Origin of the sequence: Acrocarpospora macrocephala (assembly GCF_009687865.1) — a bacterium.
GTDB lineage: Bacteria > Actinomycetota > Actinomycetes > Streptosporangiales > Streptosporangiaceae > Acrocarpospora > Acrocarpospora macrocephala.
The window spans coordinates 1-57671 of record NZ_BLAE01000053.1 but is presented as its reverse complement, the minus strand read 5'-3'; the positions used below and the strand labels follow the sequence as shown (position 1 = coordinate 57671).

At 68.4% G+C, this 57671-nt stretch carries 52 protein-coding genes (1 of these 52 running past the window's edge); 20 read left to right on the top strand and 32 right to left on the bottom strand.

Translation table 11 applies throughout. The features are described 5' to 3' along the window. The 3 genes from Amac_RS37885 to Amac_RS37875 form a co-directional block, all read left to right on the top strand. Positions 1–137: the final stretch of a TetR/AcrR family transcriptional regulator gene (locus Amac_RS37885; protein ID WP_155359234.1), read on the top strand. Its footprint begins 529 nt before the window's first position; the window shows 137 of its 666 coding nt (coding positions 530–666); its start codon lies beyond the left edge, outside the window; its stop codon occupies positions 135–137. Positions 138–295: 158 nt separating this feature from the next. After that, complete coding sequence (locus Amac_RS37880; protein ID WP_155359233.1) at positions 296–3007, top strand: bifunctional glycosyltransferase/CDP-glycerol:glycerophosphate glycerophosphotransferase; 2712 nt, start codon at positions 296–298, stop codon at positions 3005–3007. After that, positions 3004–4062, top strand: coding sequence for a glycosyltransferase (locus Amac_RS37875; RefSeq protein ID WP_155359232.1), 1059 nt, complete (start codon positions 3004–3006; stop codon positions 4060–4062). Before Amac_RS37880 ends, Amac_RS37875 begins: the two co-directional genes overlap by 4 nt. Here the strand turns inward: Amac_RS37875 and Amac_RS37870 are convergent. From Amac_RS37870 to Amac_RS37860, 3 genes are read right to left on the bottom strand one after another with little or no spacing between them, the layout of a single operon-like run. Continuing rightward, the gene (locus tag Amac_RS37870) at positions 4043–5113 is read right to left on the bottom strand and encodes a sulfotransferase family protein (RefSeq protein WP_246268977.1); all 1071 of its coding nucleotides are present in this window, start codon (positions 5111–5113) and stop codon (positions 4043–4045) included. The two genes, Amac_RS37875 and Amac_RS37870, sit on opposite strands and share 20 nt — an antisense overlap. After that, positions 5110–6111, bottom strand: coding sequence for a sulfotransferase family protein (locus Amac_RS37865; protein WP_155359231.1), 1002 nt, complete (start codon positions 6109–6111; stop codon positions 5110–5112). Before Amac_RS37865 ends, Amac_RS37870 begins: the two co-directional genes overlap by 4 nt. Next, positions 6104–6961 carry a CDP-alcohol phosphatidyltransferase family protein gene (locus Amac_RS37860; protein WP_155359230.1) on the bottom strand — a complete coding sequence of 286 codons (858 nt, stop codon included), beginning with the start codon at positions 6959–6961 and terminating at the stop codon, positions 6104–6106. Before Amac_RS37860 ends, Amac_RS37865 begins: the two co-directional genes overlap by 8 nt. Positions 6962–7164: 203 nt before the next feature. Between Amac_RS37860 and Amac_RS37855 the strand changes: the two genes are divergently transcribed. Next, complete coding sequence (locus Amac_RS37855; protein WP_155359229.1) at positions 7165–8658, top strand: stealth family protein; 1494 nt, start codon at positions 7165–7167, stop codon at positions 8656–8658. On the opposite strand, the gene Amac_RS37850 is transcribed toward Amac_RS37855, so the two are convergent. Together Amac_RS37850 and Amac_RS37845 are read right to left on the bottom strand one after the other, a co-directional pair. Beyond that, positions 8645–9316, bottom strand: coding sequence for a hypothetical protein (locus Amac_RS37850; RefSeq protein ID WP_155359228.1), 672 nt, complete (start codon positions 9314–9316; stop codon positions 8645–8647). The genes Amac_RS37855 and Amac_RS37850 overlap by 14 nt on opposite strands. Continuing rightward, positions 9313–12174, bottom strand: a complete 2862-nt coding sequence (locus Amac_RS37845) for a glycosyltransferase family 2 protein (protein WP_170322857.1) — start codon at positions 12172–12174, stop codon at positions 9313–9315. Before Amac_RS37845 ends, Amac_RS37850 begins: the two co-directional genes overlap by 4 nt. 170 nt (positions 12175–12344) lie before the next feature. Here Amac_RS37845 and Amac_RS37840 point away from each other — a divergent pair, with 170 nt between their 5' ends. Further along, a complete protein-coding gene (locus Amac_RS37840) occupies positions 12345–13148 on the top strand; it encodes a polysaccharide deacetylase family protein (protein ID WP_155359226.1) in 804 nt (267 codons plus the stop codon). On the opposite strand, the gene Amac_RS37835 is transcribed toward Amac_RS37840, so the two are convergent. Both Amac_RS37835 and guaA read right to left on the bottom strand, forming a co-directional pair. Continuing rightward, positions 13145–14215 carry an acyltransferase family protein gene (locus Amac_RS37835; protein WP_246268981.1) on the bottom strand — a complete coding sequence of 357 codons (1071 nt, stop codon included), beginning with the start codon at positions 14213–14215 and terminating at the stop codon, positions 13145–13147. The genes Amac_RS37840 and Amac_RS37835 overlap by 4 nt on opposite strands. A gap of 339 nt (positions 14216–14554) precedes the next feature. Further along, complete coding sequence (gene guaA / locus Amac_RS37830; RefSeq protein ID WP_174900275.1) at positions 14555–16120, bottom strand: glutamine-hydrolyzing GMP synthase; 1566 nt, start codon at positions 16118–16120, stop codon at positions 14555–14557. A gap of 288 nt (positions 16121–16408) precedes the next feature. Between guaA and Amac_RS37825 the strand changes: the two genes are divergently transcribed. Continuing rightward, positions 16409–18625 carry a serine/threonine-protein kinase gene (locus Amac_RS37825; RefSeq protein ID WP_155359224.1) on the top strand — a complete coding sequence of 739 codons (2217 nt, stop codon included), beginning with the start codon at positions 16409–16411 and terminating at the stop codon, positions 18623–18625. A 42-nt stretch (positions 18626–18667) separates the two neighbouring features. After that, complete coding sequence (locus Amac_RS37820; RefSeq protein WP_155359223.1) at positions 18668–20836, top strand: beta-propeller domain-containing protein; 2169 nt, start codon at positions 18668–18670, stop codon at positions 20834–20836. 389 nt (positions 20837–21225) lie between these two features. Here Amac_RS37820 and Amac_RS37815 read toward each other — a convergent pair whose 3' ends face one another. Next, positions 21226–22968: a glycerol-3-phosphate dehydrogenase/oxidase gene (locus tag Amac_RS37815; protein ID WP_155359222.1), complete on the bottom strand. Its 1743-nt coding sequence runs from the start codon at positions 22966–22968 to the stop codon at positions 21226–21228. Positions 22969–23304: 336 nt separating this feature from the next. Here Amac_RS37815 and nagA point away from each other — a divergent pair, with 336 nt between their 5' ends. Beyond that, the gene (nagA, locus tag Amac_RS37810; protein WP_155359221.1) at positions 23305–24438 is read left to right on the top strand and encodes an N-acetylglucosamine-6-phosphate deacetylase; all 1134 of its coding nucleotides are present in this window, start codon (positions 23305–23307) and stop codon (positions 24436–24438) included. Between the two features lie 306 nt (positions 24439–24744). Here nagA and Amac_RS37805 read toward each other — a convergent pair whose 3' ends face one another. Then, positions 24745–25863, bottom strand: coding sequence for a GuaB3 family IMP dehydrogenase-related protein (locus tag Amac_RS37805; RefSeq protein ID WP_174900274.1), 1119 nt, complete (start codon positions 25861–25863; stop codon positions 24745–24747). A gap of 48 nt (positions 25864–25911) precedes the next feature. Further along, positions 25912–27393, bottom strand: a complete 1482-nt coding sequence (guaB, locus tag Amac_RS37800) for an IMP dehydrogenase (RefSeq protein WP_155359259.1) — start codon at positions 27391–27393, stop codon at positions 25912–25914. Positions 27394–27930: 537 nt separating this feature from the next. Between guaB and Amac_RS37795 the strand changes: the two genes are divergently transcribed. After that, positions 27931–28941 (top strand): helix-turn-helix transcriptional regulator, encoded by a 1011-nt coding sequence (locus Amac_RS37795; protein ID WP_155359220.1) that lies wholly within the window; start codon positions 27931–27933, stop codon positions 28939–28941. 49 nt (positions 28942–28990) lie between these two features. After that, complete coding sequence (locus Amac_RS37790; RefSeq protein WP_155336792.1) at positions 28991–29368, top strand: DUF5319 domain-containing protein; 378 nt, start codon at positions 28991–28993, stop codon at positions 29366–29368. Here Amac_RS37790 and Amac_RS37785 read toward each other — a convergent pair. From Amac_RS37785 to groES, 4 genes are all read right to left on the bottom strand, one after another. Further along, positions 29329–29490, bottom strand: a complete 162-nt coding sequence (locus tag Amac_RS37785) for a hypothetical protein (RefSeq protein ID WP_155336793.1) — start codon at positions 29488–29490, stop codon at positions 29329–29331. The genes Amac_RS37790 and Amac_RS37785 overlap by 40 nt on opposite strands. Beyond that, positions 29487–30113, bottom strand: a complete 627-nt coding sequence (locus Amac_RS37780; RefSeq protein WP_155351735.1) for a sigma-70 family RNA polymerase sigma factor — start codon at positions 30111–30113, stop codon at positions 29487–29489. The genes Amac_RS37785 and Amac_RS37780 overlap by 4 nt, the downstream gene beginning before the upstream one ends. Positions 30114–30381: 268 nt before the next feature. Next, entirely contained in the window at positions 30382–32004 is a 1623-nt protein-coding gene (gene groL, locus Amac_RS37775; RefSeq protein WP_155359219.1) for a chaperonin GroEL, read from the bottom strand. A gap of 103 nt (positions 32005–32107) precedes the next feature. Further along, the gene (gene groES / locus Amac_RS37770; RefSeq protein WP_155351715.1) at positions 32108–32419 is read right to left on the bottom strand and encodes a co-chaperone GroES; all 312 of its coding nucleotides are present in this window, start codon (positions 32417–32419) and stop codon (positions 32108–32110) included. 197 nt (positions 32420–32616) lie between these two features. On the opposite strand from groES, the gene Amac_RS37765 reads away from it, so the two are divergent. The 7 genes from Amac_RS37765 (at position 32617) to Amac_RS37735 (ending at position 38807) form a co-directional block, all read left to right on the top strand. Further along, the gene (locus Amac_RS37765; RefSeq protein ID WP_155359218.1) at positions 32617–33240 is read left to right on the top strand and encodes a Uma2 family endonuclease; all 624 of its coding nucleotides are present in this window, start codon (positions 32617–32619) and stop codon (positions 33238–33240) included. 9 nt (positions 33241–33249) lie between these two features. After that, positions 33250–34416 carry a class I SAM-dependent methyltransferase gene (locus Amac_RS37760; RefSeq protein ID WP_155359217.1) on the top strand — a complete coding sequence of 389 codons (1167 nt, stop codon included), beginning with the start codon at positions 33250–33252 and terminating at the stop codon, positions 34414–34416. Positions 34417–34601: 185 nt separating this feature from the next. Beyond that, entirely contained in the window at positions 34602–35984 is a 1383-nt protein-coding gene (locus Amac_RS37755) for a coiled-coil domain-containing protein (RefSeq protein WP_155359216.1), read from the top strand. A gap of 75 nt (positions 35985–36059) precedes the next feature. Further along, positions 36060–36944, top strand: a complete 885-nt coding sequence (locus tag Amac_RS37750) for an ABC transporter ATP-binding protein (protein WP_155359215.1) — start codon at positions 36060–36062, stop codon at positions 36942–36944. Next, positions 36944–37525, top strand: a complete 582-nt coding sequence (locus Amac_RS55525; protein ID WP_155359214.1) for an ABC transporter permease — start codon at positions 36944–36946, stop codon at positions 37523–37525. Before Amac_RS37750 ends, Amac_RS55525 begins: the two co-directional genes overlap by 1 nt. Then, positions 37438–38205, top strand: a complete 768-nt coding sequence (locus Amac_RS37740; protein WP_218041533.1) for a sensor histidine kinase — start codon at positions 37438–37440, stop codon at positions 38203–38205. Before Amac_RS55525 ends, Amac_RS37740 begins: the two co-directional genes overlap by 88 nt. Then, positions 38202–38807 carry a response regulator transcription factor gene (locus Amac_RS37735; protein ID WP_155359212.1) on the top strand — a complete coding sequence of 202 codons (606 nt, stop codon included), beginning with the start codon at positions 38202–38204 and terminating at the stop codon, positions 38805–38807. Before Amac_RS37740 ends, Amac_RS37735 begins: the two co-directional genes overlap by 4 nt. A 33-nt stretch (positions 38808–38840) precedes the next feature. Here the strand turns inward: Amac_RS37735 and Amac_RS37730 are convergent, their stop codons facing one another. From Amac_RS37730 to Amac_RS37710, 5 genes are read right to left on the bottom strand one after another with little or no spacing between them, the layout of a single operon-like run. Further along, the gene (locus Amac_RS37730; RefSeq protein ID WP_155359211.1) at positions 38841–39314 is read right to left on the bottom strand and encodes a RidA family protein; all 474 of its coding nucleotides are present in this window, start codon (positions 39312–39314) and stop codon (positions 38841–38843) included. A gap of 5 nt (positions 39315–39319) precedes the next feature. Further along, positions 39320–40972 (bottom strand): hypothetical protein, encoded by a 1653-nt coding sequence (locus Amac_RS55520; RefSeq protein WP_218041532.1) that lies wholly within the window; start codon positions 40970–40972, stop codon positions 39320–39322. 36 nt (positions 40973–41008) lie between these two features. Then, the gene (locus Amac_RS37720) at positions 41009–41785 is read right to left on the bottom strand and encodes an ABC transporter ATP-binding protein (protein ID WP_155359210.1); all 777 of its coding nucleotides are present in this window, start codon (positions 41783–41785) and stop codon (positions 41009–41011) included. 31 nt (positions 41786–41816) lie between these two features. After that, positions 41817–42845 carry an ABC transporter substrate-binding protein gene (locus Amac_RS37715; RefSeq protein ID WP_155359209.1) on the bottom strand — a complete coding sequence of 343 codons (1029 nt, stop codon included), beginning with the start codon at positions 42843–42845 and terminating at the stop codon, positions 41817–41819. A gap of 22 nt (positions 42846–42867) precedes the next feature. After that, positions 42868–43710, bottom strand: coding sequence for an ABC transporter permease (locus Amac_RS37710; protein WP_155359208.1), 843 nt, complete (start codon positions 43708–43710; stop codon positions 42868–42870). A 234-nt stretch (positions 43711–43944) separates the two neighbouring features. Between Amac_RS37710 and Amac_RS37705 the strand changes: the two genes are divergently transcribed. Then, positions 43945–44607: a TetR/AcrR family transcriptional regulator gene (locus Amac_RS37705; RefSeq protein ID WP_155359207.1), complete on the top strand. Its 663-nt coding sequence runs from the start codon at positions 43945–43947 to the stop codon at positions 44605–44607. Between the two features lie 144 nt (positions 44608–44751). On the opposite strand, the gene tsaD is transcribed toward Amac_RS37705, so the two are convergent. From tsaD to Amac_RS37645, 12 genes are all read right to left on the bottom strand, one after another. Further along, positions 44752–45774, bottom strand: a complete 1023-nt coding sequence (tsaD, locus tag Amac_RS37700) for a tRNA (adenosine(37)-N6)-threonylcarbamoyltransferase complex transferase subunit TsaD (protein WP_155359206.1) — start codon at positions 45772–45774, stop codon at positions 44752–44754. Continuing rightward, on the bottom strand, positions 45767–46198 hold the full coding sequence (gene rimI, locus Amac_RS37695; protein WP_155359256.1) for a ribosomal protein S18-alanine N-acetyltransferase: 432 nt from the start codon (positions 46196–46198) through the stop codon (positions 45767–45769). The genes tsaD and rimI overlap by 8 nt, the downstream gene beginning before the upstream one ends. Positions 46199–46230: 32 nt before the next feature. Beyond that, positions 46231–46941, bottom strand: a complete 711-nt coding sequence (tsaB, locus tag Amac_RS37690; RefSeq protein WP_155359257.1) for a tRNA (adenosine(37)-N6)-threonylcarbamoyltransferase complex dimerization subunit type 1 TsaB — start codon at positions 46939–46941, stop codon at positions 46231–46233. 86 nt (positions 46942–47027) lie between these two features. Next, positions 47028–47546, bottom strand: a complete 519-nt coding sequence (locus tag Amac_RS37685; RefSeq protein ID WP_246268976.1) for a class F sortase — start codon at positions 47544–47546, stop codon at positions 47028–47030. 39 nt (positions 47547–47585) lie between these two features. Beyond that, positions 47586–48224: a hypothetical protein gene (locus Amac_RS37680; protein WP_155359204.1), complete on the bottom strand. Its 639-nt coding sequence runs from the start codon at positions 48222–48224 to the stop codon at positions 47586–47588. Between the two features lie 113 nt (positions 48225–48337). Beyond that, positions 48338–48796, bottom strand: coding sequence for a tRNA (adenosine(37)-N6)-threonylcarbamoyltransferase complex ATPase subunit type 1 TsaE (gene tsaE, locus Amac_RS37675; RefSeq protein ID WP_218041531.1), 459 nt, complete (start codon positions 48794–48796; stop codon positions 48338–48340). A gap of 121 nt (positions 48797–48917) precedes the next feature. Further along, positions 48918–49460 carry a hypothetical protein gene (locus Amac_RS37670; RefSeq protein ID WP_155359202.1) on the bottom strand — a complete coding sequence of 181 codons (543 nt, stop codon included), beginning with the start codon at positions 49458–49460 and terminating at the stop codon, positions 48918–48920. Between the two features lie 234 nt (positions 49461–49694). Further along, on the bottom strand, positions 49695–50744 hold the full coding sequence (locus Amac_RS37665) for an alpha/beta fold hydrolase (RefSeq protein WP_246268975.1): 1050 nt from the start codon (positions 50742–50744) through the stop codon (positions 49695–49697). Beyond that, entirely contained in the window at positions 50741–51892 is a 1152-nt protein-coding gene (gene alr / locus Amac_RS37660) for an alanine racemase (protein WP_155359255.1), read from the bottom strand. Before alr ends, Amac_RS37665 begins: the two co-directional genes overlap by 4 nt. A 46-nt stretch (positions 51893–51938) precedes the next feature. Then, the gene (locus Amac_RS37655; protein ID WP_155359200.1) at positions 51939–53390 is read right to left on the bottom strand and encodes an NAD(P)H-hydrate dehydratase; all 1452 of its coding nucleotides are present in this window, start codon (positions 53388–53390) and stop codon (positions 51939–51941) included. 44 nt (positions 53391–53434) lie between these two features. Beyond that, positions 53435–53785: a holo-ACP synthase gene (locus tag Amac_RS37650; protein ID WP_155359199.1), complete on the bottom strand. Its 351-nt coding sequence runs from the start codon at positions 53783–53785 to the stop codon at positions 53435–53437. 98 nt (positions 53786–53883) lie between these two features. Continuing rightward, positions 53884–55308, bottom strand: coding sequence for a PhoX family protein (locus tag Amac_RS37645; RefSeq protein ID WP_155359198.1), 1425 nt, complete (start codon positions 55306–55308; stop codon positions 53884–53886). A 111-nt stretch (positions 55309–55419) separates the two neighbouring features. Here Amac_RS37645 and coaA point away from each other — a divergent pair, with 111 nt between their 5' ends. Then, entirely contained in the window at positions 55420–56355 is a 936-nt protein-coding gene (gene coaA, locus Amac_RS37640; RefSeq protein ID WP_155359197.1) for a type I pantothenate kinase, read from the top strand. A gap of 136 nt (positions 56356–56491) precedes the next feature. On the opposite strand, the gene Amac_RS37635 is transcribed toward coaA, so the two are convergent. Then, a complete protein-coding gene (locus tag Amac_RS37635; protein WP_155359196.1) occupies positions 56492–56716 on the bottom strand; it encodes a hypothetical protein in 225 nt (74 codons plus the stop codon). Positions 56717–56955: 239 nt separating this feature from the next. Here Amac_RS37635 and Amac_RS37630 point away from each other — a divergent pair. Next, a partial coding sequence (locus Amac_RS37630) for an AfsR/SARP family transcriptional regulator (protein ID WP_170322855.1) occupies positions 56956–57671 on the top strand: 716 nt, incomplete at its 3' end.

Sequence of the window (57671 nt, the reverse complement as noted above, 5' to 3'; positions counted from 1 at the left end):
CGTACAGCACACCCCCACCCAGCCTGCAGGCGGCCTACCAGGCCGAGCCCGACCTGGCCCGCTTCCACTTGGAGCTGAAGGACTCCTTGAAGCTGGCCCTGACCGCAACCCTCCTGGGCGTGCTACCCCGCCGCTGACCTGCGTTGCACTGGACAGGCCAAACCTCTGCGACGGACGACGGTGGTCCACCAATGACGTGGCAAAGAATGCGTTCAGGGTTGGGCGAAAGGGACAGAGTGCGGCTTAGTTAAGGGAACACACCACTCAGGATCTTTGGGTTGAGTGGGGGATTTCCATGTTGGGGCGGCCGGAGGTCAGTGTTGTTGTGATTTCGTACAACGATGCTGGGCGGGTGGGGAGGGCCGTGCGGTCGCTTTATGGGCAGTCGTTGCGGAATCTTGAGATTATTGTGGTGGATGATGCGAGTACGGATGAGACGGAGCGGGTTGTCCGGCGGTTGCCGGGGGTGCGGTATGTGCGGCGGGAGCGGAGCAGTGGCGGGTGTGGGGCGCCGCGGAATGATGGGATAGACGCGGCGCGGGCGCCGTTCATCATGTTTCTGGACAGCGATGATGAGCTGCCGAGGCATGCGTGTAAGAGCTTGCTGACGGAGATCGAGCGCACGGGGTCGGACTTCGTGGCGGGGCAGATCTCGCGGCTGTACGAGTCGAGCGGGAAGACGAAGCCGTATTATCCGGAGTTGTTCTCGCCGCGCCGCGTGGTGGACGGCATTCGGGCCGAGCCGAAGCTTTTCCTGGACGGGTTCTCGACGAACAAGTTGTATCGGGTGGATTTCCTGCGGCGGCATCAGCTGCGGTTCCGGGAGGATCTGCATTACGAGGATCACGTTTTCACGTCCGACCTTTACGCGGCGGCCGAGCGGTTCGCGATCGTGCCGTGGGTGGTTTATCACTGGCACCGGGTGCCGGGGCGCGGGGTGTCGATCTCGCTGAATCTGCGCGAGGTGAACAATGCCCGCCAGCGGGTGGCCGCCGCCGAGGCCGCGGACGAGATCCTGCGCCGGAACGGCCTGGCGGATCTGGTGCCCGACCGGCAGGTCCGGTTCGTCAAGCAGGATCTGCGGGTGTATCTGAACGCGTTGCCGTACCACGACGCGAGCTGGGCTCAGGAGCTGGCGGCGGTGGCCGGGCCGTATCTGGAGCGGTTGGCGCCGGGGGTGCTGGCCAAGGCCGACCCGATGGTACGGGTCTGCTGCACGCTGATCCAGCAGGGCCGGATCGACGAGCTGGCGGTGGCGGCGCGGAGCCTGACCGGTCCGAAGGCGCCACCTCGGGAGATTCTGGTCGAGGGCGGGCGCACGTACTGGGGCAACCGGAAGGACCCCGCCCTGGACATCACCACCCTGGGCCTGGCCGGCCTGCCGTTCACCGCGACCCGGATCCGGCACGAAGTGACCGACATTTCCATAAACGCGGCAACGCTCGCGATGGAGATCACGACATACGACCCGTTCCAGATCATCAAGCCCGACTACCACGCCTCGATGAAGATCGACCACCACGAGGTACGGCTGACGCCAAAACCCCAACCCAACGCCACCTACCTGACCACTTTGACCCTCGATCTAGCGAAATTTCAGGACCTGGGTGGGTTCCATGAACCGAGGATCGCCTTCACCCGGCAGGACGGCAAAACGACCAGCGACCGCGTGCTGATCTCCCCCACCACACCCCCGATCCCCGTAAACCTCCGCGGACGCCGCATAACGATCGGACCGCACAGCGCCGCCGGAGTGCTCCGGCTGACCTGGCTCCGCACCGACATGGTCCACACGATCGCCCGCACCCCCTGGCTAAAACCCCACGCCCGCAAACTCCGCGCCCTCCCGACAAAAGCCCGCCACCACCTCGGCTCAAGAAAGATCAAACTCAGCGTCTACAAACAGCTGATCAAGTTCGTCCCCCAACGCAAGGACCTCGTCCTCTTCGAAGCCGACGCCGGAAAGGGCTACACCGGCCATCCCCGATACATCCACGAAGAACTCCTCAAAAGAGGCCTGGGCCTGACCGCCGTCTGGTCCCGCGCGAAGGGCAAGTTCCCCACCGACGTCGCCACGGTCCGCCGCATGAGCTGGCGCCACGTGTGGACGATGGCGCGGGCGGGGTGGTGGGTGGACAGCCACGGCATGCCACTCGGCTTCCCGAAGCCCACGGGCACCAGATACCTGCAAACCTGGCACGGCCAGGGCATCAAAACGGTCGGCCTCAACGCCCCCGACCTGCGCGGCGACTTCCCCGGCCCGCGCGAGGAATGGCGAGCCAACGTCGCCCGCTGGGACGCCCTGGTCTCCCCGAGCGCCGAATTCGAGCGCACCTTCGTCCCCTCCAACGAGTACGCCGGCCTGGTGCTCCGCTTCGGCTCCCCCCGCTGCGACGTGCTCGTCAAGGGCGACCCGGCCGCCCGCACCCGCGTCAGGGACCACCTGGAGATCCCCCCGGACAAGAAGATCCTCCTGTACGCCCCCACCTACCGCGACCAAAACAAGATGTCCGGCAAATCCGTACGAATCAACTTGTCCGAACTAGCCACCCACCTGTCGCACGAGTGGGTCCTGATCCTGCGCACCCACCCCGTCGACACCTACCAGGTCCCCGAACGCCTGCGCGGCTTCGTCCGCCCCGCGGGCGCCTACCCCGAGATCAACGACCTCCTCCTGGCCGCCGACGTCCTGGTCACCGACTACTCCTCCCTGATGTGCGACTTCGCGCTGACCGGCAAGCCGATGGTGTTCTACATCGACGACTGGGAGGAGTACCGCCGCGCCGAACGCGGCGTCAACTACGACTTTCCCGCCATCGCCCCCGGCCCCTGCGTGACCACGACCGCGGACCTGCTGACCGCGCTGCGCGAGCCGTACCACCTGGAGCGCTACGCCGCCTTCCTGACCACGTGGTGCGCCGACGAGCGGGGCGACGCCGCCGCCAGGATCGTGTCGGCGTTCTTCGAAGGCCGGCCGCTGACCGTGCGGGAGAAAGCCCGCGGATGAGCACGGTCGTCTTCGCCAGCATGGACGCCGACACGCTCGGCGGCATCCAGCGGGTGGTGCACACGGTGGCCCAGGGCCTGGCCGAACGCGGCCACGAGGTGCACGTGGTGGGCCTGCACCGCGCCGGCGACCCGATCACCTACGTGACCTCGCCTCACTACAGCCGCCACGTGATCAGCCCGGGCCCGAAACGCGGCCCGTGGGCCCGCCGCCGCACCGCCGCGCTCCTCAACTCCCTCGAACCCGGATATGTCGTGATGACATCCCCCGGCGTCGTCACCCGGATGAAGGATCTCCTGCGCCTGCACCAGGGCATCGGCCAGTACCACGGCTCGTTCGCGCACGCCCGCGACTGCTGGCACTACGCCGCGGTCAAGGCCCACTACGGCACGCTCGACCAGGCCGTCTTCCTCAGCCCCGACGACGCCTGGCAGTTCTCCGAGCACGCGCTGCTGCCCAACACCTGGGACATCCCCAACCCGCTGCCCGACTGGCCGCCGGAGACCTCCCCGCTCAACCGGCGCAGGGTGCTGGCCGTCGGACGGCTGGCGGGGGTCAAGCGGTTCGACCGGCTGATCTCGGCCTTCGGCCGTACCGGACGTTCGGACTGGGAGCTGCATCTGGTCGGCGACGGGCCGGACGCGGGGCGGCTGATGGTGCACGCGGTCACCGAGGGGGTGGCGGACCGGGTGCGCTTCCGCGGCCGGATCCCGGCCGGCGAGATGGCCGCGGAATACCGGGCGGCCTCGCTGGCGGCGCTCTCCAGCGACCATGAGGGGTTGCCGCTGGTGCTGGCCGAGGCCGCGTCCCACGGCCTGCCCGCGGTGGCCTTCGACGTCTCCGGCGGCGTACGCCACCTGGTCAGGGACGGCGAGACCGGCCTGCTCGCCCCGCCGGGGGACGTGGCCGCGCTCGCCGCCGCGCTGAGCACACTGATGGCGGACACCCGCAAGCGGCGGCGCCTCGGCGCGGCCGCCCGGGGGCACGCCCGCCAGTTCAAGCTGCCGAACGTGGTGGACCGCTGGGAGGAGCTTTTCACGCACCTCCGGCGCTGAGCGCCAGCTCGCGCGGGGGCAGCCCGGCCAGCTTCCGCTGCCCCTCGGTGAGCAGCGCGGCGACCGGCCCCGGCTCGCGCAGCCGGTTGATCCGGTCCCGGTTGGTCTTCCGCCACCGCGCCGACCGGCGCTTGGCCGCCGCCGTCTTGTACGCGCTGACATGCTCCTTCGCCGCCTTCGGCGCCCCACTCAAGGCGTACCCGTAGGAGGTCAGCCGCTCCCCCAGCACGTCCTCGCAGAGCGCGATCTCCCACGGTTCCAGCCGTTGCGACCAGCTGCCCGAGCGGGCGGTGGTCACCGCGCCGTGCGTGTTGCTGTGCCACACCTTGTGCGCCGGAACCGCCACCTGGGCGACGTGCTGGGGCTCGCACATGGCCGGGTGGTACTCCTCGCCGATGAACCCGCAGAGCTTCTTCAGCTCCAGCTCCGGATCGGCGGTCAGGTCCTCGTAGCGCAGCTCGTAGTAGCTGCCCTCGGGCAGCCGCTGCGCGTTCCTGCGGCCGAAGTCGATGGCCTCGGCCCAGTTGGAGATCGCGTGGAAGCTGCTCAGGTGATACCAGGGCATCTCCTTCAGCGACGCCACGCAGTCCCGGCCGTCCCTGATCAGGTGGATGAACTGGGCGTCGGGGAACATGCGCAGCAGGATGTCCACGTGCTTGAAGTAGCTGGGCCGCTTGTCGCCCCAGCGCGGCTTGCCGAACCGGGCGGCGTAGCTGCGGAACACCGTGCCGATCACCGAGCCCAGGCTGCCGGGGCCCGCGGTGGCCTGGTCGATGAACGCGGCCCGGTCGAGGCCGAGCTCGCGGAACTTGGTGTCCCTGCCGGTGGCGATCCACTCGGCCAGCACCCGGCGGTTGACCTGCTCGCGCTGGTCGCCGTACTTGCGGCGGCCGAAGTAGGCCGGGACCAGGAACCGGGTCTCCGGCGGGACCGCGACCCGCGGGTGCGAGTGCAACATCAGCTGCAGCATGGTGGTGCCCGAGCGCGGGCAGCCGATGACGAAGATCGGCCTGTCCTGCATGTACGTCTCCCCCGTGACAAGTCGATTCATTTAGGGACACCCGCGAGCTCGCGCTGGGTGTTGGTGAGCAACGCGGCGACCGGGCCCGGCTCGCGGAACCGGTTGATCCGCTCGACCAGCGCCGTCCGCCGCAACTCGCGCCGCCACGAGCTGGCCGTCTTCTCATAGGCGGTGAGGTCCCGGCGCGGGGCCCGCGGCGCGCCGGTCAGCTCGTAGCCGTAGGCGGTGAGCCGGCTGCCCAGCACGGTCTCGCAGAGCGACACCTCTGCCGGCTCCAACCGGCTCGCCCAGCTCCCGGCCCGGGTGGTCGTCACCGCCTGCCGCGTGTTGACATGCCACTCCTTGTGCGCGGGCACCACATCCGCCACCCGGTACGGCTCCCGCATCGCCGGGTCGTACTCCTCGCCGATGAACGTGCACAGACCGGTCAGCGTGCCCGTCGGATCGGCGCACAGATCCTCGTAGCGCAGCTCGTAGTAGCTGTCCGGCGGCAGCTTGTGCCCCCGCCCGATGTCGATCGCCTCGGCCCACCGGTAGACGGCCTCGGAGATGTCCCCCTTGAACCACGGCATCTCCTTCAGCGACGCCACGCAGTCCCGGCCGTCCCTGATCAGGTGCACGATCTGGGCGTCCGGGAACATGGCCAGCACCGCGTCCAGATGCCGGATGTAGGGCGGGCGCTTGTCGCCCCAGCGGATCTTGCCGTGCCGCTCGGCGAACATCGCGTACACCAGGCCGACGACGGAGCCGAGGCTGCCGGGCCCGGCGACCGCCCGCCGGATGAACTCGTCCCGGTCGACGCCGAGATCCTCGAACTGGGTGCGTGGCCCCTTCGCGATCCACCTGGCCAGGGCGCGCCGGTTCTTCGGCCGGCGCAGGTCGCCCCACTGGCGCCGGTCCCGGTAGGCCTGCACCAGGATCCGGGTCTCCGGGGGCACCGCCACCCGCGGGTGCGCGTGCAGCATGAGCTGCAGCATCGTGGTGCCGGACCGCGGACACCCGACAACGAAGATCGGCCGCTCAGACAAGAACCTTCTCCCTTTTCGGTACGGTGCGCCCGGCCTCCCGGGCGGCGAGCCAGATCCGGTAGACCAGCGCGGCCTCGAACAGGAGCACCAGCGCCCCCGCGACGCCCGCGGCCCACACCATCGCCCACGGCCCGAACGGCGGCGCGATCACGAAGACGGCGGCATGGAACTCGATGCCGCCCACCACATGGGTGCGCACCCGATGCCGGACCAGGAAGATCCGGAACCGGTCGAACCAGGGGAACGTCCGGCGCCAGCCGCGATGCAGGTCCACCAGCGGCTGGTCGTGGGTGGCGACCAGGTGCCCCACCCGGGACTGCGGGGTGAGCCGCAGCACGTCCTCCACGAAGACGACCTCGCCGCCCGCCCGGGCGGCGGCCAGCGTCCTGGTGGCTTCCCTGACCCGGTTGACCTGCGGCGCGTTGATATACCGGAACAGGTCGAGCAGGACCACGACGGTGGCGGTGATCCAGAAGACCGACGCGCCCTGGCCGTAGGCGAAACCGAACGCGCAGCACAGGATCCGGACGCGGTCGCCCACGTAGTCCAGCCAGAGCCCGAACGGCGTGCCGGTGCCCTTCAGCCGCGCGATCTTCCCGTCCATGCAGTCGACCGTGAAGCTCAGGTAGAACAGGATCGCCCCGGCGGCCAGGCGGCCGGTGGCGAACAACCCCGCGGCGCCGAACCCGAGCAGGATGGACAGCCGGGTCAGCCCGTTGGGCGTGATCGAAGTGTGGTTGGCGACGAGCAGCGCGAGACGGCAGGCCAGTGGATCGACCAGAAAAACGGTCCACCACGAGTCTCGCGGCTTGCGCGCCGCCTTGATGTCATCGAGCGTGAAGCCCCCCATGCACGTAAGAATGGCTACGCGAGGTAGTCGGTAACCTCTTCTTCGGTGACAGCCGGGGGATCTCGTTGCCACTTCTTGACCGTTGCCCTGACGTGGGCAAAGCCCCTGCCAACGCGGCAGACGTCGGTTAGAGTCCTGGAATCTTCGGGGGGAGACCCATGCCTGTGGGAACGTTGTATCGACAGTTGCAGGGGCGACTCGGCGTGCGTGACACCTCGCCGCCGCAGTCTGCCCTGATCCGGGCCGAGCTGAGCCCGCTCCACGCGGTGCGGGAGACGTTCGACCTGGTCTGCCGCACGCTGGCCGAGGCCGACGTGCCGTTCTTCTGCGTCCGGCCGCTGGCCGGACGGCCACCCGTGGTGGCGGTGCGCACCGTGTACCGGGCCAAAGCGCTGGCCGCGCTGGCCCGGCACGCCTTCTACGCGGCCCGGCTGCCGACCGGGCGCAGCGGCATGCGGCGGCCGGACTTCGAGCGGCTCCGCCCGCTGCGCAAGACCGACCTGGCGCACGCCCGGGTGATCCGGCTGGCGCTGTTCTTCACCAGCCCGGCCCGGACGTTCACGCTCGGCGGCGAGACGGGCATCGATCTGGAGATCTGGCACGTGGAGGACGACCTGCTCGTGGCGCCCCGGCCGAACCGGGTGTGCGAGGCGGTCCCGGTGGACGGGCCCACGGTGGAGGGCCGGGAGGAGCTGTTCAACCGGCTGGTCGCCGTGGGCGAGCGGAGCTACCCGACCCGGCCGGAGTTCCTCTGCCGCCTGGTCGACGAGATCGATTTCCCGATCGACGCCGTCTACACCTGGGTGGACGGCGCCGATCCGGCCTGGCGGGCGCGCCGCGACCTGGCGCTGACCGGCGGACTGAGCGAGGCGGCCGTCTCCGAGGCGCGTTTCGTCAGCCGCGACGAGCTGCGGTATTCGCTGCGCTCGCTGGTGACCTACGCGCCGTGGATCAGGAAGATCTGGCTGGTCACCGACCAGCAGCGGCCGTCCTGGCTGCGGGAGAACGACCGGATCCAGGTGGTGGATCACAAGGAGATCTTCCGGGATCCCGGCCTGCTGCCGGTGTTCAACTCGCACGCGATCGAGGCCCAGCTGCATCGCATCGAGGGGCTGGCCGAGCATTTCCTCTACCTGAACGATGACTTCTTCCTAGGGCGTCCTCTCTGTCCGGAGATGTTCTTCGAGGGGAATGGCATCACCCGGTTCTTCCCGTCGGCGGCGCAGGTGCCGTTCGCGCTGCACGAGGACAATCCGGTGCACGCGGCCGGGATGAACAACCGGCGGCTGCTGGAGGAGCTGTCCGGCCGGACGCTCACCCAGAAAATGAAGCACGTGCCGTACGCGTTGCGCCGGTCGTTGCTGTTCGAGCTGGAGGACCGGTTCGCGGAGGAGTTCGAGGAGACCACCCGGTCGGCGTTCCGGCGTTCCAGCGACATCTCGGTGGTGTCCTCGCTGGTGCACTATTACGGGTATCTGAGCGGGCGGGCGATTCCGGGGTCGGTGCACTACACGTACGTGGACCTGTCGATGCGCAAAGCTCCGGCCAAGATGCGGCGCATGCTGGCGGCCCGCGAGCACGACGCCTACTGCCTGAACGACACCGCGGCCACCACGCCCGAGCAGGACGCGATGGTGCACAAGTTCCTGGAGGCGTACTACCCGATGCCCAGCCCGTTCGAGGTCACGCCGGGGTGAGTTCGTGCAGGATGGTGACCAGGTGGGCGCCCAGCGGGGTGAGGGTGGCCCGCCCGGGGTCGCGGCGCACCGCGCCGAAGAAGGCGAGCAGGTCCAGGCCGGCGGTGACGTCGAAGGTCACGCCCTCGGCCTGGGCGGCTTCGCGGATGGTCGCGTCCAGGGCGGCTTCGTCCACGGCGCTCCCGGCGGGCACGTTGGCCAGGACCTGGAGCGCCACCAGCGCGCCGCCTTCGGCGCCTTCGATGAACTCCTCGTCGTCGCCGTCCACGGTGCGGACGAACGCGTTCCGCCAGGTCTCCAGGGCGTCCGTGGTGAGCCCGGCGCCGGGGCGGGCTTTGCGGCCCTTGATCTGGATCACGTCGGCGGCGCGGGCGACCGCCCATAGCGACATCAGCCAGGGCACCCGGCTGGCGGTGCGGATCTTGAACGGTGGGGGCTCGATGCCGAGTGCCCGGCACAGGTCGGGAATGTCGCCTGGGCGGGGGACGCCGGTGCCGGTCACCGCGACACCGTCGCCGACCCAGGTCGCCAGGCCGCGCAGGCCGCGCAGGACCGGGGTGGCCGCGGCGGCGCGGACCAGCGGGGATTCCGCAGGCTTGTCCCGGATGGCGGCGCGCTTGGCGGGGTGACCTGAACTCTGCTTTCGGCGGCGGCTCACCGGGGGAGAATATCGGAATACGCGAGCAAATGATCTACCACGCGTTTCGCGGCCTGGCCGTCGTCCAGAGGGCAGAACTTGGTGACGAAGGCACGGTAGCGCTCGGCGTACTCGGCGGAGACGCCGTCCAGGTCGCGGATGGCGTCGATCACCTCGGCAGTGCCGGCCAGCAGTGGGCCGGGGGCTTCGGTCCGGAAGTCGAATCCGCGCTGGTCGTCCTGGGCGAGGAAGAGCATCGGCCATTCCTGCCCGTCGAAGGTGATAGGCCCGGTCAGCACCACGGTCTGCCCTGGCCGCCGCCGAAACCACTCCGGCAGATGCACATTTGTCACGATGAAGCGGCTGCGGGCGAGCGCGTCGTAGTAGTCGACCCCGAGCATCCGGACCGGTTCCACGTGGGCCGGAAGCGCCACCTGCCCGTCGTGGACATTCCACCGCAACGCCAGTCCGGAACGGCGGCGGTGCAGCTCTTCCAGGATCGCGCGCGGGCTGTCGGAGAACTGCGTGCCGTTGAAGCAGTCGAAGAACACCTCCTCCCGCAGGGCGGCATGCCGAGCCGTCGGATACCGCTGCTCCCGCAACATCTGCTGAGCGTCCCGGCCCCGCTCGTCCTTGCTCAGATCGCTCACCATGGTCAGCACGGCATGCCCACGCGCGTTCCCGTCCAGCTCGACCTTCCGCCCCGTGCTCGTCTCCCGCTCCACCGGTACGGCAAAGCCCAGCTCCACCGGGAGCTCCCGCCCATCCACCCGCACCGTCAGCCCGTACGCCCCTGACGGCAACGGCACCCGCCCGACCGGGCTCTCCACCGCGACCGGCGAGAACATGGCGGTGAACCGGCGCCCCCGCGACTCCAGGGGCAACACGCGCTCGTCCAGCCGATCCAGCGCGGACACCACCAGCTCAGGCTTCTCGTGCGGTGCCGCCGCGAAGGATCCGCTGAGGATCAGCCGATCGTCGGCCGTCCACTCCACCACCTCGGCGAGCGCGACCGGCGGCTGCACCTGGACGACGAGTTCGCCCGCTTCCGACGGGCCCGCCCGATACTCCCGGTCCTCGTCCGCGTGCCGGACCGAGTCCGTGACCACAAGCGTGCGCTCGACGCCGTCGGCCGGGACGATCCGCGCCTGCCAGGTGACGGGCGCGTCCAGGATCAGCGCCTCGGGGCTGGCGGGCGCAAGCCGTACCCGCTCGGCCGGGCGGAGCGCGAACAGATCCAGGGACCCGGCGAACGTGCGCCCGCGCACCTCCAGCGGCACGCTCACCCGGGCGCCGGGGCGGACCAGCTGCAGGAGCGGGTTCTGGCCGAGGTCGACGGACGCGTCACCGTGGAGCAGGAGCTGGTCCCGCTCCACGCGGAGCAGGCCGACCCGCGTGTCCTGCGGCCGGACCGCGACGAGCAACTCCTCGGCGAGCGTGCGGGACGGCACCACGCGAGCGCCGTTCACGACGAGGGTGCGCAACTTTCTGGGCGCGCCCGCCAGGCGGGCTTTGCGGACCATGCCGCGGTGCATGACGAGCAGGTCGACCTGCCAGTCGCCAGGCGGGAGCGTGGCGGGATCTACGGCGAAGGTGAATCCGCCCCAGTCCGTACGCCGAACTCCGGGCTTGGCCGCCAGCGGCCGGGCTTTGACCCTTTTGACCGGAAGCCGGATCCGGCGGCCGGCGCGATCGTCGGCCAGCCAGGCGTACACCCGCTGGTGCAGCCGCCGGGTGGGCCGCAGGAACCGCACGGTGGCGCGCGCCTCGACGACCAGCTTGCCGTCCACCCACTCGACCCGGTCCACCCGCTGTTGCAGCGCCAGTTCCTCGCGCAGCCGCAGCACCTCGGCCGGAACCTGCACGCCCAGGCGGGCCAGCGCGCTGCTGCGCAGGCGGTATCGGCCGAACCCGCCGATCGCCCGCTCCCGCACCCAGCCCCGCCGCTCCCGCCGCGTCAGGCGGACCAGCTCGGCCATCCTCTTTTCGCGTACCAGATGCCACTTGACCCGCCGCCCGACCGGAAGCCGCGCCAGCACGCCCGGGGCGTGATCGAGGTACGCGTTGGTCAGCTCGGCGAACTTCTCCCGGTAGGCGTCGTCGGCGTGGTCGACCGCGTCCAGGAAAACCGGCAGATCGCTCTCGAAAACCGTCAGATCCCACGCTTCGATCTGCTCGTCGAAGCCCTGCTCGACCAGGAACGCCCGCATCGCGTGGACGGCCGCGAATCGCGCCTCCAGCGCGTACACGCTGAGGTCTGCCTCCTCCCGCTGCCGCCAGAGGTAGACCGGCTCGGGCCGGACGTCCACCGCCTTGGCCAGCAGGTGCCCGGACAGTGAGAGAACCATGTCCTCGTGTTCCGGGGATCGCAGCCCGTCCCAGAACTCGCGCCGCCACAACTTGTTGGTGATCAGGCGGTCCCCGAACAGATCGGGACGGCGGCTGATATGAGTCCGCCATTCGGGCCTGGCGAAGATCGCCCGATGCTCCGGCGACGGCCAGTCCCCGCGCGCACTGAACTGTCGGACATTCCCGGTGACCAGGTCGGAATCCGACTCGGCCAGGCTGCCCGCCATCAGTTCGAGCGCGGTCAGCGGCACCAGGTCGTCGCCCTCCAGGAACAGCAGTGATTCGCCGGTGGCGTGCCGCAGCCCGGTCTCGCGGGCCGCGCCGGGACCCCCATGTCGCCGCCGGACGAGCCGGAACCTCGGGTCTGCCGCCTCGAACCGGGCCGCCACCGCCGCGCTCCCGTCCGGCGACCCGTCGTCCACCATCAGCACCTCGTGATCGCGGTACGTCTGCGCCCGCAGCGACTCCAGGCACGCCCCCACGTGCGCGGCGACGTTGTACATCGGCACGATGACGCTCAGTCGAGGCACGGACCATCCTCCGGTTCGTCGTTTTCCAGCCAACATGGACACCGAATCGGCAGGTCATGCCAAGGTTTGCGGTTTCCTAGCGGCCCGGTTGGGCTTTCCTTGCCGCGTCGGCTCCGCCCGAATGGTGGGAGCCTCAGAAAACTCCCAGGAGGGCACGTTAGGATGCCGCAATGCTGCTGCGTCACACCATTCCCGCCCTCACCGCCTGTGCGACCCTGGTGCTGCTACCAGCGGCCGGAGCGCAGGCCGCCCCCAAGGACACAAAGGTCACTGTCAAAGCGGCCCCGGGCAAAAAGGCCGTCCCGTTCTGCGAGACGCACAAGTGCATCGCCTTGACTTTTGACGACGGTCCCTCGGACAACACCACGAAGCTGCTGGCCACGCTGAAGAAGTACAAGGCCAAGGCGACGTTCTTTGTGATGGGCTCGCGGGTGAAGAAACACCCGGTGCTGACCAAGAACATCGTGAAGGGTGGCCATGAGCTGGGGAACCACACGTGGAGCCACCCGTGGCTGACCGACCTGGCTCCCGCTGCGATCTACAAAGAGATCAACGAGACCCAGAAGCTGATCAAGAAGACCACTGGCAAGACGCCGACGGTGTTCCGCGCGCCCGGCGGGCTGACCGATGACGACGTGAACGCGGTCGTGGCCAAGCTGAAACTGATCCAGATCCCGGGCACGGTCGCTACCAAGGACTATGTCAAGGAATATCGGGACGTGGCGTTCCTCACCACGGCCGCGCTGGAGGCGGCCGGGAAGAACGCGGTCGTCCTGATGCACGAGACCGTCAAGGAGACGGTCGACTCGATGCCGAAGGTGCTCTCCACGCTGGCGAAGCAGGGGTATTCCTTCGTCACGGTGTCCAAGCTGCTGGAAGGGCAGACGTTGGTGCCGGGTGAGTTCTACCCGAAGAATCAGTCCGGCGAGCTGGACGATGACGATGACTTCTCCGGGCCGGCCGGCGAGGTCTAGGCCGTTCTTCTGGCCAGGCGTTTTCCGAGGCGTTGGGCTGGGCCTTCGACCAGACGGTAGGTGGCCCAGCTGAGCAGCAACAGCGTGGTGAGGTAGCCGGTGCCGAGGGCGAGCCTGGTGGTCAGGGTGAGGTAGCGCAGGTCGCCGAAGAATTCGGGCAGCAGGCGCAGCAGCGGGTGATGCAGCAGGTAGACGGAGTAGCTGACCAAGCCCAGCCAGACGAGTGTGCGGGGGATGGTGCGGTCGCGGAGGGCTCTGGCGGCGGCGAAGGTGGCGGCGGCCAGGGCCAGGGTGGTGATCCAGACTTGGGGTTGGACCCACCACCAGCCGGCTTGGATCGACCAGACCGGGGAGATGGCGACCAGGGCGGCAGAGGCGAGGACCGGCCAGAATGGGCCGGTGCCGTGTTCCCAGCGGTAGAGGGTGGTGCCGGTGAACATGACGGCGAGGATCGCGGCGCCGAACCAGGGGACGTAGCCGCTGAACAGCAGCAGAATGACGGCCATGAGGCCGAGCGCGTAGGCGGCGGTTGTCCGGAAATTTCCGGACAACAGGCAAGTTAGGCCCGTGAGGAAGAGGGCGCCGGAGATGATCGCGGGCCATGGGCCGCCGAGTATCGGTGAATCGAAGACGATCCCGGCCACGATGGCGATCGCGCCGAACACGATCGCGTAGACGCCGCTCGCGCGATGGATCCCGCGGACGAACAGGGCTGTGACCAGCAGATAAAACACCATCTCGTACGACAAAGTCCACATCGGATCGGCAAGTCCCCCGATGTGAACAACATCCAACAACATGCTGATATGCGCGGCTACACCTGAAAGATCCCGAGGCACCTGAACCCGAACAGGCACCCAAATAGCAATAAACAACGCAACCGCAATAACAACCAAATACAACGGATAAAGGCGAAATATCCGGCTTATCCAAAAGGCTCGAACGTCACCCCTGGACTCCAATGAAGCCGGGATAATATACCCACTAACCAGAAAAAATACGAGCACGCCATACATGCCCATGTTAAACCAATAAGGCCGCAACCCCGGCAGAATCCACGGCAACATATGCTCGCCCACCACCGCGAGCGCCCCCACCCCCCGCAACGCATCCAGCCAAGCCATCCGCCCCCCACGGGACGACACACCCGACCCAGCCGCAACACGCGAACTCTGCGAAGAAAGCCCCTGCTGTGTGGAAATCACTCGCGCTAACCTACCCGCCCACCAGATCCCACACCGCCCGATTCACCCCAACTCACCGAGCAGCCGGCACCGGCACGCTCGGGCGACGCCGGTCGTGGTTCTCCCACCCACCCACCCGTTGTTTCCCTTCGGGCTCCGCCCGACCCCGCCATCCCTGCGGTTTCCCTCACGAAGCGACAGCGCGGTGAACCTCTCAGCGGTTTACTCCCACTCGATGGTGCCGGGGGGCTTGCTGGTGATGTCGAGGGTGACGCGATTCACTTCGCGGACCTCGTTGGTGATCCGAGTGGAGATGCGCGACAGGACGTCATAAGGCACCCGGGACCAGTCGGCGGTCATCGCGTCCTCCGAGGTGACCGGCCGCAGCACGACCGGATGCCCGTACGTACGGCCATCGCCCTGCACCCCGACCGAACGCACATCGGCGAGCAGCACCACCGGGCACTGCCAGATCTCCCGATCGAGCCCGGCCCGCGACAGCTCCTCCCGGGCGATCGCGTCGGCCTCACGCAGAATGTCGAGCCGCTCCTGGGTGACCTCACCGATGATGCGAATCCCCAGCCCAGGCCCGGGGAACGGCTGCCGCCAGACCATCGCCGCAGGCAGCCCCAACTCCTCCCCCGCCCGGCGAACCTCATCCTTGAACAGCGCCCGCAACGGCTCCACCAGCGAGAACTTCAGATCCTCCGGCAACCCGCCGACGTTGTGATGCGACTTGATGTTCGCGGTCCCGGTCCCGCCGCCCGACTCCACCACATCCGGATAAAGCGTGCCCTGCACCAGGAAATCCGCCGGCCCATCCGCCAGGATCGCCCGCTGCTCATCCTCGAACACCCGGATGAACTCCCGCCCGATGATCTTCCGCTTCTCCTCCGGCTCGCTCACCCCCGCCAGCGCCTTGAGGAACCGCTCAGCCGCGTCCACGACCCGCAGCTTCACCCCGGTCGCGGCCACGAAATCCTGCTCGACCTGCTCCGCCTCCCCCTTGCGCAGCAGCCCGTGATCGACGAACACGCAGGTCAGCCGCTCCCCGATGGCCCGCTGCACGATGGCCGCCGCGACCGCGGAATCCACCCCGCCGGACAGCGCGCAGATCGCCCGCCCGTCTCCCACCTGCTCCCGCACGGCCGTGACCGCGTCCTCAACGATGTTCACCATCGTCCACGACGGCCGGCACCCCGCCGCATCCAGGAAGTGCTTCAGCACCGCCTGCCCATGATCGGAGTGCATCACCTCAGGATGGAACTGCACCCCGTAGATCCCGCGCGCCGCGTCCTCGAACCCCGCCACCGGCGTGTCCACCGTCGACGCCGTGACCAGGAACCCCTCCGGAGCCGCCACCACCGAATCCCCGTGCGACATCCACACCTGCTGCGCCGCCGGCAACCCCGCGAACAGCATGCCCTCCCGCAGCACGGTCAGCGCAGTCCCCCCGAACTCCGCCGCCCCCGTCCGCGCGACCCGCCCGCCCAGCGCCTGCGCCATGACCTGGAACCCATAACAGATCCCAAACGTCGGCACCCCGGTCTCGAACAGCCCTTCCGGCACAGCCGGTGCCCCCTCGGCATACACCGAAGAAGGCCCCCCCGACAGGATGATCGCCTTAGGCCCCTTGGCCATCATCTCGTCCACCGGCATCGTCGACGGCACGATCTCGGAGTACACATGGCACTCCCGCACCCGCCGCGCGATCAACTGCGCATACTGCGCCCCGAAGTCGACCACCAAAACCGTGTCGAACTCCGACTGCCGCACCTCACCGGACACAACAAGACCCCCAAGCCAAGAACCAGCGGTCCCACCAGTCTATCGACGCCGCCCTCCCACCCGTACGCCACGACCAGGAGCCCCTTGAGGACCTCGACGCATTGGACTTGCCATGAACGCGCAAAACCCGGCCGACTCTCCGTCCGGAAAGCTGCCGGGTTCACTTTCACGGGCTAGTGCCCGTGACCGTTCCAGGATGAGCGAGGAGACACGTCGCAGTCAACTCCGGCACCAGGACACCCCCGCGCGGCCGAAACCAGGGGCGGCTAGTACAACCATCAGGACACGATGCTTCCGCCGTGTCTTCGGTGGATCCACAATTCTCTTATGCCGGAAATCGTTCCACTGAGGTCGGGCGATCCCCACAACCTGGGTGCGTACCGCCTTCAGGGGCGAATCGGGGAAGGTGGCCAGGGGGTCGTCTTTCTTGGGGTGGGGTCGTCGGGGGATCACGTCGCTGTCAAGTTGCTTCGGTCGGATCTGGCCGGGGATCCGATGATGCGGGAGCGGTTCCTGCGGGAGGTGGACGCCGCCAAGCGGGTTTCGCCGTTCTGTACGGCACAGCTGATCGAAACGGGCGTGGCGGGCGATCAGCCGTACATCGTGAGTGAGTACATCGAAGGGGACACGCTCCAGCAGCGGGTGCTGACGTCGGGGCCGCTGGGCGGGCCCGCGCTGCACCGGCTGGCGATCGGCACGGCGACCGCGCTGGCCGCGATCCATCAAGCGGGCGTGGTGCACCGCGACTTCAAACCGGCCAACGTGATCATGGGCCCGGACGGCCCTCGGGTGATCGACTTCGGCATCGCCAAGGCGCTGGACGCGTCCGCGACCCAGACGTCCCGGCCGGTGGGAACTCCCGCGTACATGGCGCCGGAGCAGATCATGGGCCATCAGGTCGGCCCGCCCGCCGACCTGTTCGCCTGGGCTTGCACCATCCTGTACGCGGCGACCGGCAACAGCCCGTTCGGCAGCGACACCCTCCCCGCGGTGATCAACCGCATCCTGAACGCGGCGCCGACCACCGACTCGTTACACGGCCTGCTGCGCGATGTGGTCGAATCGTGTGTCGCCAAGGATCCACGCGCCCGGCCCACGGCGGAGCAGGTGCTGTTACGGCTGCTCCAGCACGCCCAGCCGAACCCGGCGATCCTGCAGGAAGCGGCCGCCGCGGCCGGTGCCACTCCGCCGCCGCCCAACGCCTGGGCCCCGCCGAATGCGCCATACGGCGCACCACCGCACGGCGCACCACCGCCCGTTCCGACCAAGCAGTACGCCGCCGGCATTCCCCCGCAAACGGGCTCCTACGGCATGCCGCCCATCAACCAGCCCCTCCGGGCTCCGGTCAACCAGCCGCCGCCCCCGCCGTACCACCCGCAGCCGATCCACCACATAGGCACGCAGCCTTCAGTCCAGAAGAGCTCCAGGGTCGGCCTGGCCGCCGTCGCGGTCGGGGTGGCCGTGGTCGCGATCGCGGCGGTCGTGGTGGTCGCGATGCGCGACAACGGCACTGGGACAACCGGGACGACCGGGACGAGCTCGTCCTCGTTGAGCAGCGTGTCATCCGAGCCGACGACTCCGGAGCCGAAGCCGAGCCCCACCCCCACGGTGATCCGTGCGAAAATGCCGGGATTGTCCGCCTACCTGTACGAGGCCTCGACCGACCCGCTCGCGCTGACCTACTACGACGTCAACGACGAATCCAAGAAGAACTGGGTCAATTACCCACGCGAGTCGCGTGACGGAAAGTTCACCCGCAGCACCAAATACTGGCAGCAGTACCTCTCTCCGGACGGGACCTACTCGGTCGGGCGCCCCCGCAACTACATGTCCGACAACTTCCACGGCGTGGACATCATCACCCGTTCCACCGGCGCGGTGCAGACCCTCAAGACGGTCAAACTGCCGCTCACGTACGAGTACGGCGAATGGTCCAGGAACAGCACCCGCCTGCTGTTCACGATCCTCAACCCGAGCGGCGAGAACTGGACCGTCAAGGGCTTCATCGTCATCGACATCGCCACCGGCAAGACCACCGTCCGCCGGATCAACGACCCCACGATCAAGGACGGACGCTTCTACTGGAGCCCCGACGAATCCGGATTTGTCATCGCTTATACGGATGGGACGACGAGCGGGTTGAGGCACTACAACTTCCAGGGGGAGGTCGTGAAGACGATCCCGGGAGTCGGCGTGCCGTACAACACCGCGAACGGCCTGTACTCGCCGTCCGGCGATAAGTTCGTCACCAAATGCCCCGACACGAACGCCGGGACCTGCATCTGGGACTCCGAGACGGGCGCGGCGCAGACCCAGTTGACCTCCGACTGCAACCCGGTGCTCGGCTGGTGGGACGAGCAGCATCTGTACTGCTGGACGTCGCCCAGCGATACGGTGTCCAAGGTCGCCGTCGTGGATCTTAAAGGTGACGTCGTACGCGATCTCATCGAAACCACCGACGTGAAACGCCTGTCTCCGTACTACGTACGCACCGGTAGCAGTTAGGTCTCGCCTGAACCTTGCCCAAACCGGATCCGTGTAGGGGGCATGAGGATATCGATTCGGGCAGCCGGCGCGGTGGCCGTCGCACTGCTGGCCACCGCGTGCGTGTCCGGCGGCAGCGGCGGTGGCTCCTCGGCTCCCCCCGCGGTCAACCTGACCGGCAAGATCCAGCTGGTCGCCTACGACGGATGCGACGACATGCTCGCCGGCCTGCGGGCGGCGACCGCGCGGAACGTCGGCGCGTGGGGCATCGGCAGCCCGCCCATGCGCCTGATGGAGCAGGCCACGGCCGATAAGGCAGCCGACACGGCCAGCGTTGGCTCGTATTCGACCACGAATGTGCACGAAGCCGGAGTGGACGAGCCCGACCTGGTCAAGACGGACGGCGCCCGGGTCGTCGTGGTCACCCAGGGCGTGCTCCGCGTGATCGACACGGCCACCCGGAAGGTGACCGGTGAGCTCCGGCTGGTGCCGAAGGAGCAGAACTGGATGCCGGCCGACCTGCTGCTGTCGGGGAACCGCGCGCTGGTGCTGATGACCCACGGCGGCGACGTCATGGCCATGGACTCGATCGCCCGGGTTCGTCCCGGCCCGCTCGGCCCGAAGTACGTCCTGGTCGACCTGACCGGCAAACCCACCGAACTCGCCTCGATGTCGCTGAGCGGCAGCCATGTGGACGCCCGGATGGTGGGCACGACCGTCCGCATCGTGGTCAAGTCCGCACCTGACATCGCCCTCCCCGAGCCGAAGCCGAACGCGTCGGGCGCCGACATGCTGGCGGCGAACAAGGCAGCCGTCGAGAGCGCGCCGATCGAGGCCTGGCTGCCCAAGTTCGAGGTCAAGGCCAACGGCGTCACGACGCCGCACACGGTGAAGTGCGAGAACGTCAGCCACCCCGCCGAGTTCACCGGCACGTCCCTGCTGACCGTGCACACCCTGGACCTGAACGGCTCCTTCGCGGCGGTCGAGCCGATCAGCGTCGTCGCCGACGGCGACACCGTGTACGGAACGAAGGACAGCCTCTACGTCACCAGCAACCCGCAGTTCTGGTTCATGCCGATGCCGATCCCCGACGTCGTCAGCACGCCCACGGCGCAGGCACCCACGCACGACCCGGAGATGCCCACCCTGATCCCGGACCCAGTCGGCTCCGTGGCGCCTGAGGTCCAGCCGAGCCACCCAGACGCCGAAAAAATCACACTAAGCCCGGTACCTCCCGCGGCGGCCACCCCCTCCGGCGTGCGATCCGCCCCCGCTGTCCCGGAGGTCGTCCCCTCCGCCGTACAGTCCACCGCTGTCCCGGAGGTCGTCCCCTCCGCCGTACAGTCCACCGCCGCGCCGGAAGCGACCCCTCCGCCCGAACGAACCGAAGTTCACCGCTTCGACATCACCGCACCGGGTTCACCCCGCTACGTGAGCTCCGGTTCGGTCCCCGGCCGGTTGCTCAACCAGTACTCACTATCCGAACATGCCGGACATCTGCGCATAGCGACCACCGACACCCCGCAGACGGCCAACGGCAAGAGTGAAAGCGCCGTCTACATCCTCAAATCCGACACCCTCGCCCAGGTCGGCTCGGTCACCGGCCTCGGCAAGGACGAGCAGATCTACTCGGTCCGCTTCATCGGCGACCTCGGCTACGTCGTCACCTTCCGCCAGGTCGACCCGCTGTACGCCCTTGACCTCCGCGACCCGTCCGCCCCCAAGGTCACCGGCGAACTCAAAATCACCGGTTACTCCGCCTACCTGCACCCCGCCGGCCCCGGCCGCCTGATCGGCGTAGGCCAGGAAGCCACCACGGAAGGCCGCCAGACCGGCACCCAGGTCTCCCTCTTCGACGTCGCCGACCCGGCCGCCCCGAAGGCCCTGGCCCGCTTCGTCCAGGAACAAAGCGGCTCCGACGCCGAATGGGACCCGCACGCGTTCCTCTACTGGCCAGAAAGCGGCCTCGCCATGATGCCCCTCATGAGCTGGGGCGACAACTGGTCCGAAGGCAGCTCCGCCCTGGTCCTCCACATCACCGACACCCAAATCACCAAACTCGGCACAATCAAACACCCCAAGGTCGCCCAACAAGCCGAATTCGCCCCCGCCAACCCCGGCATCCGCCGCTGCCTGATCATCGGCAACACCATCTGGACCGTCTCCGACCTCGGCCTCAAAATCAACGACTCCACCACCCTCACCGACCAAACCTGGCTCCCCTTCACCTGACCTCCACAACTCCCACGCAGACTCTGGTCCGGGCCCGAGCAAGACCCGGGCCAGAGACAGCACATGAACCACAGCCCCGCAGGACCCCTCGGTACCGCAACGCAATGACTCCCGCCCGCCCAGAGTCCGGTCGAGACCCGGACAAGGACCCGGCCGGAGGACAGAGACCGCAGCACCGCAGGGCCCTTTGGCGCCGGTACGGCGAACCCCTGCCCACTCATAGTCCGCGCGAGACCCAGGCCAGAACCTGGGCAGGAACACGGCGCGCGCACCGCAGCACCACAGAGCCCTTCGGCATCGGAAAGGCCCTGGGTGCTGCGCCCTTTTGGCGCCGGTACGGCGGAAGGCGACGCGGACGTTAACGGCGCCGGATAACGGCGAGTAACCCCCTAGAGGGAGCGTCCTTCGGGAGCGGCTACAGGGACGATTTCGGGGGCGCCCATCTGGATGGCGTCGGCTTCCTGGTCGGTGTCCTGTTCCTGGGAGGCGCGTTCGGCTTCGACGCGTTTGGTGTAGTACTCGACCTCGCGTTTGACCTGTTCAGCGTCCCAGCCCAGCGGCCCGGCCAGGAGCTCGGCGGCCTCTTCCGCAACGGCGAGGCCGCGATGGAAGGTCTCGATGGAGATGTGCGTGCGGCGGGTGAGGACGTCGTTGAGATGGCGAGCGCCCTCATGGGTCGCCGCGTAAACGATCTCGGCGCGCAGGTAGTCGTCGGCGCCGGTGAGCGGTCTGGCCAGGCTGGGGTCCGCCTCGATGAGGACGAGCACCTCATCGATCATCGATCCGTACCGCTGGAGCAGGTGTTCGATCCTGGCCACGTGCAGCCCGGACGACTCGGCGAGCCGGTTGCGAGAGTTCCAGCGGGCCTGATAGCCCTCGGCTCCAGCGAGCGGGATGCGGTCAGTGCAGGAGGGCGGCACCCGCAAGTCCAGACCGTGCGCGACCGCATCCACGGCATCTGCGGCCATCACCCGATACGTCGTGAACTTACCCCCCGCCACCATGACCAGCCCAGGCACCGGATGAGCCACCACATGCTCACGGGACAGCTGAGAGGTCTGCTCGGACTCACCACGCAGCAACGGCCGCAGCCCCGCGTACACCCCTTCAACATCGTCCCTGGTCAACGGCACCGAGAGAACAGCATTAACGTGATCGAGAACATAATCGATGTCAGTACGAGAAGCCGCCGGATGCGCCTTGTCGAGAGTCCAGGCGGTATCGGTGGTCCCGATGATCCAATGCCTCCCCCAAGGAATCACGAAAAGCACCGATTTTTCGGTGCGAAGGATGATTCCAGTAAGCGAGTGGATCCGATCCCGGGGCACCAGCAGATGCACGCCCTTGGACGCGTTGACGTGGATCTGCCCACGCCCGCCGACCAGCTCCTGAATGTCGTCAGTCCAGACCCCGGTCGCATTGACCACCTGCCGGGCCCGCACATCCAGCTCCGTACCAGTCTCCAGATCGCAGACCCGTACCCCAGTGACCCGCTCCCCCTCCCGGAGAAACCCGACAACCTGCGCCCGCGACGCCACATGCGCACCATACGTCGCCGCCGTCCGCAGCAATGTCATCACATACCGCGCATCATCGACCTGCGCGTCCCAGTACTGCACCGCCCCCGTAAACGACGTCCGCCGCAACGCGGGAGCCAACCGCAACGCCCGCCTCCGCGACAGATGCCGATGCCCCGGAACCCCCCGGGTGAACCCAAACGAAAACCCCAAGCTGTCGTAAAGAACCAGCCCAGCCCCCACGTACGGCCGCTCCCACCCCGTATGCGTCAACGGAAACAAGAACGGCACCGGCCTCACCAGATGCGGAGCAATCCGCTGAAGCAACAACGACCGCTCCTGCAACGCCTCCCGCACCAGATCAAAGTTGAGCTGCTCGAGATACCGAAGCCCCCCATGGATCAGCTTCGACGACCGCGACGAGGTCCCCGAGGCAAAGTCCCGCGCCTCCACCAGCCCCACCGACAGCCCCCGCGTAGCCGCGTCCAGCGCCACCCCCGCGCCAACCACACCCCCGCCAACCACCACCACATCAAGCTCTTGCGACCCCATCGAGTCCAATGCGGCATACCGCTCGGCCGGGCCAAGCCTCGCTGTCCCCAGTCGGGCCGTCATAGATCTCCCTTTGTACGGCTAACGCCTACCTCTGTCGTTCTACCCGCAATCTACCGACGAGTAGCACCCACCCGCTGTGGCTTCCCTCACGACCGTATCCGCACGACAGACCGCCCAAATCCATGCCCACGACGTCGGCCTTCGACCTGGCCGAGGACGCTGCCACGCTCACGACCAGGGTGCTGACCGCCACCTATCCTCCTGCTCGAGTGAAGACACCGGGCGGCTGGAGTCGTTGGTCGCCGCGAACGGGCCGGTGCCGGCCGAGTTGTGGCCACGGCTCGGCGACTGATCGCGTACGTCGCGAGTGGAGCGGTGACCGGGGAGGATAGGCGCATGAGCATCACTCTCTCCGACGCGCGGATCGTGACGCCCGATGGCGTCCATCATGGATGGCTGACCATCGAGGACGGGAGAATCACTCATGTCGGGCGAGGTCCGGCGCCTGGAAACGGGCGTGGGCTGGAAGGACGCATCGTCGTTCCCGGGTTTGTGGATATTCACGTGCATGGCGGTGGGGGGGCCGGGTATCCGGCGGGGTCGGAAGAGCATGCTCGGCGGACCATCGCGTTCCATCGGGAACATGGGACCACAACGGCTCTGGCCAGCCTTGTAACCGCGCCACTCGATCACTTGAAGGCCGCGGCGGGGACGCTGGCCAGCCTGTGCGCGGAGGGCCTCCTCGCCGGAATCCATTTCGAGGGCCCCTACATCTCCGCAGCCCGCTGTGGCGCCCACCGCCCCAGCCTGCTGCGCACGCCCTCAGCCGCCGAATTCGCCGAGCTGATCAAAGCGGCGGACGGCCACGCCCGCATGTTCACCCTGGCCCCCGAACTTCCCGGTGCCCTCGACGCGATCCGGGAATGTGTCACTTCCGACGTGATAGCCGCGATCGGCCACACCGACGCCACCTTCGAGGATTCGATGGCCGCCATCGACGCGGGCTGCACCGTGGCCACCCACCTCTTCAACGCCATGCGCCCCCTCAACCACCGCGACCCCGGCCCGATCACCGCCACCATGCTCGACGACCGGGTGACCGTCGAACTCGTCAACGACGGCGTGCACCTGGACCCCGCCGTGATCGACCTGGTCCTGCGCGCCGTCCCCGCCACCCGGGTGGCGTTCATCACCGACGCCATGGACGCGGCGGGAATGCCCGACGGCGACTTCGATCTCGGCTCCATGAAGGTCGAAGTCCGCTCCGGCGTCGCCCGCCTCGCCGGCGGCGGCGCGATCGCCGGCAGCACCCTCACCATGGACGCCGCTTTCCGGCGCGGCGTACGAACCAACGGCCTGACTCTCCCCGAGGCCGCCCAGGTGACCGCCCTGACCCCCGCCAACGCCCTTGGCCTGGCCCACGAGATCGGCTCCATCACCACCGGCAAATACGCCGACCTGGTCATCCTCGACGACGACCTAGCCATCAAGGGCGTGATGAAGCGCGGCAGCTGGATCACCAACCCCTGACCTCCCAACACATTGCATCTAGTTGGCGCAGAATCTCCTGCCATCTTCTCGATCTTGTAGAAGCCCTGGATGGCGTTCGATGCGGGTCAGGCCCCTGTCCAGGCGATGTGCAACGGCCACGCCTGATCATCCCGTCCGCTGTCGCCACCCCGAAGGCAAGCGGGTGGCCGAACGAAAGCCGACGGGATGATCAGTACCTACTGGAGAGCCGGATCGTTAGTGCCCCGCAGAGAAGCAACCCATAGATTTTCAAGCCGCTGACCTGGGCGAACCGTTTGTGGGCCCGCAAGTCAGCCTCTGTGGGCCTTAGGACTGCGGTGGGGCGACCACTACCTCGACGCGCTGGAATTCCTTTATGTCGGAGTAGCCCGAGGTGGCCATGGTGCGTTTGAGGGCGCCCATGAGGTTCATGGAGCCGTCGGCTACCGAGGAGGGGCCGTGGAGGATTTCGGCGAGGGTGCCGATGGTGCCGAATTCGACGCGGCGGCCTCGGGGGAGGTCGGGGTGGTGGGCTTCGGAGCCCCAGTGGAAGCCGCGGCCGGGGGCTTCGGCGGCGCGGGCCAGGGGGGAGCCGACCATGACGGCGTCGGCGCCGCAGGCGATGGCCTTGGCGATGTCGCCGGAGCCGCCCATGCCGCCGTCGGCGATGACGTGGACGTAGCGGCCGCCGGATTCGTCCATGTAGTCGCGGCGGGCGGCGGCGACGTCGGAGATCGCGGTGGCCATCGGGACGACGACGCCGAGGACGTTGCGGGTGGTGTGGGAGGCGCCGCCGCCGAAGCCGACGAGCACGCCGGCGGCGCCGGTGCGCATCAGGTGCAGGGCGGCGGTGTAGGTGGCGCAGCCGCCGACGATGACGGGGACGTCGAGTTCGTAGATGAACTGCTTGAGGTTGAGCGGTTCGGCGCGGCCGGAGACGTGCTCGGCGGAGACCGTGGTGCCGCGGATGACGAAGATGTCCACGCCCGCGTCGATCACTGCCTTGTGGTACTGGACGGTGCGCTGCGGGGAGAGCCGGACGGCGGTGGTCACGCCCGCCCCGCGGATCTCGGCGATCCGGCGGCCGATCAGGTCGTCCTGGATGGGCGCGGTGTAGATCTCCTGGAGGCGGCGGGTTCCGGCCTCGGCGCTCAGGGTGGCGACCTCGTCCAGCAGGGGCTGCGGATCCTCATACCGCGTCCAGAGCCCTTCCAGGTCGAGGACGGCGAGCCCGCCGAGGCGGCCGATCTCGATCGCGGTGTGCGGGGAGACGACGCTGTCCATCGGGCTCACCACCACCGGGGACTCGAACCGGTAGGCGTCGATCTGCCAGGAGATCGAGACCTCCTCGGGATCCCGCGTCCGCCGGGACGGCACGATGCCGATCTCGTCCAGCGCGTATGCCCGGCGGCCGGTCTTGCCCCGGCCGATCTCCACCTGAGTCATGTGCGTTCCTCGCCCAGTACGTGTGCGTTAGGTGTTGCCCTACGTACTCTAACGACGGTGATAGTTGGGAGCCTCGACTGTCATCTGGATGTCGTGCGGGTGGCTCTCTTTGAGCCCGGCGGCGGTTATCGGCATCAGCTGGCCGTGTTCCCGCAGGTCGGCGATAGTACGGGCGCCGGTGTACCACATGCCCTGGCGCACTCCCCCGACCAGCTGGTGGGCGACGGCGGAGACCGGGCCCCGGTAGGGCACCTGCCCCTCGATGCCTTCGGGGATGAACTTGTCCTCGCTGGAGATCCCGTCCTGGGCGTAGCGGTCCTTGCTGAAGGAGGCGCCTCCGCGCTCCCGGTTGCGGACCGCGCCCAGCGAGCCCATGCCCCGGTAGGACTTGAACTGCTTGCCGTTGATGAAGATCAGCTCGCCGGGCGATTCCTCGCAGCCGGCCAGCAGCGAGCCGAGCATGACGGAGGACGCGCCGGCCGCGATCGCCTTGGCGATGTCCCCCGAGTACTGCAGGCCGCCGTCGCCGATCACCGGGACCCCGGCGGGGCCGGCCGCGAGCGAGGCCTCGTAAATGGCGGTGACCTGCGGCGCGCCCACGCCCGCCACCACCCGGGTGGTGCATATCGAGCCGGGGCCGACCCCGACCTTGACCGCGTCCACGCCCGCCTCGACCAGTGCCTGAGCGCCCGCGCGGGTGGCGATGTTGCCGCCCACGACGTCCACCCGGCTGTTGGCCTTGATCTTGGCGACCATGTCGCAGACGCCCTTGGAGTGGCCGTGCGCGGTGTCCACGATGATCACGTCGACACCGGCTTCGATCAGCGCGTGCGCCCGTTCCTGGGCGTCGCCCGCCACCCCCACGGCGGCGCCGACCATGAGCCGCCCGTCGGCGTCCTTGGTGGCCAGCGGATACTGCTCGCTCTTGGTGAAATCCTTGACCGTGATCAGGCCCTGCAGCCGTCCCTGCTCGTCCACCAGCGGCAGCTTCTCGACCTTGCGCGAGCGCAGCAGCCGGAACGCCTCGTCCCTGGAGACCCCCACCGGCGCGGTGACCAGCGGCATCTTCGTCATGACGTCGCGCACCAGCAGTGAATGATCGCTCTCGTAGCGCATGTCCCGGTTGGTCACGATGCCGACGAGCACGCCCGCCTCATCGGTGACCGGCACCCCGGAGATCCGGTAGCGCGCGCACAGCTTCTCGACGTCGGCCAGGGTGGCGTCCGGCGTGCACGTGACCGGATTGCTCACCATCCCCGCCTCGGACCGCTTCACCAGATCGACCTGCTGCGCCTGATCCTGAATGGACAGATTGCGGTGCAGAATCCCGATCCCTCCCTGGCGGGCCATCGCCACCGCCATCCGGGCCTCGGTCACCGTGTCCATCGCCGCCGAAATCAGCGGAATCCGCAACGTGATATTCCTCGACAACCGGGTCGAGGTATCTGCATCCCCCGGCTGCAAATCCGAATACGCAGGCACGAGCAGAACATCATCGAACGTGAGCCCCGGTTCGGTGAACTTCCCCATCATCTGCGCCCCTCCCACCAGGAGACCCGCCCTAAGCCCCCCGCTGGTCAGTGTAGTGGCCCACCCCAACTCCCACCCCTCCACCTGTGGATAGCAGTGACATGGCCGCGCCTCCGGCACGGCGGGCTTGGCCGCCTTCAGCCTGTGTCTGGACTGAGGAACGCAGGGTCGCGAAGCGGCCCGGAGTGACGAGGGAAGACACAGGCGCGGCCAAGCCGGGACATACGACCCACGGCGCGGAGGTTGCCGAGGTGGGTTATAGACACAGCGGCCGAGCCCGGAGCGTCGGGGGCTCGGCCAGTTCACGATGGGGCGCACCACACGTCGCCGAGCCCCCCTCCGCGCCCGAGTGACCTCGACACCCCATCGTGCCGACGCTGCGTCAAGAATCCGTCACCGTAAGTCCCACCACAATGTCCGATCCTGCAACTACACGAAGCTGCACCACTCCGGACCGCAATCGGTGAACGCCAGGACAACCCCGAAACGCCGGGTTATTCTCACCACTTACCCGCCACGACCTGGGGACGAATGCCGATGCGCACGACCCGCACCCGTGCCGGCGAACCGAGCGCCGACCCGCTGGCGCAGCTCGGGCTCAGCCCGGCCCAGACCGCCCTCTACACCGCCGTGCTCCGGCTCCACCGAGCAGGGCTCAGCGAAATCGCGGCGGCCGCCGATACCCCGCCGGAAGAGATCGAAGGAGAGCTCGCCGGCCTGGTCCGACTCGGCGCGGTGCACGAACAGGCGGGCGAATACCTGGCCAGGCACCCGGCGGCCGCGATCGGCCGCCTGATCGCCGCCCGGCTGGACCGGCTGGCCGAGGAAAGCCGCCAGATCGACGAGGTGCTCGCCTCCATCGACGGCCTCACCGACCAGTACGACGCGGGCCGCGACCACCAGACCGAAACCTTCCCCATCGAGTTCGTCAGCGGCGCGGACGAACTCTACGAAAGCATCGTCGGACTGGCCCTCCAGTCACCCCCCGCCGATCTCGTCTCGGCAATCCCCGACCAAAGAACGATGAATGATTTCGTCCAGAAATACGCTGACCCCTGGATCAAGGCCCTCGACGACGGGCTGCTCTCCGCTCGTGCGGTGATCCCCGCGGAGTCGCTGGCCGTACCGGGCGTGAAGGAGGCGCTGGAGCGCCTCACCCAGGCCGGCGCGGGGGTGCGGGTGCTGGATCGGGTGCCGAGCTGGTTCTTCGCGCTGGGCCGGGAGGCGGCCGGGCTGCCCGCGGACTGGGGCGGCTCGATGCCCGGCAGCGCGTACAACTGCTACCTGGTCCGCGCCCCGAGCGTGGTGGACGCGCTGCGCGCCCTGTTCGACGCGCTGTGGGCGCGCGCCACCCCGGTCCGCTATCCCCCTGGCGCCGTGCAGGTGCTCCGGCTGGCCTCCCAGGGCCTGTGCGACGACACGATCGCCCGCCTGCTCAACCTCTCCGTACGGACGGTCAGAACCAGGTTCGCGGAGGCGATGACCGAGCTCGGCGTTCAGTCCAGATTTCAGGCCGGAGTCGAGGCCACGCGGCGCGGCTGGCTCTAAACAGGCCCATCGAGCCCACCAAGTCGGGTCCTGGTCATATGGTGGGATCGTGCTGGAAGACGTCCCCCGCGACCCGTTCGCGGACGACCCGAACGACCCCGCCGTGGAGCTGGGCGAGCTTGACGACCCCGAGCCGCTCACCAGTTCGGAGCGCGACGAAGCGCTGACCGACCTGGCCGACGTCGAGGTGTTCCGCTCCCTGTTGGAACCGCAGGGAGTGCTGGGGCTTGTCCTGGACTGCCCGGAATGCGGGGAACAGCACTACTTCGACTGGGACCTTCTGCGCGGCAATCTCCGCCAGATGATCGACAACGGCCGTCCGCAGGTGCACGAACCCGCGTTCCAGCCCGACCCGGCCGACTACGTCAGCTGGGAATACGCCCGCGGCTACGTCGACGGTGTCATCGACACCGAAGAAAGCCGCTGAGCGTCGTAGAAGCTGTCCACATCGGCGACCAGGGCGCGGAGCACCAGGATCGCCGGATCCGACGACCGGACCGCCTCGCGGCGGGCCAGCGCGTCGAGCACCACGTCAACGTCGTGTGTCACGCAATCGACTCTAGCTCTGCCATCTGACGAAGCCGGGCAAGAGCGCGATGCTGAGCCACCCGGACCGCTCCCGGCGACATGCCGAGCACGTTTCCGGTCTCCTCCGCCGACAGCCCCGAGACCACCCGCAGAATGAGCAGTTCCCGCTGGTTATCCGGCAGCCGGGACAGCAGCGCGCGGGCGTGCTCGGCCTCGATGTACCGCACTACCGTCTCCTCAGGCCCGGGCCCCTCATCGGGCCCGTCCGGAAGATCCTGGGTCGGTACGGCACTGCGCACCGAACTCCGCAGCGCGTCCGCCACCTTGTGCGAGGCGATCCCGAACACGAACGAGGCGAACGGACGGCCCATGTCGCGGTAGCGCGGCAACGCCGACAGTACGGCGATGCACACCTCCTGAGCCACATCGTCCGCGATGTGGTAATGACCGGAGACCCTCCCCAGCCGGGCCCTGCAGTAGCGCACCACCATCGGGCGCAATTGGCCCAACAGCGATTCAATTGCTTTGCGATCTCCTGACACGGCAAGGCTGGTCAGTTCCCTGAGGTCGGACTCATCCGATCTCGTCGCAAGCCTTACCCCAGTTGCGGCGTCGGCGACGCATCCCTCGGTCACGTTAGGCATGATGCCCGCCACGATCGTGCATGTCCCCATGGTGGACGGATACGGATTGGTCACATTGACGCGTCGATAACCCCAGGTAATCGTCCGATCACCGAGGCGTTTGAACATTTCAGAAGAAAGCCAAAATCGCGGCAATTGTGTCAGATGTTCTGACAGGTCAGAGCGGGTGCGACGTCTTATCTGGTTGTTAGGTTTACCGGTTCCTATATAGAAGAACGGCCCCCGCCTCAAGTGGCGAGAGCCGTACTTCCCTGATTTCTACTGTCCGCTAGTGGCCATGCCCGTGGCCGTGGCCCTGACCGCCGGCGGCGGGGGCCTCCTCCTCCGGCTTGTCCACCACCAGAGCCTCGGTGGTGAGCAGCATGCCCGCGATGGACGCGGCGTTCTGCACGGCCGAGCGGGTGACCTTGACCGGGTCGATGACGCCCTGGGCGATCAGGTCGCCGTACTCCCCGGTGGCCGCGTTGAGGCCGTGGCCCGGCTTCAGGTCGGAGATCTTCGAGGTGACCACGTAGCCCTCGTGGCCGGCGTTCTCGGCGATCCAGCGAGCCGGCTCCACCAGGGCCTTGCGGACCACGGAGACGCCGGTCGCCTCGTCGCCGGTCAGGCCGAGGTTGTCGAGCTCCTTGGCCACGTGCACGAGCGCCGAGCCGCCGCCGGAGACGATGCCCTCCTCGATCGCGGCGCGGGTGGCCGAGATCGCGTCCTCCAGGCGGTGCTTCTTCTCCTTCAGCTCCACCTCGGTGGCCGCGCCGACCTTCAGCACGCAGACGCCGCCGGACAGCTTGGCCAGCCGCTCCTGCAGCTTCTCGCGGTCCCAGTCGGAGTCGGACTGCTCGATGGCGAGCTTGATCTCCTTGACCCGGTCGGCGATCGCGGACGCGTCACCGGCGCCGTCGACGACGGTCGTGGCGTCCTTGGTGATGACCACCCGGCGGGCGGTGCCCAGCACCTCGAGGCCGACGTGCTCCAGCTTGAGGCCGATCTCCTCGGAGACCACCTGGCCGCCGGTGAGGGTGGCGATGTCCTGCAGCATGGCCTTGCGGCGGTCGCCGAACCCGGGCGCCTTGACGGCGACCGAGGTGAAGGTCCCGCGGATCTTGTTGGTGACCAGGACGGCCAGGGCCTCGCCCTCGACGTCCTCAGCGATCACCAGCAGCTGCTTCTTGGTCTGGGCGACCTTCTCCAGCAGCGGCAGGAAGTCGGCGATCGAAGCGATCTTGCCCTGGGTGAGCAGGATGTACGGATCCTCCAGGACCGCTTCCATGCGCTCCTGGTCGGTCACCATGTACGCCGACAGGTAACCCTTGTCGAACTGGAGGCCCTCGGTGAACTCCAGCTCGAGGCCGAGCGCGTTGGACTCCTCGACGGTGATGACCCCGTCCTTGCCCACCTTGTCGAACGCCTCGGCGATCAGCTCGCCGATCTTGGCGTCCTGCGCGGAGATGGTCGCGACGTGCGCGATCTCCTTCTTGTCCTCGACCGGGCGGGCCGAGTCCAGCAGCTTCTCGCTGATCGCCTTGGCGGCCAGGTCGATGCCGCGCTTCAGCGACAGCGGCTGCGCGCCCGCGGCCACGTTGCGCAGACCTTCGCGCACCATGGCCTGAGCCAGCACGGTCGCGGTCGTCGTGCCGTCACCGGCGACGTCGTTGGTCTTGGTGGCCACTTCCTTGGCCAGCTGGGCGCCCAGGTTCTCGTACGGCCGGTCCAGCTCGACTTCACGGGCGATCGTGACACCGTCGTTGGTGATCGTCGGCGCCCCGAACTTCTTGTCGATGACCACGTTGCGGCCACGCGGGCCGAGGGTCACCTTCACAGCGTCCGCGAGGGCGTTCACGCCACGCTCAAGAGCGCGCCGGGCGTCCTCGTCGAACGACAGAATCTTCGGCATAGCAGTCCTCTCAGCGTCCGGGTCTCAGGGGAGGGACACCGGACAGAAACTCCACAGAAGTGAAAGCCCCGGGCACTGGCGGCACCCGGGGCTCTTGCACGGCTTACTTCTCGATGATGGCGAGCACGTCACGGGCGGAAAGCACCAGGTACTCCTCGCCGCCGTACTTGACCTCGGTCCCGCCGTACTTGCTGTAGAGGACGACGTCGCCCTCGGTGACGTCGAGCGGAACCCGCTTGCTGCCGGACTCGTCCCAGTTGCCCGGACCAACCGCGAGGACCTTGCCCTCCTGCGGCTTCTCCTTGGCGGTGTCCGGGATGACCAGGCCGGAAGCCGTGGTCTGCTCGGCCTCAAGCGGCTGAACCACGATACGGTCGCCGAGCGGCTTAACGGGAACCTTAGTGGCGGTCGTCATGATCGGACCTCCCCTTCAGATTGCGATGAGTGAGCTGAAGAGGCGACCAGTGGCCTGCCGTCGCGGGTGTCAGACCTGCCTCGTCGCGTTTTGATTTGGCACTCTCCCTAGGTGAGTGCCAACACGAAACAGTATGCACAACCCCCGACGCAGTCAACACGAACTCCCCCCAACGAGAACACAGCCTCATCCCTACGATGACTGGAGTGACGAACGCGGCAGAACTGGCGGACGACATCCTCGCCAACTGGCCCTATCCACCCAAGGGCGGCTGGACCGCCGACCACCTCGACCGGCTCCCCCTTGACGGGCCCAACGGAGAACCGGAGTTCTTCATCCGCGTGGAGCTCATCGACGGTGCCCTCGTCTTCCGGTCCCCACAGACCCGATTCCATGAGCGCATGGTGAGCAGCCTGCGGATCGGGCTGAGCGGGCAAGCTCCGGCGGTGTTCTCCGTCGTCGGCGGAATGGATCTCTGGCTGGACGCGCACTCGCGCACCTGCCCCGATGTCATGGTGATCGACGCGGTCGCGGGTGCCGACCTGGATCGCACCTCCTACCAGGCCGAAGAGGTTTATCTGGTGGTCGAGGTCGTCTCTCCCGAGTCCGCGCACCGGGATCGGGTGGTCAAGCCTCCGAAGTACGCGCGAAGCGGGATCTCGCACTTCTGGCGGGTGGAGAAGAAGGAGAACCAGCTGGTTGTGTACGTCTTCGAGCTGGATCCAGCAACCTGTGCTTACGGACTGGTCAAGATCGACAGAGGACGGGTGGCCGTGGATCTGCCCTTCCCTGTCGATATCGCATTCGGCAATGCCGGATAGCCTCGGGGCGTGGAGTTGGAGGGGTTCGGACTGCTGTTCACGCCGGTGGGGCAGAAGGCGCTGGGCGAGGCGGTCGAGCTGGTTCGGGGTGGGGCCGATCCAGTGGTGGCGGCCAGTACGTTGCGGCGCGGTTATGACGCCGAGTTGGTGAGCGCGGCGCTGACGCAGGCGGGCTTGCGGCGGCGGGCGGCGGTCAAGTTCGGTGCGGACGCGGAGGTGATGTACTTCACACCGCATGGGCTGGAGCAGGCCACGCGCCGGGAGGTGGCCGACCATCGGGCCGCGCGACTTGTCGAGCGGTGGGGGCCCACGAGTGTCGGGGACGCGTGTTGTGGGGTCGGCGGCGATCTGATCGCGCTGGCGCGGGCGGGGTGTGGGGTGGATGCGGTCGATATTGATCCGGTCACGGTGGCGGTGGCGCGGGCCAATGTGGAGGCGCTGGGGTTGACGGCCTCGGTGCGGGCAGCAGATGCGGCCTCGCTTGATCCGGCGGCGTATGGCGTGTTGTTCGCGGATCCGGCACGCAGGTCGTCGAACCGGAGGACGTTTGATCCGCGGGCGTATTCGCCGCCTTGGCCGGTATTGATGGAGATGGTCGGGCGTGCTCGTGGGGCTTGCCTGAAAGTCGCGCCGGGGATCCCATATGAGTTCATTCCGGACGAAGCCGAGGCCGAGTGGGTCTCGTTCCGGGGGGAGGTGAAGGAGGCGTCGCTGTGGCTTGGGGGCGAGGCTCGGAGACGGGCGACTCTGCTGCCTGGCGGGGACACGCTGGTCGCCAAGGGCGTACAGGCTGAGGTCGGGGCTGTCGGGCGGTATCTGTACGAACCGGATGGGGCGGCCGTTCGAGCCCATCTGGTCGGGGAGGTTGCCGAACTGGTCGGAGGATGGCTGATCGATCCGCAGATCGCGTACCTCACGAGTGATGTGGCGGTGGGCAGTCCGTGGGTGGCTGGGTATGAGGTCGAGGAGGTCATGCCGTTCTCGTTGAAGCGGCTGCGGGCCGCGCTGCGGGAGCGGCGGGTCGGGGTGGCGACGATCAAGAAGCGGGGGTCGGCGGTGGATGTGGAGCGGTTGCGTAAGGATCTGCGGCTGTCGGGAGAGAACACGATCGTGGTGATTCTGACCAGGATCGGGGAGCGGCCGATCGCCGTACTCGCCACCGAAATGGCCCTATGAGCAGGTAAAACGCTCTCCATTCGGGCAATCCACCGGGAAGTGCGATCTTTTTCAGTCCGGCCCGAACGGCCGCCCACGAAGGGCTACAGTTCGGTGACAGCGCGTGTTCGCGCGGTCGCATTCCTCATCGGACCGGACCATTTCCCACCGCTGCCATCGAACGTCGGCGAGTGAAGGAGCTTTCGGTGGACCACTCCAACCACACCCTCCTCCAGGCGGGCAGTCAGGCCGCCATCTCCGACCGGATGCGCGAGCTGCTGGCCCGCGCGGCCCAGGACCACGTCTACGAGCAGCGCACCCAGGGCGCGGTGCTGGACGAGATCCGGCAGCGGCTCGAAGGCATGGAATGGCTGCTCCGCGAAGTGCGCGAGCGGGAGCTCGGCGGGCTCAGCGGCACCATGGAGGCGGTCAGCGGCCGCCTCGACGACATCACCAACCGGCCGCCGTCCTGGGCGGAAGGGCTGGCCCAGCACGTCGAACTGGTCCGCGACCACGTGGACGCGGTGAGCGAGCGGGTCGGCGCGGTCGGGGAGCGGGTCAAGCCGATCGCGGAACTGCCGAGCCTGTGGGCCGACGTCGGCACGGTCGGGGAGAGCGTCGACGAGGCGCTGGCCCGGCTCCAGTCCGTCCTTGACGGCACCCAGCACGTCGCCGATCGCATGGTGGAGTTCACCAAACGGCTCGGGCAGCTGCAGGCCAGCATGGAGACGGCCGCCAACCGGTTCACCCGGCTGGACAAGGCGCTCGGCGAGCTGGCGCAGCGGACCGAGCGGCTGGAAGGCGGCGTGCTCGACCTGAACTCGGGCCTCGGGGGCGCGGTGGAGGCCGCCGCCGACCGGGTCACCACAGCGGTCGAGCAGGTCGCGGTGCGGATCGGCGACGTCGAGAGCCGCCAGGCGGTCGTCACCACCCGGCTGGACCGGCTGGACACCGGCCTGGCCGCCGTCAGCGCCGGTCTCGCGACGGTCGGCGAGGGGCAGTCGGAGACCGGCGCGCAGTTCCACGCGCTGGAGGGCCAGGTCGCCGGGGTGACCGCGCGGCTGGACCGGATCGACGGGCGGATCGAGACCGCCGACGATTGCCTGGCCGACATCGACACCCGGATGACCGGCGTGGACGCCCGCCTGCTGACGGTGGACGGGCATCTCGACCGTCAGGACGAGCGGATGGACTTCCTGGACGAGGGTCTGCGGGCCCGGTTCACCACGCTCGACGAGCAGGTCGCCGAGCGCCTTGACGGAGTCGACGACCGGGTCGAGGCGGTCAACCAGCGGGTCGGCCAGCTGCCCGCCACCCTGGAGATCAGCGAACTCCACAAGAACCTCGGCGAGCTCGGGGCACACCACGCCACCCGCTTCGACACGGTCGAACTCCGCCTGACCGAGGCTGCCGAAGCTCTGACTCCGCTCATCACCGCCCGCCCCGACCGCGACCAGCTCACCGAAACCCTCACCAAGACCGTGGAACCCGCCCAGACCGACATGACCCGCCGCCTCGGCGCCCTGGAAGAGACCATGCTCGCCCTCGCCGAGGCCCTCCTCCGCCCCACGCGTACGTCCAAGGACTAGGTCTGACAAATGTCACCGCGTACCCCGGAAGATCCGCACTAACGGCTGTCCCGCTGGATTTCTAGCGTTGACGGCATGAACGCCATCGCATTTGACAAGGTCAGCCGGAGTTACGGGGACGTGGTCGCCGTGGCCGGGCTCGATCTGGAGATTCCACGGGCGCGGACGGTCGCCCTGCTGGGCCCGAATGGAGCGGGCAAGTCCACGTCGATCTCGATGCTGCTCGGCCTGATCCGGCCGACGTCGGGCACGGTACGCGTCTTCGGCCGTACCCCCGAGGAGGCCGTGAGCGGCGGGGAGATCGGCGCGATGCTCCAGGAGGGCACGCTGATCCCGGAGCTCACGGTCGCCGAGACGGTGGACTTCATCCGGCGCCTCTACCCCCGGCCGCTCGGGCTCGACGTGATCCTGCGGATGGCCGACCTCACCGAGGTCGCGAAGCTGCGCGCCGACCGCCTGTCCGGCGGCCAGATCCAGCGGGTACGGTTCGCGCTCGCGATCGCCGGAGCGCCTCGCCTGCTGGTCCTGGACGAGCCGACGGCCGCGATGGACGTGGAGTCCCGGCGCCGGTTCTGGGCGAGCATGCGGACGTACGCGGCGGACGGGCATACCGTGCTTTTCGCCACGCACTACCTGGAAGAAGCGGACGAGAACGCCGACCGGGTGATCGTGATCGCCCGCGGGCGGGTGGTCGCCGACGGGACGGCCGCCGAGATCAAAGCGGGTGTCGGCGGGCAGACCGTGAGTTTCGCGATCGGCGATCAGCCGTCCGCAGCGCTGGCCGCGCTCCCCCAGGTCAGCGGGGTCGAACTGCGCTCGGGGCGGGCGATCCTGCGCACCGCCGACCCGGATGCCACGATCGCCGCGCTCTACCGGGGCACCTCCCTCGACGTGCGCGACCTGCGGATCAGCGGGGCCGATCTCGAAGACGCGTTCGTCGCGCTCACCCGGGAGGCGTGATGCCGAACTACGTCAGGATCGAAGCCCTGCGGATGTTCCGCAACAAGCGGTATGTCATCTTCGTCGTCGCCTTCCCCGTCTGCTTCTACCTGCTCTACTCCAGCCTCTGGGGCAGCCAGCTGGACGCGGCCACCGGCCAGCCGGCCAGCGTGATCCTCATGGTCTCCATGGCCGCGTACGGCGCGCTCGCCGCCTCGATGATGTCGAGCGCGGTGCCCTGGGCCCAGGAGAGGACCGGCGGTTGGTTGCGGCAACTGCGGGTCACGCCGCTGTCCCGCTGGACGATCATCGCCACCAAGCTGGTCGCCTCGCTGCTGCTGGTGCTGCCCTCGCTGCTGCTGGTCTGCCTGGCCGCCGTACTCACCCAGCACGTGACGCTGCCGGCCGGGCAATGGCTGGCACTGGTTCCGGCGATGTGGCTCGGCACGATCCCGTTCGCGGCCCTGGGCCTGACCATCGGCTCGCTGCTGCCCGCGGAGCCTGCGCGACCGTCGTGGTCGAAGGGCTGTTCCTCGGCACCGACGCGGGCACGCTCGTCATCCTGCTGCTCCAGGTCACCACCCTGGGCGTGCTGTTCATGAGCGTGCGCAACACCCGGTTACTGGTCGTCCAGCTCCGCCAGGCCCAGCGCGAGGTCGCCCGCCTGGCCGCCGCCGACGAGCGCCTGCGCATCTCCCGCGACCTGCACGATCTCCTCGGCCACAGCCTCTCGCTGATCGTGCTCAAGAGCGAGCTGGCCAGCCGCCTGGCCGAAACCGACTCGGGCGCGGAACCGGTCCGCCGGGAGATCGCCGACATCGAATCGGTCGCCCGCCAGGCCCTGATCGAGGTGCGCGAAGCCGTAACCGGCTACCGGCAACGCGCCCTCAGCGATGAACTCGACAACGCACGATCCACTCTTGAGGCGGCCGGGGTAACCGTAACTATCCGCAGATCCGGCCCACCACTGGTCGCCGATCTCGACGGCCTGTTCGGCTGGGCGGTCCGTGAAGGCACCACCAACGTGGTACGGCACGCGCGAGCCACCCGCTGCCTCATCGAGGTCACCCACAACACCTCAACGGCCATCCTCGACATCACCGATGACGGCCAGGGCAGCGCGGCCCAACCGGGCAGCGGCTTGACGGGTTTGTCCGAACGCGTCGAGGCCGCGGGAGGAACCTTGCAGGCCGCGTCCCTCGGCACCCGAGGATTTCGTTTGCGCGTTGAGGTTCCCATCCGGGTCGCAGAGTCAGTCGAGATAGGGATCAACGCCTCATGATCCGGGTCGTACTGGCAGAGGATCAGGCGATGGTCCGGGGCGCGCTGGCGTCGTTGCTCGGTTTGGAGCCGGACATCGACGTGGTGGGCGAGGCCGCCTCCGGAGACGAATTGCTTACCGTCGCCGCCAGAGTCCAGCCGGACATCGCACTGCTGGACATCGAAATGCCCGGCATGGATGGGATCGCAGCCGCCGGGAAACTGCGGGAAAGCCTCCCCGGGTGCCGGGTGATGATTCTGACCACCTTCGGGCGACCGGGCTATCTGCGCCGCGCGATGGAATCCGGAGCCTCCGCGTTCCTGGTCAAAGACAGCCCAGCCCGCGAACTGGCGGCGGCGATCCGGCGCGTACAGGCGGGCGAACGTGTCATCGACCCCGCCCTGGCCGCCGCCGCCCTGAGCGCCGGCCCGAACCCGCTGTCCCCACGAGAACGCGACGTCCTGATCGCCTCTGCCAACGGGTCCACCATCTCCGACATCGCGGCTCACCTGCACCTCTCGGAGGGCACCGTGCGCAACTATCTGTCCTCGGCGATCCAGAAGACCAGCGCACGCAACCGCACCGAAGCCCTCCAGCGAGCCGGAGATCAAGGGTGGCTTTAACCCAGAAGATCAGACGTGGATGGTGCGTCGCGGTCAGGTGCGTACCGCGACGATCGCCTCGATCTCGACCAGTGCGCGTGCCGGGAGGACCGGTGCCGGCAGCGCGGTCCGCGCGTGCCGGCCCGCTTCACCCAGCACGTCTCGGAGCAGCGTGGAGGCGCCGTCGATGACCGTCGGCTGGTCCGTGAACTCCGGGCCGCTGGCCACGTATCCGTTCAGTTTGAGGATCTGCGTGACGTTGTCCAGACCGACAGACGCGTGAATCCGGGCGAGCAGGTTCAGCGCGCAGATCCGAGCGGCTTCGACAGCCTCGGCCACCGTCGCGGAGTCACCGGCCGTACCGGTGACGACGGTTCCGTCCCCGGCGCGGGATATCTGGCCGGAGACGAACAGCAGATCGCCCAGGCGGGTCGTCGCCTCGTAAGCGTACTTCGGCGCCGCCGCCGGGGGCAGCGTCAAGCCGAGCCGTCGCAGCCGATCCAGTGCGGTGTTCGTTGTCGTGGTCATCGCGGTCACATCGAGGTGATGTAGGTCTTGTCCGCGCCGAGGTACCACATGTCCTCCGCACCGATCGAGTAGCGGCCGTACGACCATTGGATCTCGGCAGCGCCGAGGGAACGGGCGGGCAGCGCGATGTCGTGCCCTCGCTTGAACTCGATCCCGAAGGACTCCTGCTTGCCCATCAGGTGGCCGACGTTTCGCTTGCCGTACTCGGCGGGGAAGTCCACGTCGTCACTGAGCAGGTCGAGCTCGATCAGGCGCGCCCGGTTCCGCATGATCGCCGCGACGGCGTCGTGGTGCACCTGCTCGCAGTTGCGGCCGACGGTGAGGGTGCCGATGATGTCCTCCCGCACCACCTTGAGGAAGAACTCGTACGCTTCGCGTCCCTGCGGCGTGGTGACGAGGCTGCGCGCCATGTCGGAGGTCCCCAGGACGACGCCGTTGACGCCGACCTTCAGCCCCGCGTCGAGTTTGACCGAGCCGGTGTTCGTGGTGATGCGGAAATCGGTCGGCGGCCCCGGATACAGGCTGCGGTCGGCGGCGTGCAGGTTGACGAAGAACGGTTCCAGCGTGAAGGGGATCTCGTACCGTCGCCGGAACTCGTGCACGAGGTCGAGGTAGCGCGCGTACACCTCGTTCTCGCGGACGCCGCCGTGGGAGTCGAGCCGGTCCTGCGCGAACGCCAGGGCCCCTTCGATGCAGAACCGGCTGGCCCGCGCCGCGATGATCTGGAACGGCAGATCCTCGGCGTCGCGGTGATCACGCCACGCCCCCAGCGGCATCGACGCCGGGACCAGCCGCCGTTCGCCGGACCGCAGCTCAAGGGCGGTGGTGACGTCGAGCCAGTGCTCCTCGACGCCGAGCGCGACCTGGCCCACGAGTGCGTCGACCGCGGCGGCGAGGTCCGGGTACGAGCCGACGGGCTGGCCCTCGACGCCGAACATGTCGTGGCGCGCCAGGATGAAGACCGTGCCCGAGGCGCGGTCCCAGAGCGCGTGCACACCCGCTCGCCAGGCCGATCCGGTGAGTTCGGAGAAGTTCGGCGGCGCGGACGACAAGAGGGCGCCGATGCCGAGCCGGCCCGCGAGCTTGTCCAGGGCGGAGAACCGGGTGTCGACGTCGGTGGTGAACTCGGCGGCGAGCCCGTCCAGGTGCGGCACGTCGGCGATCACGCGCGCGGCGGCCTCGGGCCCGCGTGCCCTCAGCCGCGCGAACGTGGCCAGCACGTCGCCGGCCTCCACGGCGAAGACGTTGACGCGCGGAGAGGTGGGGGCAGGGCGGGCCTCGACATCGACGGTGAAGTGCTCGCACAGGGCCAGGTACCGCGAATACGGGAATCCGGGGTCGACGGTGATCACCTTGTCGTCGGTCAGCGCCCGGACCGCGGCGGCGAAGTTCTGCGCCGATTCGGCCTTCTTCAGCCGCGGGTCGAGCGTGACGTAGCCCTCGAACAGGCGGATGCGGTCTTCCGGAACGGACCGGGCCAGCAGGCTACCGAACTCCTGTTGCCGGGACAGCACGTACTCGGTGCCGTCGGCGCACCGGGCGATGACCGGGGTGGCCAGCTTGGGCGCGTCCATTCGGATGTTGGGGATGAGCAGCTCCACGATGGGATCGAAGTGGTAGGTCCGGCGGATGTGGTCCAGATCGGAATCCAGGTACACCGTTCACTTCCTTTCGGAGATTCATTTCGGCTGGGGCTAGGCGATGGATTCCTTCGCCCCGATGAGTTCGGAGATCTGCTGCTCGTACTCGTAGAACTCGGGCGTGTAGCGATGGGCCTTGGTACGCGGTCGGGGCAGGTCGACGGCGATGTCCGCGACGACCCGGCCGGGCTTGCCTCCGATGACGACGACGCGGTCGCTGAGGAACACCGCCTCGGGGATGCTGTGGGTGACGAAGAGAATGCTCCGGCCGGTTTCCGACCAGATGCGTTGCAGTTCGAGGTTCATCGAATCCCGGGTCATGGCGTCGAGCGCGCCGAACGGCTCGTCCATGAGCATGATGTCGGGATGCGACACCAGTGCCCGGCAGATCGCGACCCGCTGCTGCATGCCGCCGCTCAGTTCGTACGGATGGCGCCGGGCGGTGTCCTTCAGCCCGGTCATCTCGAGGAGTTCCATCGCGTAGGCGCGCATGGTGTCGGTGACCCGGCCGCGGAACTCCATGGGCAGCAACACGTTCTGCAGGTTGTTGCGCCAGGGCAACAGGACCGGCTTCTGGAACACCATCGACATGTCGCTCAGCGACTGGTCGAGGTGCTGGCCGTTCACCCACACCGAGCCCTCGGTGGGATGGATCAGCCCGGAGATGATGCGCAGGAGGGTCGTCTTTCCGCCGCCGGAATGGCCGACGATCGAGACGAACTCGCCGCGGCCGACGCTGAGCGTGCACCCGTCGAGGACGGTGTTGGTCTCCTTGCGGCTGCGGTAGGTCATCCCGACAGCGTCGAGTTCGATCACAGGGGACGTCGTCATGGTGGTCTCGCTTCGATGGGGCCGGGAGAGGTCAGTTGTGGGGGGCGTCGATGACCGTCGCCGGGCCGATCGGCGCCAGGAACTCGTCGGTGTACAGATCGGCGGGCCGTACGCCGCCCGTGTCGGCCTTCAGGTACCGGCCGGTCAGGTCCAGCACGTGCCGCACACCGGCGTCGGTCATCACGCCGAGGCCGCGGGCCCGCGTTTCCTCGCTCCACACCAGGTCGCATGCGGAGGCGACTCCCGCTTGAGCGGCCTTCTGGTTCATCAGCCGGACATGGCCGAGCAGGGATCGGCCGGCTTGGTCCTGGTGATCGCAGGCCCACTTGACGCCGCGGAGCGTGGCGGTCACGAAGCGCCTGACGCGGTCGGGATCACCGGCGATCGCCTCGTCGCCGGCGATGATCCCGTTGCCGTACATGGAGATTCCGAGGTCGCTCCACTTCAGCATCACCGGGGTGTAACCCAGCGAGACGAGCACCGGCTGATCGGAGTTGTAGAACGCCAGGGTGGCGTCCCACTGCCCGCTGAGCAGTCCGGGAATCTTGGCCGGGCCGCTGGCGGCGATCAGCTGCACGTCCGATTCCTTGAGGCCGGCCCGTTCGCGGGCGAGCGGGAACATCGCCGCCATCGCGCCGCCGGCCTCGGTCGCGACCTTCTTGCCCTTCAGGTCCGGCCATCGCCTGATTCCGGTGTCGCTGGTGGTGATGGTGGCGTAGGCGGTCCGCGCCTGGACGAGTCCCAGCTGCTTGACCTTGGCGCCTTGGGACCGCGCCAGCGCGGTCTGGCCGAAGTCGGCGAACCCGAAGGAGACCCGCCCGGACGCCACGGCCAGGGCGGTGTTCTTCGAGCCGGATCCGGGGACGATCATGACGTCGAAGCCGGCGGCGCGGTAAAATCCCTGGTCCACGGCCGCGTAGAACAGTGCGTGTTTGGGGAGCAGGGCGACGTCCATCATGAAGGTGACCTGCTCCCGGCCGGATGACGCGGCGGAGCAGCCGGTCAGCAGCGCGGTGGCCACGGCGAGGCCCACGGCCCCGTGCAGTGCGCGAGAGATCATCGGAGCTGCATCACTTTCTCGGTCACTTCGAAGTGGCGACATTCCAGGGCAGGAGAATCCGGCCCAGGTGGTCGACGACCATGAACAGCGCCAGTGACATCACTGCCAGGCAGATGAAGGCGGCGAACATCGACGTCAGGTTCACCTGGCTGTTCGCCACCAGGATCACGAAGCCGAGGCCGGAGTTACCGGCGATGAACTCGCCGACGACGGCGCCACCGACGGCCATCGAGATCGAGATCTTCATGCCGGTGAAGATGGAGGGCAGGCAGTGGATCAACTCGATCTTGCGCATCTGGTTCCACTTCGACGCCCGGTTGATCCTGGCCAGTTCCCGCAGCTCCGATGGGACCGAGGCGAGCCCGTCGAACGTGCTGATCACCAGCGGGAAGAACGCGATGGACAGGGCCACGAAGCTCTTGGACTCCAGCCCGAAGCCGAACCAGACGATGAACAGCGGGGCGATGGCGACCTTGGGGATCGTGTTCACCGCGATCAGTGACGGGTAGAGCACATGCCGGATGGCCGGCACATAGAAGATCACGGCACCGCATATGACGCCGAGCACACCGCCGGCGCCGAAGCCCAGCGCCGACGCCTCCAGCGTCATCAGGCTGTGCTGCCAGTAAAAACCCGGGGCGGCGGCGATCTCGGCGAGCGCTTCCCACGGGCCCGCCAGCAGGTAGCCGGGGATGTCAAACGTGTGCACGATCAGTTCCCACAGCGCCAGCAGCCCCGCGATCCCGGCGATCGAGATGGCCAGCGGCCCGCGGTGGGCGCCTCGCGAGGTGCGGGCACGGGCGTTGTCGCGGAGAGCGGGCCCACCATGGGGTTTGGCGGGACTCGGGATGTGAAGGTCGGTCATGATTACCTCTCGAATCTGCCTCGCGGCAATCCGCGCAGAGAGGGCGATGTTTTGTTCACTAAATGGTGAACAGGGCGCAACCGTACAACGCCATGTCGACGAACGTCCATACCCCGATGTCGACTGATTCCGCTTCAGGCACAGGTAGAGACCTCTGTACTCTCGTCCGCGCAGTCGCTAACCTGGACCTCAGTCGAAGTCACCAACTGGTGATGTGAGAGAACAGGCGGACGGGTGTCGAACGCGAAGGCTGGCAACACGCGGCGAAAAGGGCCGGGCACCCGGCAGGACGCTCGTGACGACATCTTGAAGGTGGCGACCGAGGAATTCGCCGACAAGGGCTACACCGGCGCGCGGATCGACGACATCGCGCTGCGGACCCAGACGACGAAGAAGATGATCTACTACTACTTCGGCGACAAGGAAGGGCTCTACCGGGCGGTGCTGGAACGCTCGATCGCCAGCATCAGGGCCGAGGAGCAGCAGGTGCACGTGGGCGATCTCGATCCGCTCACCGCACTGCGCCGCGTGATCGAGCTGACCTTCGACTACCACGAACGCCATCCGGACTTCGTGCGGCTCATGGCGGGGGAGAACATCCTGCGGGGGGAACAGCTGCGGAAGTCCGGGGTGCGCGACGAGCTCGCCAGCCCGGCGCTGGCGCTGCTGTCGGAGATCGTCGAACGGGGTCTGCGCACGGGCGTCTTCCGGCAGGGGATCGACGCCGTGGACCTCCACTTCGCGATCACCAGCTTCAGCTTCTTCCGCATGTCGAACCAGTTCACGTTCGAGTGGCTGTTCGAGAGCAACCCCGCGACGCCGGAGAACCGCGAGCGCCTGCGCAAACTCCTGTCGGACATGGTGACGGGCTACGTGACGGCGAACCCCGATTCCTGAGAGGGACACGAGTGATCCGCCGAACCGGCCGCGCGGGGTTGCGGACCGGTTCGCGGATCACCGCCTGTGCCGACCCTTCAGCGACTCGCTACATGAACCGCCCGCCGGTCACCTCCGGCACGCGACCGCACCGGACCCAGAAGATCAGACGTGGATGGTGGTGATGGGGAGCGAGGAGTCCGCGGGGATCGTCAGCGGGGATGGCGCGATGCCGGCCTCCAAGAGGTTCGCGCCCAGAGCCGCGACCATGGCGCCGTTGTCGGTGCACAAACCCGGGCGGGGGACGCGCAAACGCACGCCTGCCGCGTCGCAGCGTTCCTGGGCCAGGGCGCGGAGGCGGGAGTTGGCGGCGACGCCGCCGCCGATGAGGAGGTCGTGGACGTCGTGCTGGGCGCAGGCGGCCAGGGCCTTGCGGGTGAGGACGTCGACGACGGCCTCCTGGAAGGACGCGGCCACGTCGGGGATGGACAGGGAGCCGCCGTGCTTCTCCACGTAGCGGGCGACGGCGGTTTTGAGGCCGGAGAAAGAGAAATCGAGAGTGCCGTCATCGGCCTTGCCGCGCGGGAAGGCGATCGCGGTGGCCGAGCCGTCGCGGGCGGCACGGTCGATGTGAGGGCCACCCGGGAAGGGCAGGCCGAGCACGCGGGCGACCTTGTCGAAAGCCTCGCCCGCCGCGTCGTCCACGGTGGAGCCGAGCGAGATCACTTCTTTTGCCACATCGGGGACGAGCAGGAGCGAGGAGTGGCCGCCGGAGACCAGCATGGCCAGGCAGGGCTTGGGGAGCGGCCCGTGTTCGAGCTGGTCGACGGCGACGTGGGCGGCCAGATGGTTGACCCCGTAGAGCGGGATGCCGAGCCCCAGCGCGTACGCCTTCGCCGCCGCGACCCCGACCAGGAGCGCGCCCGCGAGGCCGGGGCCCGCCGTCACCGCGATGGCGTCGATGTCGGCCAGCCGCAAACCAGCTTTGGCCAGGGCGCTTTCCACGGTGGGGGACATCGCGTCCAGGTGCGCGCGAGAGGCCACCTCGGGCACCACCCCGCCGAAACGGGCGTGCTCGTCGATGCTGGAGGCGATCGTGTCGGCGAGCAGCGTGTGCCCGCGCACGATGCCGATGCCCGTCTCGTCGCAGGATGTCTCGATCCCCAGGACGATCGGCTGGTCAGCCATCGAGTTCCCTCATCATCGTGATCGCGTCGGTGCCGTCGTCGTAGTAGGCGCGGCGCACGCCGTACGCCTCGAAGCCGAAGTTGGTGTACATGGTCTGGGCGGGCGGGTTGTCGGCCCGGACCTCTAGGAAGATCTTGGTGGCCCCGCGGCGGGCGGCTTCGGCGAGGAGCGCGGTCAGGAGCTGGGAGCCGATGCCGGCGCGGCGATGGTCGGCGTAGACGGCGATGGTCTGCACGTCGGCCTGGTCGGCGGCGACGGCGAGGCCCGCGTAGCCGACGATCCTGCCCTCCACTTCGGCGACCAGGTAGTGGCGGGTGCGGGGCTGGTCGGCCAGCTCGCCGCGGAGCATGCCTTCGGTCCACGCGTCCAAGGGGAAGGTGGCCCGCTCGACCGCGACCACATCGGCGATGTCGCGCTCGGTCATCTGCCGGAGGGCGGCCACTGGCGCCTGGCCGATCACGCCGTCACCTTCTTCGGCGCCCCCGGGATCTGAGCGTCGGGCCGGCGCAGGTAGATGGGAACGGCCGGACCCAGCACTCCCCGACCTTGCGCGGCCTCCTCGGAGTCAATCCTGCCCTCAGGCAACCGCGCCACCACCAACGCCTGCTCGGGCGTCAACCCCGCCAGCCGCTCAGCGGCGAGAGCGGCCAACGCACCCGCCGACAGATGCTCCGGCCCACTCACCTCACCGACGATCTCCTCATAAAGCCGGACCCCCACGATCGGCAAACCATCCGGCACATCGTGCGGCCGCGCCACCCTCGGCCCATCGACCCTGGTCCTGGCATCGCCATACCGCGCCCAGAAGAGTTCCTTCCGCCGCGCGTCCGTCACCACCACGAAAGGATCGGCCGACTCCGTCGCATACGCCAGCGCATCAAGCGTACAAACACCGAACGCCGGCACACCCAGGGTCGCGCCCAACGCGCGCGCCGTCATCAACCCAACCCGCAACCCCGTGTACGGCCCCGGCCCGGCCCCCGCCACGACCGCGGTCACCTCACCCAGCGAAGCCCCCGATTCAGCGAGCACCGCCTCAATCGCCGGAGCGAGCAACTCCCCATGACGTCGCGCGTCAACCGTCGTGGACTCGGCCAGCACGCGCGTTCCGTCATGCAACGCGGCCGTCACGGCGGGAGTCGCGGTATCAAAGGCCAGGACCAGCACGAACAACAAGCCTAGCCCTTCCGCCGACCCCGCCCGCCGGAAGACCGGATCGTCACGTTTCAGAAGGGTTATCGCGAAGACCTTCGTCAGGCTGAGCTGGTCACGCGGGAGGCGTACACGATGATGTTGTCTTGGTATTCGTGGTTTTTCCAGTCGAAGGTGCCGCCGCAGGTGACCAGGCGGAGGCCATCGCCGGTGTAGACGCTTCTGGCGGGGAATCTGTCTTTGGGGATTTGTTCGACTGAGTCGACGGTGTAGGCGATGGTTTTGCCGTCGTTGCGGTGGACTTTGACGGTGGCGCCTTTGCGGAGTTCGCGGAGGCGGTAGAAGACGGCGGGGGCGGATTTCGTGTCGACATGGCCGATGATGACGGAGGCGCCGGTGTCGCCGGGGACGGCGCTGCCGGTGTACCAGCCGGCGACTTTGGGCTTTTCGTAGGGGGGGAGTTCGACGTCGCCCGCGCCGGTCAGGCCGAGTTCCATCAGGGGGGCCTTGAGGTCGAGGGTGGGGATGTCGATGCGTTCGGGCACGGCGGAGGAGCGGGTCGCGGTCTGCTCGTCGATGTGCGGTTTGCCGATCGCGACCAGGACGAATCCCGTGATCACTCCCGCGATGATCCACGAGCGGGTGGAGCTGGCCAAATCTCAGCCCCGGTTGCGCCTGCGGGCTACGGCGATGCCGACGAAGAACGCGGTCAGCAGGCCGAGCGTGATCGGGGTGATCGGCAGGCCGGAGGATTCCTCGGGGCCGCCCGCGGCCGTGCCGCCGCCGCCGGCGCCAGGCGCCTTGGTGGGGAAGGTGTCGGCGGGTGGGGCGGTCACCCGGAAGCGGGCGTTGCCGACGTCGTTGGTGGCCTCGCAGCGCACTTCCACCCGGTATCCCCCGGCTTTGGCGTTGGGGTTGAGCAGCGCGACACCGGTCAGCCTGGGTTCGGTGGCCGCCGGGGTGGCCGCGGCGGGGGTCGCGACGGTCGGGGGCATGAGGCTGACGACGCCGGTGAACGCGTCGGACCGGGCATTGGCCTTGTACGTGGTGCCCGGCTGGGCGGGCGGACAGAACGCGGTCACCCGGACGTTCTTGGTGACCCCTCCGGATATCGACGTCGGATCCACCACGACCCGGATGTTCTGCCGGGGTATCACCGACAGCGACGCCGTCGGGGTGGGTAACGAGGCCGACGGGGACGGGGAGCCCGTAGGCGTGCCGGTCTGGGCCTCAGCCGAGCACCCGACCACGCCGATCAACATCGCCCCCGCACACGCGGCCTGAATCAGCTTGCCCATCGGCGCACCCCTCTCACCGCACCTGTACCCCGAAAACCTAGGCCAATCCATTACCAAAGATCTTCATTTTCTCTTGATCTCCAGAGTTGTGGAAGGGTCCAGCGGGTAACGGCCTAGATCAATGCGGCAGAGATATCGGACCAACGACTGCCAACACCCCGAACGTGCACGATTCGCCGATCATCATCGGGGCTGGATTCGATCAGGATTTCGAGCCTCTGCTCCGAAAGATCTTCGACGAGGCCCTCCCCCCACTCCACAATCGTTACCGAATCGGCGATCGACGCGTCCAAATCAAGATCGTCGACCTCCAGCGTGCCCCCCAGCCGGTACGCGTCCGCATGCACCAGCGCGGGCCCCTCCCCCAACGGAGGATGCACCCGGGCGATCACGAACGTGGGCGAGGTGACCGGCCCCCGCACCTTCAGCCCTTCCCCGATCCCCTGCGTCAAGGTGGTCTTCCCCGCCCCCAGCGCACCGGTCAGCACGACCAGATCTCCGGGACCCAGCAGCCCGGCGATCCGGGCCCCCAGCTCCCGCATCTCCTCCGCGTTCCGCACCTCAGTCCGCATCCCAGCTCCATTCGCAGAGTCCATCCCCCAATCACACCATCACCTGGCGACGACCGCCCAACGTACGCGACGGCCCGCGGCTGGCCGGACGGCTGCCAGCCGCGAAGACCGAGGCCCAGCGCTAACGCGACGAACGGATGCGTTTACGCGAGTCAGAGTTGGACGGCGTGCGTACCGAGTCGGTGAGCGTGATCGTCCCTTCCATCGAGCCGCCCGCGCTGACCTGCACGGACCCGCTGCGGTTCCGGGAGTCGCTCAACCGCCAGCTCCCTGATCCCTGCAGGTCGGCCGTCAGGGTGTAGGTGCCGGGCCCCGGGTACTTCGCGTCCTTCGAGGAACTCGACGCGACCCGCTCGCCGTCCTTGTACAGGGACCACGCGCCCGTGGCCCGGCAATCCTTGAGCCGGTGCACCCTGGAGATTCCGTACGCGAAGCAGGCCACCCCGGGGTCGAGGGCGATGACCTTGCCGTCGGTCTTCACGCAGGGCGTGAACTCGATTCTCGAGCCCGATGAGGTCCTGCCGAACTTCTTCGTCGCCAAACACGACTGCTCCGAGGCGACGGTGGTCGCCGACGCCGGCGCGGTGGTAGCCCCGACCGCCGCGAAGGCGGCCGTCAGCGCGGCGGCCGCGACGGCCGGCTTCACCCATGCTGTCTTGCCCATTGATCCCCAGTCCTTTGAGGTCGGTGTTCAGACCAATCCAGGCCACTGCGGTCGATGACGCGCGCCTCTGCGGAGCGGACCCGGCCGCGGCGGCCCTCGGGCACCGAGTCGGTACCCTAGCGCGATCATTTGAACACTAAGAGCTACCATCGGCTAACTCGCCCCGCCGAGACATGGTCACGGCATACGCGGGAGCTCCATGATCAATGAGACGACATGGCGCGGGGGATCCGCTTATTGAGGTTTCGCGGCTCGTTCGAGCAGCACCCGCAGCGCGTCGTTCACCACGCCAGGCCGCTCCAACTGCACCAGATGCGACGTCCCCGGAACCAAGGTCAGCTCGGCCGTCGGCACGGCGGCGGCGATGGCGCGGCTGTGGTCGGGCGGGGTGAGCCAGTCGCGCTCGCCGACCACGATCGCGGTCGGCACCTTGTTCAGGACGTCCAGCGCGGTCAGTTTGTCATGCGACATCAGCGCCGGATAGAAATCCGCGATCACCTCGGACGGGGTGGCCCGGATCATCGACTCGGCGAAGTCGACCACGGTCGGGCTGACCGACTTGGAGTCACCGAAGCCCAGCAGGCGCAGCGCCAGGAAGGAAACGTCGTTGCCCACCTGCCGACCGCGATCCACCAGGGCCGACCGCTTGCGCATCACCGAAACCGCACCGGGAACGGCGAAGTTCACCACTTTCGACACCAGTGCCGGCAGCCCCAGGCTCAACTCGGCGAGTTTTCCGGCCGAGGTCGAGATCAGCGCGACGCCGCGCACCCGATCCCCGAACAGCTCCGGCCGCCGGTCGGCCAGGGCCATGATCGTCATTCCGCCCATGGAGTGGCCGACCAGCACGCACGGCCCTGGCACGAGTTCCGACAGCACCAGGGCCAGATCCTCGCCCAGCCGGTCGATCGTGCAGTCGGCGGCCTCCGCCCGGGAGGACTGCCCGTGACAGCGCTGATCCCACAGCACGACCCGATACCGATCCCGCAGGTTCCGCCACTGGTAATGCCACGAATCGGAGGTCAGGCAGTAGCCGTGGCACAACACGACGGTCAGTTCCGCGTCCTCCGGCCCGTCCACCTCGGCGTGGATCTCCAGGCCGTCCGAGGTGGTGAGCGTGGTCTCCCGGCCGCGTAGCTCGCCGAAGGGCTCGTTCGCCTCCGGGTCAACGCGCAGCCGGATCCGGCCCACCGCATACCGTTTGGCGAGCGTGCCCGCCGCCACGCCGGCGGAGGCCGCACCGACGATGGCCCCCGCGATCCCGACTGTCCGCCGTGCCGTCACTGTCGATCTCCTCGTCGCCCGTCCCTCGGCCATACGTTGAGGTGAACACGCGGCACGCGGGATCCGATCCCGGTCACGATCTCATGAGTGATCGTGCCGAGGGAATCCGCCCATTCCTGACATGTCGGTTCATTTTCGTATCCGGGGCCGAACAGGATGACTTCGTCGCCCGTGGTGACGGGGTCGTCGCCCAGATCCAGCGTGAACTGGTCCATGCAGACCCGCCCGGCGACGCGGCGCCGCCGCCCTCCGGCCAGGACTTCGGCGCGGTTCGTCCCGGCACGCATGATCCCGTCCGCGTATCCCAGCGGCACCAGGCCGAGCGTGGTCTCGCGTTCGGTGTGGTAGAGGTGGCCGTAGGAGACCCCTGAACCCGCGGGGACGCGCTTGACCATGGCGAGGCGGGCGACCAGCGTCATGGCGGGGACCAGGTCGAAGTCGCCGAGTTCGGGGATGGGGCTCAGGCCGTACACCGCGATGCCGGGGCGGACCAGGTCGTAGCGGGCCTGCGGCAGGGTGAAGATGGCGGCGGAGTTGGCGATGTGCCGGATCGCGCCGGAGACGCCGGCCTGCTCGGCGTGCTTGACGGCGTCCTCGAACGCCGCGAGCTGGGCGTCAATGGATGGATGGCCTGGAATATCCGCACACGCGAAGTGCGACCACAGGCCGGTCACCTTGATCAACCCCTCCGCCTGTACGGCCAGCGCCCGATCCACCAACGCTCCCCAGGCGGCCACCGGCGCCCCGCCCCGCGACATGCCACTGTCCACTTTGAGCTGAACCGGAACGGTCTTCCCGGTAGCCCGCGCGGCCGCCGCGATCTCGTCGATGAGCCAGTCAGCCCCCGCCGACAGCTCGATGTCCTGCCGCACGGCCTCGTCGAGCGGCTCCCCCGGCGGGATGATCCACGCCAGGATGGGCGCGGTGACCCCGGCCGCGCGCAGCTCCAGGGCTTCCCGGACATATGCCGTCCCCAGCCGCGTGGCGCCGCCCTCCAGCGCGGCCTGGGCGCACGCGACCAGCCCGTGCCCGTACGCATCGGCCTTGACCGCGGCCAGCAGTTCGGCGCCGGGCGCGTTGGCGGCCAGCAGCCCGATGTTGTGGCGGATGGCCGCCAGATCCACGCGGGCCTCGGCCGGAGTCAGCATGTCCATCCGTCAATTTTCGCAGCCGCCTCCGGTGGCCGCGACCAACTCACAGACTCCGGATGACCTGGGGCAACATCGTCGCCACGTCCATCGCGGCGATTGGCCCGTGTCCGCCGGAGATGCCGGTCGACGCGGCCTGTGCGGCAAGTCCATGCAAATGTGCCGCACACGACACCGCGTCATAGCCGCTGAGGCCGCCGGAGAGCAGCGTGCCCGCGATCCCGGACAGCACGTCGCCGGTCCCGCCCGTGGCCAGCCAGGGCGTGCCGGTCGCGTTCACGCGAACCGGGCGATCCTGTTCCGCGATCAGCGTGGTGGAGCCCTTGAGCAGCACGATCGCCCCGAGTTCGGCGACCGCGCGCCGGACGTGCTCCATCCTGGCCGCCTCGACGCGCTCCCTGGGCACGTCCAGCAGCCGGGACAGCTCGCCCGCGTGCGGGGTCAGCACCGTCGGCGCGGAGCGCCGCAACAGCGCCCGATCGTTGGCCAGAATGGTCAAACCGTCGGCGTCCACCAGCACGGGCTCGTCGGTGGCCAGCACGGCCCTGGCGAGCGCCACGGCCTCCTCCCCGGTGCCCATCCCGGGCCCGAGCACCCACGCCTGCACCCGCCCGACCTCGGCCACCGAAGGACCGTCCAGCACGGTCGTGACCGCCTCCGGCCAGCGGTTCCGCACCTGCCGCACGGCCGTCTCCGCGCTCGCGAAACGCACCAGACCGGCCCCGGCCCGGATGGCGCCCCCGACCGCGAGCACCGCCGCCCCGGTGAACCGATCACTCCCGGCGACGATCCCGATCACCCCACGCCGGTACTTGTCCGACTCGGCCTCCGGCCTGGGCAGCAGATCCGCCACATCGTCATCGGTCAGCGAAGCCACGTCCGGATCCGGCAGGTACGGCCCCAGCCCGATGTCCACCAGTTCGACCGGCCCGCAGAACGACTTCCCCGGATCGACCAGCAGCCCGTTCTTGCACGCCCCGAACGTCACCGTCAGCTGCGCCCGCACCGCCACCCCGTCCACGCGCCCGGTGCTCGCGTCCACCCCGCTGGGCACGTCCACGGCCACCACCAGCCCCGGCGCGCCCTCGGCCGCCAGCGCCAGGGTCCGGTACGGCTCCCGCAGCTCCCCCGCGCCCCCGATCCCGACCAGGCCGTCCACGATCAGATCGGCCTGCTCGATGACGTCCGTCCCGGCCGTCCGCCCACCGGCGTCAAGCAACGCGGCCAGCCCGCCCGCGTGCGTACGCGAACCGGCCAGGATCGCCTCCACCCGCGCCCCCCGCCGGGCCAGCCGGGCTCCCGCGTAGAGCGCGTCGCCGCCGTTGTCGCCGCTGCCGACCAGCAGGACCACGCGCGAGCCGTACACGCCGGGCAGCAGGCCCGCGCAGACGACGCTCAGCCCGGTCGCGGCCCGGCGCATCAGCGTGCCCTCCGGCACGGTGGCCATGAGCGCCCGCTCGGCCGTCCTGATCTGGTCAGAGGTGTAGGCGGTCCGCATGTTTCGACGCTAGCCGCAGTCGATCACCGAAGCCATCCGCCACGTCAGCCTTCGGCGATCACGTACGCCAGGGCGAAACCGCCGTCGTGGCTGAGCGAGACGTGCCAGCTGACCACCCCGAGCGAGGTGGCGAGCTCGCCCGCCCGGCCGCCGACGTGCAGCGACGGGCGGCCCTCCGGATCCTTGCGGACCTCGGCGTCCAGATGGGAAAGCCCGGCCGGCGCGCCCAGCGCCTTGGCCACGGCTTCCTTGGCCGCGAAGCGGGCGGCCAGCGAATGCACGGGCTCGGCCTGCTCGTCCGCCGTGAAGAGGCGGGTGAGCAGGCCGGGCGTTCGTTCGATCGTGGCCGCGAACCTGGCCACATCCACAAGATCCACCCCGATGCCGATGATCACTACCTCACTTTACTAACGGGAAACCTGCTCATCAGACTGCCACGCCACTGTCGCGCTTGGTCAGGACCGTAGTGGCAGTCCATTTAGCAACTTTCCCATTAGTAGAACCCGCCCTTGTGCCACGGGCCCCAGATGGCGAACGAGACACCCTGGGAGGACTGCACGTTCACGAACAGGGTGTGCCCGTCGGGACCGAACGTGCTGCCGGCGAATTCGGCGCCCGAGTCGCCGGAGACCGGCATCAGGCGGCTGAAGTCGAAGATCTCGCCGCGCCTGGTAAGGCCGCGCAGGTAGTTGTCGCCGCCGCCGTCCTCGCAGAGCACCAGGGTGCCGCGCTTGCTGGTGGTGACGTTGTCGGGCAGGTCCAGCACGAGCGAACCGGGCGACTCGTAGACCAGGCGGAGGCGGTCGCTCCAGGTGTCGTAGGCGAAGATCTGGCCGCGGCCCTTGCCGAAACCCGACGGCGGGGTGTCGCCCGCGGCCGTCGCGCCGCCCTGGGTGGAGACGAAGTAGATCGTGCCCGAGTCGTAGACCGCGCCCTCCAGGCGGGAGAAGAGCGCCGCGCCCTTGGCCCGGCCCTGCTTGCCGACGTACTGGATGGCCTCGTCGTTGGTGGGCTTGGTGGTGAACGTCGGGTCGGGGTCGTCGATGGTGACCCAGGTGGCCTGGAAGCTCGCGCCGGCGGGCAGGCCGACCGAGAGGTCCTTGCCGGGGGCGTTCTTGACGGCCAGCATCTGGAGCTTGCCGCCGTCGAGGATGCGGCCGGCCTTGAGGGGGTTCTTCGGCGGGAGGTAGCGGTAAAAACCGGAGGCGAAGCCGAAGTTGTCCTCGGTCAGGTAGATGGCGCCGGTTCTCGGGTCGAAGGCGGCCGACTCGTGCGCGAACCGGCCGGCCGAGCGGATCGGCCTGCGGCCGGCGGCGCGGTCGAGCGGAACCTCGAAGATGTAGCCGTGCTTCTGCTTGAGCAGCGTGTTGTCGGCGCCGGTGAAGTCGTTGCCGACGTCGGGGCCGTTGACGGTCTCCTCGCAGGTGACCCAGGCGCCCCAGGGCATCGGGCCGCCGGAGCAGTTCATCTGGGTGCCGTTGAGGCTGGCGGCGCTCTTGATCAGCTCGCCGTACCGGGTGACGCGGAGCGTGGCGGTGCCGCCGCCCGCCGCGGTGTCGTACGCGTGTGACACGTCGCCGAAGGCGCCTACCGGGCCGTTGACCTCGTGGTTGCGTACCAGGATGGTGCTGCCCTTGGGGCCGCGGAAGGCGGCCATGCCGTCGTGGCGGCCCGGGGTCAGGCCGCCCTCGGTGAACGCCTCCCCGACCGGGTTGAACGAGCGGTACGTGAATCCGGCGGGCAGCTGCAGGCGGACCACGCCGTCGCGCAGGTCGGGCACGGGTCCCAGCGGGCCGTAGTCCGCGCCGTGGGTCAGGGTGCCCCGCTCGCCCGCGGCCGCGACGCCGGCGAAGGGTCCGCCGAACATCGCCACCCCGGCCGAAGCCGCCGAAGCCGTCAGGAATTTGCGCCGGTCCATCCGAGACTCCCTCCGTCGTTCACGAAACGTTAATGTCCCTGCGAAGTAGGGCTATATGGCAGATCTCGCCAATTCGGTGGCCGGTCGATGTCGTACGGGGACGCGTCGGTAATGTTGGGCGGCGTGGCAGTCGGGGACGCGTACGTCGAGCTCAGCCGGGAACAGTGGCGGGGATTGCGGCGGAACACGCCGCTCACGCTGACCGAGGCCGAACTGGAGGAGCTGCGCGGGATCGACGATCCGATCGACCTGGCCGAGGTCACCGACATCTACCTGCCGCTGACCCGGCTGCTGAACCTGCACTTCACCGGGGCCCGGCAGCGGGGGACGGCCATCGGCACGTTCCTGGGGGACGACACCGCGCCGCCGCCGTACATTCTGGGGATCGCGGGCAGCGTGGCCGTCGGGAAGTCCACCACCGCGCGGCTGCTGCACACGCTGCTGGCCCGCTGGCCGGAGCACCCCAAGGTGGAGCTGATCACCACCGACAGCTTCCTCTACCCCAACCAGGTGCTGACCGAGCGCGACATCATGCACCGCAAGGGCTTCCCGGAAAGCTATGACCGCCGGGCGCTGGTGCGTTTCGTCGCCGACGTGAAAGCGGGAAAACCCGAGGTCACTGCCCCCGTCTACAGCCACCTCGAATACGACATCATCCCGGGTGCCCAGCAAGTGGTGAAAAATCCGGACATCCTTATTGTCGAGGGGCTCAATGTGCTCCAGCCCGCGCCCCCGACCGCCCTGGCCGTCAACGACTATTTCGACTTCTCCATCTACGTCGACGCCCGCATCGAGGACATCCGTACCTGGTATGTGGCCCGCTTCCACCAGCTCCGCGCCACCGCGTTCGCCGACCCGAAGTCGTATTTCAAATTCCTGGCCGACCTGTCCGAAGCCGAGGCCACCACGTTCGCCCGCAACGTCTGGCGCGACATCAACGAGCGCAACCTGGTCGAGAACATCGCCCCCACCCGCGGCCGCGCGGGCCTGATCCTCCGCAAGGGCGCCGACCACTCCGTCACCCGCGTACGCCTCCGCAGGAGCTGAAACGACCGCCGGCGTGGGCGACACCGGCGGCCGTTGGGATATGGCCTAGATTAACCAGAAACCCGTCCCATAGACAGCCGCATAGCCGCTGACCAGGCTAATCACCGCTGCGGCGGTCCAGATCACGACTTTCTAGTTAATACCAGACGAAGAGGTGGATCTGGTCGCCGATGACCTGGCAGAAGTCAGGGTGCCCCGGCGCGTCCGGGTGGTAGTACTCGGCGTAGTAGCAGGACTGGGACTGGTTGACCGGCCAGGTCCCGTAGATGTGGTAGCCGGCCGCCAGGGCGGGCGTGGCCGTCAATGCCAGGGTGCTGACTCCGATCCCCAGCGCGGCAGCCATCTTGGCGATTTTGCGCACAAGTTCTCCTATGCTCTCCGACGTCCCCGAAGCTGACGTCCCCGAAGGCGAGGGACTTCGTCCCCCGCACGGAAATGCTGAAATATCCCGCTAACCGCGGCGCTTTCATGCCGCTATCGCGCCCGCCCAACACATGAAACTTTCATCGGTGAAACCGGATAATTCGCCCAATCCCCCGGACTGTCGCCCCCGGATGATCTGCTGGGTAGCAAATCGCGCGCGCTGTTCGTCCGAATGATGTGAACTACGCGATCCTCGGCCGGCTCACGGTCCACCGCGACGGCGTGCCCGTGGACATCGGCGGACGCCGCCAGCAGGTGATCCTCGGGCTGCTCCTGCTCGCGGACGGCACCCCCGTGCCGTTCGACCAGATCGTCGACGCGATCTGGGACACGCCCCCGCGCACCGCCAGAACCCAGATCCAGATCTGCGTGGGCAACCTCCGCAAGGCCCTGGGCCCGGTGATCGAGACCCTGCCCGGGGCGTACCGCCTGAACCTGGGCCACGACCGGCTGGACGCGCACGTGTTCGACAGCCTGGTAGCCCAGGCCGGCCACGCGCCCGACGTCCAGAAAGCGGCCGACATCCTGCGCACGGCGCTCCAGGAGTGGCGCGGCGAGCCTTTCGCCCACCTGGACAGCGCGCCCCTGGCCGCCGCCGCCCACCGCTACACCGAACGCCGCCTCCTCGCCTGGGAACGCCGCTTCGACCTGGAACTCGAACTCGGCCACCACCACGAGATCATCGACGAGCTCACCGATCTGACCGCCCGCAATCCGTTACGCGAGCACCTGACCGCCCAGCTGATGACGGCCCTCTACCGTTCCGGCCGCCGCCCCGAGGCCCTGGACACCTACCTGCACGCCCAGCGCCACCTCGACGACACCCTCGGCCTGGACCCCGGCGCCGAACTCCGCGACCTGCACCTCGCCATCCTCAACGAGGACCCCACCCT

Bases quoted from the DNA above. Each gene is read 5' to 3' on its own strand.
- Amac_RS37880 (WP_155359233.1), top strand. From the start codon at position 296: ATGTTGGGGCGGCCGGAGGTCAGTGTTGTTGTGATTTCGTACAACGAT.
- Amac_RS37875 (WP_155359232.1), top strand. From the start codon at position 3,004: ATGAGCACGGTCGTCTTCGCCAGCATGGACGCCGACACGCTCGGCGGC.
- Amac_RS37870 (WP_246268977.1), bottom strand. From the start codon at position 5,113: ATGAATCGACTTGTCACGGGGGAGACGTACATGCAGGACAGGCCGATC.
- Amac_RS37860 (WP_155359230.1), bottom strand. From the start codon at position 6,961: ATGGGGGGCTTCACGCTCGATGACATCAAGGCGGCGCGCAAGCCGCGA.
- Amac_RS37840 (WP_155359226.1), top strand. From the start codon at position 12,345: ATGCTGCTGCGTCACACCATTCCCGCCCTCACCGCCTGTGCGACCCTG.
- Amac_RS37835 (WP_246268981.1), bottom strand. From the start codon at position 14,215: ATGTTGCCGTGGATTCTGCCGGGGTTGCGGCCTTATTGGTTTAACATG.
- Amac_RS37825 (WP_155359224.1), top strand. From the start codon at position 16,409: ATGCTTCCGCCGTGTCTTCGGTGGATCCACAATTCTCTTATGCCGGAA.
- Amac_RS37820 (WP_155359223.1), top strand. From the start codon at position 18,668: ATGAGGATATCGATTCGGGCAGCCGGCGCGGTGGCCGTCGCACTGCTG.
- Amac_RS37815 (WP_155359222.1), bottom strand. From the start codon at position 22,968: ATGACGGCCCGACTGGGGACAGCGAGGCTTGGCCCGGCCGAGCGGTAT.
- nagA (WP_155359221.1), top strand. From the start codon at position 23,305: ATGAGCATCACTCTCTCCGACGCGCGGATCGTGACGCCCGATGGCGTC.
- Amac_RS37805 (WP_174900274.1), bottom strand. From the start codon at position 25,863: ATGACTCAGGTGGAGATCGGCCGGGGCAAGACCGGCCGCCGGGCATAC.
- guaB (WP_155359259.1), bottom strand. From the start codon at position 27,393: ATGGGGAAGTTCACCGAACCGGGGCTCACGTTCGATGATGTTCTGCTC.
- Amac_RS37795 (WP_155359220.1), top strand. From the start codon at position 27,931: ATGCGCACGACCCGCACCCGTGCCGGCGAACCGAGCGCCGACCCGCTG.
- Amac_RS37780 (WP_155351735.1), bottom strand. From the start codon at position 30,113: ATGCCTAACGTGACCGAGGGATGCGTCGCCGACGCCGCAACTGGGGTA.
- groL (WP_155359219.1), bottom strand. From the start codon at position 32,004: ATGCCGAAGATTCTGTCGTTCGACGAGGACGCCCGGCGCGCTCTTGAG.
- groES (WP_155351715.1), bottom strand. From the start codon at position 32,419: ATGACGACCGCCACTAAGGTTCCCGTTAAGCCGCTCGGCGACCGTATC.
- Amac_RS37765 (WP_155359218.1), top strand. From the start codon at position 32,617: ATGACTGGAGTGACGAACGCGGCAGAACTGGCGGACGACATCCTCGCC.
- Amac_RS37750 (WP_155359215.1), top strand. From the start codon at position 36,060: ATGAACGCCATCGCATTTGACAAGGTCAGCCGGAGTTACGGGGACGTG.
- Amac_RS55525 (WP_155359214.1), top strand. From the start codon at position 36,944: ATGCCGAACTACGTCAGGATCGAAGCCCTGCGGATGTTCCGCAACAAG.
- Amac_RS37735 (WP_155359212.1), top strand. From the start codon at position 38,202: ATGATCCGGGTCGTACTGGCAGAGGATCAGGCGATGGTCCGGGGCGCG.
- Amac_RS37730 (WP_155359211.1), bottom strand. From the start codon at position 39,314: ATGACCACGACAACGAACACCGCACTGGATCGGCTGCGACGGCTCGGC.
- Amac_RS37720 (WP_155359210.1), bottom strand. From the start codon at position 41,785: ATGACGACGTCCCCTGTGATCGAACTCGACGCTGTCGGGATGACCTAC.
- Amac_RS37715 (WP_155359209.1), bottom strand. From the start codon at position 42,845: ATGATCTCTCGCGCACTGCACGGGGCCGTGGGCCTCGCCGTGGCCACC.
- Amac_RS37710 (WP_155359208.1), bottom strand. From the start codon at position 43,710: ATGACCGACCTTCACATCCCGAGTCCCGCCAAACCCCATGGTGGGCCC.
- tsaD (WP_155359206.1), bottom strand. From the start codon at position 45,774: ATGGCTGACCAGCCGATCGTCCTGGGGATCGAGACATCCTGCGACGAG.
- rimI (WP_155359256.1), bottom strand. From the start codon at position 46,198: ATGACCGAGCGCGACATCGCCGATGTGGTCGCGGTCGAGCGGGCCACC.
- Amac_RS37680 (WP_155359204.1), bottom strand. From the start codon at position 48,224: ATGGGCAAGCTGATTCAGGCCGCGTGTGCGGGGGCGATGTTGATCGGC.
- tsaE (WP_218041531.1), bottom strand. From the start codon at position 48,796: ATGCGGACTGAGGTGCGGAACGCGGAGGAGATGCGGGAGCTGGGGGCC.
- Amac_RS37670 (WP_155359202.1), bottom strand. From the start codon at position 49,460: ATGGGCAAGACAGCATGGGTGAAGCCGGCCGTCGCGGCCGCCGCGCTG.
- alr (WP_155359255.1), bottom strand. From the start codon at position 51,892: ATGCTGACTCCGGCCGAGGCCCGCGTGGATCTGGCGGCCATCCGCCAC.
- Amac_RS37655 (WP_155359200.1), bottom strand. From the start codon at position 53,390: ATGCGGACCGCCTACACCTCTGACCAGATCAGGACGGCCGAGCGGGCG.
- Amac_RS37645 (WP_155359198.1), bottom strand. From the start codon at position 55,308: ATGGACCGGCGCAAATTCCTGACGGCTTCGGCGGCTTCGGCCGGGGTG.
- coaA (WP_155359197.1), top strand. From the start codon at position 55,420: ATGTTGGGCGGCGTGGCAGTCGGGGACGCGTACGTCGAGCTCAGCCGG.